This window comes from Aureitalea sp. L0-47, assembly GCF_026126405.1.
Classification (GTDB): domain Bacteria; phylum Bacteroidota; class Bacteroidia; order Flavobacteriales; family Flavobacteriaceae; genus Pukyongia.
This window is the reverse complement of the sequence record NZ_JAFMTQ010000018.1, coordinates 1-52,892: the sequence shown is the minus strand read 5'-3', so window position 1 is coordinate 52,892 and position 52,892 is coordinate 1. Positions and strand designations below refer to the sequence as shown.

General features: G+C 42.8%; 46 protein-coding genes and 1 pseudogene. 34 read left to right on the top strand and 13 right to left on the bottom strand.

All coding sequences use genetic code 11. The features are described from left to right. Positions 1–2,192, bottom strand: a pseudogene (locus tag J1N09_RS14135) (hypothetical protein); the annotation flags it as partial. A 136-nt stretch (positions 2,193–2,328) separates the two neighbouring features. Between J1N09_RS14135 and folE the strand changes: the two are divergent. The 5 genes from folE to J1N09_RS14110 are packed head-to-tail and all read left to right on the top strand — an operon-like array spanning position 2,329 to position 6,304. After that, complete coding sequence (gene folE / locus J1N09_RS14130; protein WP_265200896.1) at positions 2,329–3,006, top strand: GTP cyclohydrolase I FolE; 678 nt, start codon at positions 2,329–2,331, stop codon at positions 3,004–3,006. 46 nt (positions 3,007–3,052) lie between these two features. After that, positions 3,053–4,537 carry a cysteine--tRNA ligase gene (gene cysS / locus J1N09_RS14125; RefSeq protein ID WP_265200895.1) on the top strand — a complete coding sequence of 495 codons (1,485 nt, stop codon included), beginning with the start codon at positions 3,053–3,055 and terminating at the stop codon, positions 4,535–4,537. A 49-nt stretch (positions 4,538–4,586) separates the two neighbouring features. Next, the gene (gene yidD / locus J1N09_RS14120; RefSeq protein WP_265200893.1) at positions 4,587–4,832 is read left to right on the top strand and encodes a membrane protein insertion efficiency factor YidD; all 246 of its coding nucleotides are present in this window, start codon (positions 4,587–4,589) and stop codon (positions 4,830–4,832) included. Between the two features lie 54 nt (positions 4,833–4,886). Further along, positions 4,887–5,819: a prolipoprotein diacylglyceryl transferase gene (lgt, locus tag J1N09_RS14115; protein ID WP_265200892.1), complete on the top strand. Its 933-nt coding sequence runs from the start codon at positions 4,887–4,889 to the stop codon at positions 5,817–5,819. Next, positions 5,816–6,304 carry a DUF192 domain-containing protein gene (locus tag J1N09_RS14110; protein WP_265200891.1) on the top strand — a complete coding sequence of 163 codons (489 nt, stop codon included), beginning with the start codon at positions 5,816–5,818 and terminating at the stop codon, positions 6,302–6,304. The genes lgt and J1N09_RS14110 overlap by 4 nt, the downstream gene beginning before the upstream one ends. 150 nt (positions 6,305–6,454) lie before the next feature. On the opposite strand, the gene secDF is transcribed toward J1N09_RS14110, so the two are convergent. The 3 genes from secDF to gyrB all read right to left on the bottom strand — a co-directional run bounded on the left by secDF (position 6,455) and on the right by gyrB (position 12,616). Further along, positions 6,455–9,466, bottom strand: a complete 3,012-nt coding sequence (gene secDF / locus J1N09_RS14105; RefSeq protein ID WP_265200890.1) for a protein translocase subunit SecDF — start codon at positions 9,464–9,466, stop codon at positions 6,455–6,457. A gap of 136 nt (positions 9,467–9,602) precedes the next feature. Then, complete coding sequence (mdh, locus tag J1N09_RS14100) at positions 9,603–10,529, bottom strand: malate dehydrogenase (RefSeq protein WP_265200889.1); 927 nt, start codon at positions 10,527–10,529, stop codon at positions 9,603–9,605. 134 nt (positions 10,530–10,663) lie between these two features. Beyond that, entirely contained in the window at positions 10,664–12,616 is a 1,953-nt protein-coding gene (gene gyrB, locus J1N09_RS14095) for a DNA topoisomerase (ATP-hydrolyzing) subunit B (protein WP_265200888.1), read from the bottom strand. Positions 12,617–12,894: 278 nt separating this feature from the next. Here gyrB and J1N09_RS14090 point away from each other — a divergent pair, with 278 nt between their 5' ends. Beyond that, entirely contained in the window at positions 12,895–13,437 is a 543-nt protein-coding gene (locus J1N09_RS14090; RefSeq protein ID WP_265200887.1) for a DUF2911 domain-containing protein, read from the top strand. Between the two features lie 96 nt (positions 13,438–13,533). Here J1N09_RS14090 and J1N09_RS14085 read toward each other — a convergent pair whose 3' ends face one another. Then, on the bottom strand, positions 13,534–14,007 hold the full coding sequence (locus J1N09_RS14085; protein ID WP_265200886.1) for a RidA family protein: 474 nt from the start codon (positions 14,005–14,007) through the stop codon (positions 13,534–13,536). Between the two features lie 80 nt (positions 14,008–14,087). Here J1N09_RS14085 and J1N09_RS14080 point away from each other — a divergent pair, with 80 nt between their 5' ends. The 5 genes from J1N09_RS14080 (at position 14,088) to J1N09_RS14060 (ending at position 19,373) form a co-directional block, all read left to right on the top strand. Next, positions 14,088–15,620, top strand: a complete 1,533-nt coding sequence (locus tag J1N09_RS14080) for a DUF853 domain-containing protein (RefSeq protein WP_265200885.1) — start codon at positions 14,088–14,090, stop codon at positions 15,618–15,620. A gap of 36 nt (positions 15,621–15,656) precedes the next feature. Then, entirely contained in the window at positions 15,657–16,238 is a 582-nt protein-coding gene (locus J1N09_RS14075) for a hypothetical protein (RefSeq protein WP_265200884.1), read from the top strand. An 87-nt stretch (positions 16,239–16,325) separates the two neighbouring features. After that, a complete protein-coding gene (locus tag J1N09_RS14070; RefSeq protein ID WP_265200883.1) occupies positions 16,326–17,267 on the top strand; it encodes a YybH family protein in 942 nt (313 codons plus the stop codon). 59 nt (positions 17,268–17,326) lie between these two features. Next, positions 17,327–18,946: a class I SAM-dependent methyltransferase gene (locus tag J1N09_RS14065; RefSeq protein ID WP_265200882.1), complete on the top strand. Its 1,620-nt coding sequence runs from the start codon at positions 17,327–17,329 to the stop codon at positions 18,944–18,946. Position 18,947: 1 nt separating this feature from the next. Beyond that, the gene (locus J1N09_RS14060; protein ID WP_265200881.1) at positions 18,948–19,373 is read left to right on the top strand and encodes a VOC family protein; all 426 of its coding nucleotides are present in this window, start codon (positions 18,948–18,950) and stop codon (positions 19,371–19,373) included. 10 nt (positions 19,374–19,383) lie between these two features. Here J1N09_RS14060 and J1N09_RS14055 read toward each other — a convergent pair whose 3' ends face one another. Continuing rightward, complete coding sequence (locus J1N09_RS14055) at positions 19,384–19,653, bottom strand: hypothetical protein (protein WP_265200880.1); 270 nt, start codon at positions 19,651–19,653, stop codon at positions 19,384–19,386. Positions 19,654–19,803: 150 nt separating this feature from the next. Between J1N09_RS14055 and J1N09_RS14050 the strand changes: the two genes are divergently transcribed. Beyond that, a complete protein-coding gene (locus J1N09_RS14050; RefSeq protein WP_265200879.1) occupies positions 19,804–20,880 on the top strand; it encodes an AI-2E family transporter in 1,077 nt (358 codons plus the stop codon). Here J1N09_RS14050 and J1N09_RS14045 read toward each other — a convergent pair. Beyond that, complete coding sequence (locus J1N09_RS14045; protein ID WP_265200878.1) at positions 20,877–21,755, bottom strand: bifunctional 5,10-methylenetetrahydrofolate dehydrogenase/5,10-methenyltetrahydrofolate cyclohydrolase; 879 nt, start codon at positions 21,753–21,755, stop codon at positions 20,877–20,879. The genes J1N09_RS14050 and J1N09_RS14045 overlap by 4 nt on opposite strands. Before the next feature lie 17 nt (positions 21,756–21,772). Then, a complete protein-coding gene (gene ffh, locus J1N09_RS14040) occupies positions 21,773–23,101 on the bottom strand; it encodes a signal recognition particle protein (protein ID WP_265200877.1) in 1,329 nt (442 codons plus the stop codon). Between the two features lie 282 nt (positions 23,102–23,383). On the opposite strand from ffh, the gene J1N09_RS14035 reads away from it, so the two are divergent. The 3 genes from J1N09_RS14035 to J1N09_RS14025 all read left to right on the top strand — a co-directional run bounded on the left by J1N09_RS14035 (position 23,384) and on the right by J1N09_RS14025 (position 25,454). Next, positions 23,384–24,148, top strand: coding sequence for a hypothetical protein (locus tag J1N09_RS14035; RefSeq protein WP_265200876.1), 765 nt, complete (start codon positions 23,384–23,386; stop codon positions 24,146–24,148). Positions 24,149–24,173: 25 nt separating this feature from the next. After that, positions 24,174–24,722, top strand: a complete 549-nt coding sequence (locus tag J1N09_RS14030; protein WP_265200875.1) for a nuclear transport factor 2 family protein — start codon at positions 24,174–24,176, stop codon at positions 24,720–24,722. Positions 24,723–24,833: 111 nt separating this feature from the next. Next, positions 24,834–25,454: a tetratricopeptide repeat protein gene (locus J1N09_RS14025; protein ID WP_265200874.1), complete on the top strand. Its 621-nt coding sequence runs from the start codon at positions 24,834–24,836 to the stop codon at positions 25,452–25,454. A 17-nt stretch (positions 25,455–25,471) separates the two neighbouring features. On the opposite strand, the gene J1N09_RS14020 is transcribed toward J1N09_RS14025, so the two are convergent. Then, positions 25,472–26,347, bottom strand: a complete 876-nt coding sequence (locus J1N09_RS14020; RefSeq protein ID WP_265200873.1) for a DUF4349 domain-containing protein — start codon at positions 26,345–26,347, stop codon at positions 25,472–25,474. Between the two features lie 130 nt (positions 26,348–26,477). Here J1N09_RS14020 and J1N09_RS14015 point away from each other — a divergent pair, with 130 nt between their 5' ends. Together J1N09_RS14015 and J1N09_RS14010 are read left to right on the top strand one after the other, a co-directional pair. Beyond that, positions 26,478–27,371 (top strand): hypothetical protein, encoded by an 894-nt coding sequence (locus J1N09_RS14015; RefSeq protein WP_265200872.1) that lies wholly within the window; start codon positions 26,478–26,480, stop codon positions 27,369–27,371. Then, positions 27,368–27,892: a hypothetical protein gene (locus J1N09_RS14010; protein WP_265200871.1), complete on the top strand. Its 525-nt coding sequence runs from the start codon at positions 27,368–27,370 to the stop codon at positions 27,890–27,892. Before J1N09_RS14015 ends, J1N09_RS14010 begins: the two co-directional genes overlap by 4 nt. A 92-nt stretch (positions 27,893–27,984) precedes the next feature. On the opposite strand, the gene J1N09_RS14005 is transcribed toward J1N09_RS14010, so the two are convergent. Then, positions 27,985–29,826, bottom strand: a complete 1,842-nt coding sequence (locus J1N09_RS14005) for a fasciclin domain-containing protein (RefSeq protein ID WP_265200870.1) — start codon at positions 29,824–29,826, stop codon at positions 27,985–27,987. Between the two features lie 175 nt (positions 29,827–30,001). Beyond that, a complete protein-coding gene (locus J1N09_RS14000) occupies positions 30,002–30,652 on the bottom strand; it encodes a hypothetical protein (protein WP_265200869.1) in 651 nt (216 codons plus the stop codon). A gap of 82 nt (positions 30,653–30,734) precedes the next feature. Between J1N09_RS14000 and J1N09_RS13995 the strand changes: the two genes are divergently transcribed. The 5 genes from J1N09_RS13995 (at position 30,735) to J1N09_RS13975 (ending at position 36,640) form a co-directional block, all read left to right on the top strand. Then, positions 30,735–31,250: an RNA polymerase sigma factor gene (locus J1N09_RS13995; RefSeq protein WP_265200868.1), complete on the top strand. Its 516-nt coding sequence runs from the start codon at positions 30,735–30,737 to the stop codon at positions 31,248–31,250. Between the two features lie 56 nt (positions 31,251–31,306). Next, entirely contained in the window at positions 31,307–32,200 is an 894-nt protein-coding gene (locus J1N09_RS13990; RefSeq protein WP_265200867.1) for a FecR family protein, read from the top strand. A gap of 51 nt (positions 32,201–32,251) precedes the next feature. Continuing rightward, positions 32,252–34,714: a TonB-dependent receptor plug domain-containing protein gene (locus J1N09_RS13985; protein WP_265200866.1), complete on the top strand. Its 2,463-nt coding sequence runs from the start codon at positions 32,252–32,254 to the stop codon at positions 34,712–34,714. A 46-nt stretch (positions 34,715–34,760) separates the two neighbouring features. After that, positions 34,761–36,239, top strand: a complete 1,479-nt coding sequence (locus J1N09_RS13980; protein WP_265200865.1) for a M28 family peptidase — start codon at positions 34,761–34,763, stop codon at positions 36,237–36,239. Between the two features lie 71 nt (positions 36,240–36,310). After that, complete coding sequence (locus J1N09_RS13975; RefSeq protein WP_265200864.1) at positions 36,311–36,640, top strand: hypothetical protein; 330 nt, start codon at positions 36,311–36,313, stop codon at positions 36,638–36,640. 235 nt (positions 36,641–36,875) lie between these two features. Here J1N09_RS13975 and J1N09_RS13970 read toward each other — a convergent pair whose 3' ends face one another. After that, positions 36,876–37,355 (bottom strand): hypothetical protein, encoded by a 480-nt coding sequence (locus tag J1N09_RS13970; protein ID WP_265200863.1) that lies wholly within the window; start codon positions 37,353–37,355, stop codon positions 36,876–36,878. A 28-nt stretch (positions 37,356–37,383) separates the two neighbouring features. Beyond that, positions 37,384–39,168 (bottom strand): hypothetical protein, encoded by a 1,785-nt coding sequence (locus tag J1N09_RS13965; RefSeq protein ID WP_265200862.1) that lies wholly within the window; start codon positions 39,166–39,168, stop codon positions 37,384–37,386. Positions 39,169–39,281: 113 nt separating this feature from the next. Between J1N09_RS13965 and J1N09_RS13960 the strand changes: the two genes are divergently transcribed. The 12 genes from J1N09_RS13960 to J1N09_RS13905 all read left to right on the top strand — a co-directional run bounded on the left by J1N09_RS13960 (position 39,282) and on the right by J1N09_RS13905 (position 52,725). Continuing rightward, a complete protein-coding gene (locus J1N09_RS13960; RefSeq protein ID WP_321160817.1) occupies positions 39,282–39,788 on the top strand; it encodes an RNA polymerase sigma factor in 507 nt (168 codons plus the stop codon). Positions 39,789–39,837: 49 nt separating this feature from the next. Beyond that, positions 39,838–40,737, top strand: a complete 900-nt coding sequence (locus J1N09_RS13955; protein WP_265200861.1) for a FecR family protein — start codon at positions 39,838–39,840, stop codon at positions 40,735–40,737. After that, positions 40,727–43,282: a carboxypeptidase-like regulatory domain-containing protein gene (locus J1N09_RS13950; RefSeq protein WP_265200860.1), complete on the top strand. Its 2,556-nt coding sequence runs from the start codon at positions 40,727–40,729 to the stop codon at positions 43,280–43,282. The genes J1N09_RS13955 and J1N09_RS13950 overlap by 11 nt, the downstream gene beginning before the upstream one ends. A 130-nt stretch (positions 43,283–43,412) precedes the next feature. Further along, the gene (locus tag J1N09_RS13945; protein ID WP_265200859.1) at positions 43,413–43,814 is read left to right on the top strand and encodes a hypothetical protein; all 402 of its coding nucleotides are present in this window, start codon (positions 43,413–43,415) and stop codon (positions 43,812–43,814) included. Positions 43,815–43,856: 42 nt separating this feature from the next. Next, a complete protein-coding gene (locus J1N09_RS13940) occupies positions 43,857–44,561 on the top strand; it encodes a hypothetical protein (RefSeq protein WP_265200858.1) in 705 nt (234 codons plus the stop codon). Between the two features lie 208 nt (positions 44,562–44,769). Beyond that, on the top strand, positions 44,770–45,321 hold the full coding sequence (locus J1N09_RS13935) for a hypothetical protein (RefSeq protein WP_265200857.1): 552 nt from the start codon (positions 44,770–44,772) through the stop codon (positions 45,319–45,321). Between the two features lie 173 nt (positions 45,322–45,494). Then, on the top strand, positions 45,495–46,979 hold the full coding sequence (locus J1N09_RS13930) for a hypothetical protein (protein WP_265200855.1): 1,485 nt from the start codon (positions 45,495–45,497) through the stop codon (positions 46,977–46,979). Between the two features lie 11 nt (positions 46,980–46,990). Then, positions 46,991–47,530 (top strand): hypothetical protein, encoded by a 540-nt coding sequence (locus J1N09_RS13925; protein ID WP_265200854.1) that lies wholly within the window; start codon positions 46,991–46,993, stop codon positions 47,528–47,530. 28 nt (positions 47,531–47,558) lie between these two features. Continuing rightward, positions 47,559–49,523, top strand: a complete 1,965-nt coding sequence (locus J1N09_RS13920; protein ID WP_265200852.1) for a sensor histidine kinase — start codon at positions 47,559–47,561, stop codon at positions 49,521–49,523. A 39-nt stretch (positions 49,524–49,562) separates the two neighbouring features. Beyond that, positions 49,563–51,389: a histidine kinase gene (locus tag J1N09_RS13915; RefSeq protein WP_265200851.1), complete on the top strand. Its 1,827-nt coding sequence runs from the start codon at positions 49,563–49,565 to the stop codon at positions 51,387–51,389. Continuing rightward, on the top strand, positions 51,386–52,027 hold the full coding sequence (locus J1N09_RS13910; RefSeq protein WP_265200850.1) for a response regulator transcription factor: 642 nt from the start codon (positions 51,386–51,388) through the stop codon (positions 52,025–52,027). The genes J1N09_RS13915 and J1N09_RS13910 overlap by 4 nt, the downstream gene beginning before the upstream one ends. Before the next feature lie 14 nt (positions 52,028–52,041). After that, positions 52,042–52,725 carry a hypothetical protein gene (locus tag J1N09_RS13905; protein ID WP_265200848.1) on the top strand — a complete coding sequence of 228 codons (684 nt, stop codon included), beginning with the start codon at positions 52,042–52,044 and terminating at the stop codon, positions 52,723–52,725. The last annotated feature ends 167 nt before the right edge of the window (positions 52,726–52,892 follow it).

Below are 52,892 nucleotides of genomic sequence, written 5' to 3'. Positions count from 1 at the left end.
GTCGTTAGATCAAATACCTCAATACCATCCTGGTCATTGTCGCAAAGGAAATAATCCGAAATAGGATCCGTGATGGCAGGAGAATCGTTCACCTGTAGATCCAAGGGAACAATGTCGAAGCAATCGGGATTATTTATGTTTTCAACACGTGCAAATACCGTCTGGAAACCCGCTGTTGCATTCGTATACGGGCTAGCAAGGGGGAAAGTTGCCGCCTGAGCACTCATAAAACTTAAATGGTAGGTTACCGAAGCATTCGGATTACCTCCTGTTATCTCGGCATCTTTAGAGGTAAGATCAAATTCAGCAAAACCATCATTCGGTATTTCATCACACACTTCCAAAGGAGTAGGAATAATTACCGGAGGAACTTCGAAAATATCCACTACAAAACTATCGGTTGCATAACAAGCCGGAGTTGCATTATTTTCTACGCGAACGTAGATTGTTTCAGAAGGTGCCGTAGCATCGTATGGATTAGGATGCGCATTCGTATTTGCATCGGCATCTCCCTGGGTGGGGTGATATGAAACCGAAAATAACGACGGACTCTGTGCTCCTAAAGCTTCAGGATTTTTCAGTAATACTAAATCTAAAGTAACTATTCCATTAGCGTCATCATCACACACCACGATATCGGTCATGGGTCCCGCCATCGCCGATTGAAACTGGATAAGGAACTCTTCCACTTCAAAACAAGTGCCTGTTAAATCTTCAATTCGCACCCAAACTGTTTCTATAGGAGGCGTCACGATCATATAGGCAGTTGGTGTGGCTATAGGATTGGCACCAGTATTCGCCTCCAACAAGGAATTGTGGTATGTTATATTAAAAAGTGCAGGGTTTTGACCGCCAATCACAACGGCGTCATTGACTGTGAGATCGAAAATACCCATATTCACACCGTCATCGCATTGGAACAAATCGTCCGGCGGAAATGCTGCAGGCTGTACCAGGAAATCAATTTGTACGGAGTCTCCGGTTATGCAAGTAGGGTCAGCAGGATCGAAAACCTCAACAGACACTGTGGCGGAATTTGGAGCTGTTACAGTGAACGTATTATCGTTAATAGTGGAAGGTCCCTGAGACACACCATTTATGAACCATTCGTATGAAAGCCCTGGAATACCTGGGTCTGCATCCAGTGTAATATCACTTTGATTGCAAGTAGCTACATCCGGCCCAAGATCGATGGTGAAAGGTGCGTTTGAAGTAACATCTACAAAATCCGACAAGGTTACCACTTCACCATTACAGGTATTTGTCCATGTAACACGCGCTTCGAAGGTCTCTGTCCCTGAGACACAAACATTTATGGTCGGGCTGTTGGAAATAAAAGTACCCATACTATCATACCATCCGAAAACGTAAGTAGGTGGGCCATCCGGAGAGAAGCTCCATGCTTCATTCGTAGCCGTCCAGGGTGAATCCGAAGTATTCCTTCCGGGAGGAACATAGGCGGTATCGCCGGCATCATTCTGAATTCCTAAAGCGGCGTTTCCACTATTCCAGGACGGACAGGAAGGTTTATCCTGCATATATATTTCAATAACATTGCTGAATTCATAGAACACCGCCATATGTGTTGCCAGCAAACTGTTACATGTTCCGGAGTACATCGGAACTTCGAAATACGAAACCACCAGAACCCTATTTGGAAAGGTGCCTAATACCTCATAAGCAATTTCCTCCGTTGTGGATACACTTGGATCGATATCATGTCCGGGGGTGAATACATTGGCTTCGCCCAATGTTGGATTGGTATTGTTAGGCAGGTTTTCCGTAAAAGACCAGCCGTTGGAAGTGTCTCCGGGATCTACATCGAATCGAATCACCCCATTAGAACCCACCTGGAACTGGGTCTCCAGGTTTCCGAAGAAACAAAAATCAAATGGTAAAGTATCCACACCAGACCATGCGTCGTCGATATTCGGATTCAGGGAGTTGGCCAGTCCGTTGAATGGGAATGGTGGGTTGTAGGGAATAGAATTAACGGTATAGGTTAATCCTGAAGTATCGAATGTTTCCAGAAAGGTTGCCGTAATATCGGCACATCCTCCGTTGGCACAGTCGGCAAGTACATCCGGACCTGCATCAACGAACAGGGAACCGGGCCCTTGGGCAGTAGCGTTTAACGAGAGAAATAGTATCGCGAGAAGCGTAAGCAGTTTTGTGGGGTAAGACTTCTTCATAGGATTAGGGGTATGTGGGCGAAAATTAAGAAAAATTTAGGAAATTGTTATTTTAATCGACTGAAAATAGCTGAACTGGCTTTTTCATAGCAATCGACGAATATGTATCTTTGCACTTCGTTTAAATTTAAACCGAATGGATTTGGAGAAACAACTCAAAGAAACTGAAGCAATGGGCAATGATCATGTGGGCAGCTCGACGGATACTCCCATGCGAGATGATGCCTTTGAGTTAAGCGATATCGAAAAGATCGCCAGGATCAAAGAAGATATCAAAAATATCATGCAAACTCTGGGGCTGGACCTTACTGATGACAGCTTGAAAGGAACGCCTACCAGAGTAGCAAAGATGTTCGTTCAGGAATTGTTTGCAGGATTACATCCAGAACGCAAGCCGAAAGCTTCCACCTTCGAGAATAAATACAAATATGGTGAAATGCTGGTTGAGAAGAACATCACCCTCTACTCTACCTGCGAACACCATTTACTTCCTATCGTTGGAAAAGCCCATATTGCATATATATCTAACGGAACTGTCGTTGGCCTTTCCAAAATGAACCGTATCGTGGATTATTTCGCGAAACGACCTCAGGTACAGGAAAGATTGACGATGCAGGTGGTTAAGGAACTTCAGAAGATACTAAAAACCGAAGATGTAGCCTGTGTGATCGACGCCAAGCATTTATGCGTGAATTCAAGGGGAATTCGCGATATTGATAGCAGTACTGTAACCAGTGAATTTGGCGGGAAATTTAAAGATCCTGAAGTACGAAGGGATTTCCTGGATTATATTAAATTAGAGACTGAATTCTAAGGGTAAGATTCCACAACTATTTTCACCTAAAGTGAAACCATCTGAAATGAAATTATACGAACAACAGGAATTGTTCATCTACAATTCTCTTTCAAAAAAGAAAGAAAAATTCACTCCTATTCACGACGGTGCCGTTGGTATGTATGTCTGTGGACCTACCGTATACAGTAATGTTCACATGGGTAATTGCAGGACCTTTCTTTCGTTCGATTTGGTTTACAGATACCTGAAACACCTTGGGTTCAAGGTTCGCTATGTGCGGAATATCACCGATGCCGGGCACCTCGAAAACGATGGTGAGAGTGGCGAGGATCCGATTCTTAGAAAAGCACGAATCGAGCAGCTTGAGCCTATGGAAGTTGTTCAAAAGTATTCGGTGGACTTTCACAACGTTATGTCGCGTTTCAACGCATTCCCTCCAAGCATCGAACCCACTGCTACCGGTCATATTATCGAACAGATCCGAATTGTAGAGAAAATCATTGAAGAAGGATATGGTTACGAAAAAAACGGTTCTGTGTACTTTGATGTGCTGAAATTCAATGAAGACAATGAATACGGTAAACTGAGCGGGCGTCAGCTGGAAGAAATGATCACAAATACCCGTGAACTAGCTGCTCAGAGCGAGAAGAAGAATCCCCAGGACTTTGCACTATGGAAGAAGGCGGAACCACAGCATATTATGCGCTGGCCATCACCCTGGAGCGACGGATTTCCGGGCTGGCACCTCGAGTGTACAGCCATGAGCACCAAATACCTTGGGAACAAATTCGATATCCACGGAGGTGGAATGGACCTGAAATTCCCTCACCACGAGTGTGAGATCGCCCAGGCAGAGGCCTGCAATCACGAGAGTCCGGTAAACTATTGGATGCATGCCAACATGCTTACTTTGAACGGTAAGAAAATGGCAAAGTCTACGGGAAACAACATCCTGCCTAATGAATTGTTTTCGGGAGAAAACGACGTTTTAAGCAAGGCCTTTTCCCCTATCGTAGCCAAATTTTTCATGTACCAGGCGCACTACCGAAGTATTCTCGATTTCTCTAACGATGCACTGGAGGCTTCAGAAAAAGGATATAACAGGTTGATGGATGCATACCGAAACCTTAGAAACCTGCCTACTGCTTCAGAAAGTACTTTCGACGTAGCCGCATGGAGGAAGTCCTGCTACGATGCAATGAACGACGATTTTAACAGTCCGATCCTCATTGCCCAACTATTTGAAGCGGCCAAGCATGTAAACGCAGTGAAGGAAGGAAAAGCAACTATTTCCGAAGCAGACCTTGAATTGCTCAAGGCTACTATGCACGGATTCATCTTCGATGTGCTCGGACTATTGGATATCTCTTCAGAAGGAAACAATGACTCCGGGAAGCTCTCCGGCGCTATCGAACTATTGATAGATCTAAGGAACAAAGCCAGGGCGAACAAAGACTTTGAGACCAGCGACAAGATACGCGATGAGCTGAAAGAAGTTGGTATCCAGCTTAAGGATGGGAAAGAAGGAACGACTTATTCTTTGAGTTGAAAGTCGGAAGTCCGAAATCATAAAATCTTTAAACTCGAAACTTTTGTCATTGAAAAAAATCCTGATATACCCGTTCGTACTCCTGATTCGTGGCTATCAGCGATATATTTCGCCTTTATTTCCTTCTACTTGCCGGTATACTCCTACCTGTTCGCACTACACTATTGAGGCGTTACAGCTGCACGGATTGTTCAAAGGTGGCTGGTTGGCGACCAAGAGAATTCTAAGTTGTAATCCGTGGGGAGGTAGTGGTTACGACCCTGTTCCCGGTTCAGAAAAGAAAAGAAATATTTAACATTCGTTCAGTCATGCTTTTCTATCTTTACGCAACCTTTTCTAATTTCTGAATATGCAATTCCTGACTTTCACCTGGAATCCTATCGAAGGAATCGACCTTGGGTTTTTCATGATTCGTTTTTACAGTCTTTCTTACGTGATCGCCTTTGTTATTGGGTGGTTCATCATGAAACGATTCTTCAAGAACGAGAAGATCCCAATGGAAAAACTGGACAGTCTCTTCATTTTTATGGTGGTTGCCATCCTCTTGGGGGCACGTCTTGGACATGTGATTTTCTATGAAGCTGAATTGTTCCTGGAAGATCCGATCTCGGTGTTCTTGCCAATAAGGACGGTCCCCGAATTTGAATTTACCGGCTTCAGGGGATTGGCGAGTCATGGAGCGGCCATCGGAATAATCATAGCACTAATCTATTTTAACCGAAAGAAACTTCAATACCCTGTATTGTGGATCTTCGACAGGGTAGTTATCACTGTAGCAATAGGTGGTGCCTTCGTGCGTTTGGGTAATTTTATGAATTCCGAGATCGTTGGAAGACCATCGGGTGATTTCCCGTTGGGAGTCCGTCTCGTTCGGAATGCAGACGACATGCATCCGGAGACAGCAATGCGCTTAACTGGTTTAAAGAACCCGAACGAAGCCTATAATGCGATTGCAGGCGATCCTCAGTTCGCTGAAATACTGGCATCCATTCCATTCCGACATCCTGCTCAGCTCTATGAAGCTTTCGGATATGTTATCACATTCCTTGTGCTTTGGTACATTTATTGGAAGACAAATAAAAAACAGCATCCCGGATTTATTTTCGGCTGGTTCCTCATCCTCTTATTTTCCACCCGTCTGATCGTGGAATTCTTCAAGGAAGTACAGGTGCCGGGCAGAGAAGAATGGATTCTCAATACGGGTCAGTTATTAAGCATACCGTTTATCATTGCCGGGATCTATATTTTAATGAAATCGAAAAATAAGACGTTTACCCCATGAAAAGAATCTTGATAAGCGCCCTGGCTCTGGGCCTCTTATTTACTACTGAAAGCTGTAACGAGAACAAGAAGGTAGAGTCAATTACCAAGGAAGTGACCTTCAAGAAAGAAGGAGAGTTGAAGTTGATGAAAGCCGAATCCGACTCGCTGATCGCTACCATCGACATAGAGATCGCAGAAGGTGAATACGAAACACAAACGGGACTCATGTACCGTAAAAGCATGCAAGACAACCGAGGAATGCTGTTCATTTTTGAAAATGAGACGCCCAGGTCATTCTACATGAAGAACACGGAATTTTCAATTGACATCATCTTCATCAATGCCGATAACGAAGTGGTAAGCATACAGAAGAATGCTAAACCACTCGATCAAACTTCGCTCCCTTCAGAAGCGCCTGCCAAATATGTACTGGAAGTGAATGCCGGACTCAGCGACAAATGGACGCTAGCGGCTGGAGATAGAGTGGACTGGAGCAAGCAGTGATTTAGTTGATAAAAACCCATTTGTAAGTGCAATCTTGTCAATCTGAACTCGCTTCAGATTCTGAATTAAATTCAGAATGACAAAGTCTTAATTCTAAAAAATAAAAAACCCACGAGATTCGTGGGTTTTTTATTTAATATCTTCTGAAGACTATTTCTTCTCTTCTTCCTCTTCTTCGTCTTTCTTATCGCTAAGATCAATACCTCGTTTCTTCACTGTATCGAAGAATACCGGAGTCGCGATGAAAAGCGATGAGTAAGTACCTACAAGCACACCGATGATCAGGGCGAAGATCAATCCACGAATGGATTCTGCTCCCAGGATAAAGATCGTAAGAAGTACGATAAGTGTGGTCATCGAGGTGTTCAATGTTCTACTCAAGGTACTATTCAATGCACTGTTAATGATACGATTCATCTTCCAACTTGAATGCTCGTTAAAGAACTCACGGATACGGTCGAATACAACCACTGTATCGTTCAGCGAGTAACCAATCACCGTTAAGATCGCCGCGATGAACGACTGGTCGATCTCCATGTTGAACGGCATGATCTTGTATGTAAGTGAGAAGATTCCCAATACGATCAAGACATCGTGGAATACTGCGGCAACGGCTCCCAAACTGAATTGCCATCTACGGAAACGCAACAGGATGTAGAGGAATACTACTGCCAGAGATCCAAGTACCGCCCAGAAGGAAGCTTTCTTGATATCATCCGCAATTGTCGGACTTACCTTGTAATATTGCATACGCCCTACTTCCTTGCCTTCATCATCACTAATAAAATCCTGGTATGTGATTCCGGCAGGCAGGTTTTTCTGCAATCCCTCGAAAAGCATTTGCTCGATCTCGGCATCCACTTCTTCACCAGTATCGTCAACCTTGTATTTAGTTGTAATTTTAAGCTGGTTGTCACCACCGTATGTCTTTGCCTCGGCACTTCCGAAAACAGCGATCATGTCATTCTGGATATCGGTCGCATTCACGTCTTTATCAAAACGTACCGTATACGTTCTACCACCAACGAAATCAACACCCTGGTTAAGACCAACTGTAAATAACGAACCTAAACTGGCGATGATCAACAATCCTGAGATCACATAAGCCACTTTTCTCTTTCCTAGGAAATTGATATTTACGTTTTTAAACAGATTCTTGGTAAATGAAGTAGAACAAGGAAGCGGTTTACCATTCTTAGTGTATCGGTCGATGAACAATCTCGTGATAAAGATCGCCGTGAACAAGGACGTAAGGATACCTATAAGTAGCGTGGTCGCGAAACCTTGAATCGGCCCTGTTCCGAATACAAGAAGTATCAGACCTGTAAGACCTGTTGTGATGTTCGCATCGAGAATGGATGACAAGGCGTTGTTGAAACCATCCTTGATCGCATCCTTCTGCGCTTTCCCTTTGGCCAGCTCTTCCCTGATCCTTTCGAAGATCAGTACGTTTGCATCAACCGAGATACCAATCGTAAGTACAATACCGGCAATACCAGGTAAGGTCAATACTGCACCTAGTCCGGCTAGTACACCAAAAATGAATAGAATGTTCACTACAAGGGCAACGTCGGCAAAAAGACCGGCTCTACCGTAATAAAACACCATCCATACCAGTACAAATCCTAAGGCGATAAGGAACGAGAGTACACCACTATCGATTGCCTCCTGACCGAGGGTTGGCCCTACGATCTCAGCTTGAATAATATCTGCAGAAGCGGGTAATTTACCTGCTCTTAATACGTTTGCTAAATCCTGTCCTTCGTTAATAGTGAAATCACCGGTAATGGAACTACGTCCACCCGCAATAGCTCCGGTTGTTACACCTGGTGCCGAATATACTATGTCATCAAGAACGATGGCAATCTGACTACCATTGGTGTAAGCAGCGCCTGTCATGTCTTCCCATACTTTAGCTCCTTTACCGTTCATCTGCATATCTACAGACACGCGGCCGGAAGGATCATAGGATTGTGCTGCATCCACTACAACACCTCCACTCAATGGAGGCACCATGTCGCGGTTTCCTTTAATACCATAAAGATCCTGAAGCGATACTGTTTCACCTTCGGTGGTTTCTACTTCTCTCTCAACGCCCCAAGCGAATTTAATATAGCGTAGATCATTCGGTAGCTGCGCTCTTACCTGAGGAGTTTCCAGGTATTGTAAGACGATATCAGTATCTGAAGCCAATGCTGTCGCGATCACCGGACCATCTGGTCTTCCGAAGTCGACTAATTTAGACATCAAAGGGTTTTCCTTGGCAGGATCTGCTTCTTCATCTACTTCTTCACCTCCGAGAATATCTTCAATCACTTCGTTCTCCGTATCGGTAGAATCGGCTACTTCCTCATCCGTTTCCGGAGAAAGGATTCCCTTCAAGGTTGCATCTGCGGTTAAGAGGAAAGATTGCACCTCCTGTGCTTTATACACATCCCAGAATTCAAGCTGAGCGGTTTGTGTAATAAGGTCTTTAGTTCTTTCTATATCTTTTGCCCCGGGAAGTTCTACAAGTATCCTTCCTGAATTACCTAAACGTTGCAGGTTTGGTTGAGTAACACCGAATTTATCGATACGCTTACGAAGTACTTCAAAGGCAGAAACCATGGCTTCGTCAACTTTACGTCTAAGCACCTGCTGTACATCCCCGTTGGTATCATCACGGCTTATATCGTCTTCCAGGTTCTTATTGAAGAAAATACTGGTTGACGCCAGTTTGTTATCCCCGGGAATTGCCTCGAAGGCAGTAAAGAAGTCTTCCAGGTAGGGTTCCTGACTGTTCTTCTGAAGTTCTTCAGCATTGTTCAATGCCTGGTTGAATGCAGGATCTTTAGAGTTATTGGCAAGGCCTTCAAGGATGTCACGTACAGACACCTGAAGAATCACGTTGATTCCTCCTTTAAGGTCAAGTCCCTTATTTAGTTCTTTCTCCTTGGAATCGCTGTAGGTGATTCCGGCGAAAACCGGGGTGTTAGCCACTGAGTCCAGGTACTTCGCTTCAGCTTCAATACGCTCGTCCGGTTGAGAGGCATCGTATAATCCTTTCGCATAAGCCTCAGCTTCACCCTCTACCTTATTCGCGACAAAAGTGAAAGAAAGTTGGTACAAACACACCAACCCAAAGATGATCGCAAATACGGTAACTAGTCCTTTATTTTGCATTCTATAGGTATTTAGATGATTTTAAAAACGTGCAAATATAGGTTTTCAAAAAGGAAATGACAATTATTTTCCTTTGAAAATGACCAATAAAAAAAGGCCGTTGCAGCGGCCTTTTTGTTTGATTTAACGACCTGATTTAGACATCTAAAAGCCCATTCGTTTTGCTAACTCCTTCAGCACTTTCGGCCATTTTGGCCATCTCGGCATCTGTGAGTTCGATCTCCACTATCTCTTCAATTCCATTTCTACCTAGAATAACCGGAACGCCAATACAAAGGTCATTCAGACCGTATTGTCCGTCCAGCAAGGCAGAACATGGGAACATTTTCTTAAGATCCATTGCTATAGCTTGCACTAGTCCGGATACTGCCGCTCCCGGTGCATACCAGGCTGAAGTCCCTAGCAACTTGGTAAGTGTCGCCCCTCCTACCTTGGTATCCTCCATAACTTGTTGTAATCTCTCTTCGGAAATAAACTTAGAAACTGCTACACTATTACGCGTTGCGAGACGCGTTAATGGCAGCATTCCTTTGTCGCTGTGTCCACCAATCACCATTCCATCAACATCGCTGATAGGCGCTCCTAAGGCCTCTGCAAGGCGATATTTAAAGCGTGCACTATCTAATGCTCCACCCATACCAATGATTCGGTTTTTGGGAAGGTCTGTAGTTTTATGAACCAGGTAAGTCATAGTATCCATAGGGTTACTCACCACGATCATGATCGTATTTGGAGAATGTTCAATAAGGCTGGAAGAAACAGATTTCACAATACCTGCGTTGATCCCAATTAGCTCTTCTCGAGTCATTCCGGGCTTGCGTGGGATTCCACTTGTGATCACACAAATGTCACTGTTTGCAGTTTTGGAATAGTCGTTTGTAGTACCGGTTATCTTAGTATCGAAACCATTGAGTGATGCCGTTTGCATCAGGTCCATAGCTTTCCCTTCGGCATAACCTTCTTTGATATCCAACAATACTACTTCACTCGCGAAGTCTTTAATGGCGATATATTCGGCACAACTTGCACCTACTGCTCCCGCTCCAACTACAGTTACTTTCATGAAATTAAATTTTAAATTTGATGATTGAATTTCGAGCTGCAAAAATACAATTATCTATTTGATTTTCAATTCTGAATATCCTAAAATATAAAGCCCCGCACTATGGCGGGGCTACGTTTTATTCCGAAGAAATCTTAGGCATCAATATTTGCGTAGACCGCATTCTTCTCAATAAACTCACGCCTTGGCGGAACTTCATCACCCATTAGCATTGAGAATACACGATCAGCCTCGGTTCCATTATCAATGGTTACCTGACGAAGCGTGCGGTTTTCAGGCTTCATCGTGGTAACCCATAACTGCTCGGCATTCATCTCTCCAAGACCTTTATACCGCTGAATGGTAGCGCTACCTCCATAGGATTCGTTCAACTCATCGCGTTCCTTATCATTCCAGGCGTATGCCTTTTTATTGCCCTTCTTGACAAGATACAATGGCGGAGTGGCAATATAAACGTGGCCGGCTTCTATAAGGTCTTTCATATAACGGAAGAAGAAGGTGAGGATCAAAGTTGCGATATGGCTACCATCCACATCCGCATCACACATGATCACGATTTTGTGGTATCGTAATTTTTCAAGGTTTAACGCTTTACTGTCTTCCTCGGTGCCTATAGTGACCCCTAAAGCTGTGAAGATATTCCGAATCTCTTCGTTCTCAAACACCTTGTGTTGCATAGCTTTTTCCACATTCAGTATCTTACCACGTAGGGGTAAAATGGCCTGGAATTTTCTGTCACGACCTTGTTTGGCAGTTCCTCCTGCCGAGTCTCCCTCCACGAGGAATACTTCGCATTTTTCCGGATCTTGTTCGGAGCAATCCGACAATTTCCCGGGTAGTCCTCCTCCACTCATCACGGTCTTGCGCTGTACCATCTCACGGGCTTTGCGCGCCGCATGACGTGCCTGAGCTGCAAGAATAACCTTCTGAACGATGATTTTAGCATCACTGGGGTGTTCCTCCAGGTAGTTCTCAAGCATTTCTGAAACGGCCTGGCTCACTGCTGAACTCACCTCGCGATTTCCGAGTTTTGTCTTGGTCTGACCCTCGAACTGGGGTTCAGCAACCTTTACCGAAACAATCGCGGTTAGCCCTTCGCGGAAGTCATCTCCGGAAATGTCGAACTTCAACTTGTCCAGCATCCCGGAATTATCGGCATAGCGCTTCAACATAGTGGTTAGACCTCTTCTGAAACCGGAAAGGTGGGTTCCCCCCTCGTGGGTGTTGATATTATTCACATAGGAATGTAAATTCTCGTTGAACGAAGTGTTGTAGACCATAGCTACTTCCACAGGAATATCGTTCTTCTCACCTTCCATGGAGATCACTTCACTTATCAGTGGCTCACGATTACCATCCAGGTAACGGATGAATTCCTTTAATCCTTCTTCAGAATGGAAAGTCTCATGCACAAACTCCCCTTTCTCGTCTTTATTCCGCTTGTCGGTAATTGATATTGTAAGTCCCTTGTTCAGGAAAGAAAGTTCCCGAAGTCGGTTTGCCAGGGTTTCGTAATTATATACCTGACTTTCTTTAAATATTTCGTGATCCGGCTTAAAGGTCACGACAGTACCACGATAATCTGTCTCACCAACCGATTTAACCGGATAAAGTGTCTTTCCACGTTCATACTCCTGTTCCCACATTTTTCCATCGCGGTGAACCGTAGCCTTTAGACTACCCGACAACGCGTTTACTACGGAAACCCCCACTCCGTGAAGTCCTCCCGAAACTTTATAGGAATCTTTGTCGAACTTTCCCCCGGCACCGATCTTCGTCATTACTACCTCCAGGGCGGAAACTCCTTCCTTCTTGTGCATATCTACCGGAATACCCCTACCGTTATCCTTTACGGTTACGGAATTGTCCTCGTTGATCCATACGTCGATAGTATCGCAATACCCCGCCATTGCCTCATCGATGGAGTTATCTACAACTTCATAAACAAGGTGGTGCAAACCGCGTACACCTACATCCCCGATATACATGGATGGACGCATGCGTACATGCTCCATTCCTTCCAGTGCCTGAATACTATCCGCACCGTAAACTTTTATCTCTTTTTCGTCCTTCTTTTCGTCACTCATAAAATAGGTAGATTTTACAAAATTTCACTAACAAACAAATATAACAAAACCCCTCATAAAATCTAGGGTTTCGGCATATTTGAGCTATTAAGTTATTAACAAATTTTTGTGAAAAAAATTGTCCCAAAATTAAGGAATTTTCTGATTAATTTTTTCCGGTAAGCTTTCTTATCAATTCGCGACAAAATACGTATTCAACTCCTTCAAAATTTTCACAAAACTTTATGGATAGTCGATTCTTAAAAAACGTAACTTTCCATTTCTTAAAAAACAGATTTATGAAACAAAAATTCTTACTTTTTTTAGCACTTGCACTAAGCGTTGCAATTTCAGATTCGTTATACGCCCAAAAATTCTCAGATCTTGATAAAAGTCCGATGGACGTAGCATCCTTTCCGTCAAGTTACCGGGTTTCAGAAAAGGCGATAAAAATAGCTTACAGCCGACCCCAATTAAAGGGTCGTACGGTAGAATCCCTAGCGCAACCGGACAAGGTATGGCGAACCGGTGCCAACGAGGCGGCCGAGCTTACTTTGTACACCGACATGAAACTAGGCAACACGACGGTGAAGGCCGGTACGTATTCTTTCTTTACCATTCCGGGTGAAACCGAATGGACAGCTATCATCAACAGCGATGTGAATGTTTGGGGATCCTATTCCTACAATGAGGCGAATGATGTCGCCAGGATTACAGTACCCACAGGAACGGCTAAAGAAAGCCTTGAGGCATTTTCTATCGCTTTTGACGAAAGTGATAATGGTGTAGATATGCACCTTGGATGGGGTAATACTCGTGTAAAAGTTCCGTTTACTAAGTAATAACAGAACACAAATTTAAATTTAAAGCATCCTCCTCACTCTGGTTGGGAGGATGTTTTCTTTTGTTTTGAAATCATCAACGTCCAAAGTTATTAGCTAATCAGGTCTAAAAGCAACTACTTCAATCTCAATTTTAGCATTTCTGGCAATGGATTCCGCTGCAAAGGTGGTTCTGGCTGGTTTGTTGGGAAAATAGTGTATATAGATGGAATTAAAAGCTGAGAAATCACCAATACTATCAAGGATCACTGTAGCCTTCACAACATCGTTCATCTCCATATTGTGATATGCCAGTACATCCTTGATATTCTCGAGGGTTTGCCGGGTTTCTGCTTCGATTCCGCCCTCAACCAATTTTCCTGTTGAATGATCGAGCCCTATCTGGCCTGTGAGGTAAAATGTACTACCTGCCTGAACCGCATCACTGAATGGCTTGTCGGCTCTCGAAGGCTCGTGCGAAGGGTGAAATACAAGATCGTTACTTATCAAGTGTTCCTCTGAAGAAGAATTGCAAGCAAACAGAAGCATAACAGATAGAAGAAACAAGATTTGACGAGTATATAGTATCATAAATACGTTATTTTCAATTTAAAATACGTAATATTTCACAAGCTTCTTCACAATTCCTATTTTTATCGAAAATTAGAAATATGGCAGATACGCAGGTATTCTTCGATCATATCAATGAAGGCTATAAAACCAAGGGTGACTTCATAACACTTGGAGCAGCCATGCTGGATGGCGAAGCTGTTACAAACGCGCTGGTTAAGATTCCTCTCAAGACTATGAACCGTCATGGGCTTATCGCTGGTGCCACCGGTACCGGTAAGACGAAAACTCTACAGATCCTAGCGGAAAACCTTTCCGAGAAAGGTGTGCCTGTGCTACTTATGGATATGAAAGGTGACCTGAGTGGAATAGCGCAACCCAGTCCGGGACATCCAAAGATCGACGAACGTCACGAAAAGATCGGAATTCCTTTCGAACCAAAGAAATTTCCCGTTGAGATCCTATCATTGTCCGAACAGGACGGCGTTAGACTAAGAGCAACTGTAAGTGAATTCGGACCGGTATTGATCTCGAGGATACTAGGGGTTTCTGAAACCCAGGCGGGAATCATTTCCATACTTTTCAAATATTGCGACGACAATAAACTTCCGTTGCTCGATCTTAAGGATTTCAAGAAGATCCTTCAGTATTCAACCGAAGAGGGAAAAGCGGAGATAGCGAAAGAATACGGACGGATTTCACCTGCTTCCTCCGGAGCTATCCTTCGGAAGATCGTTGAATTGGAGCAGCAGGGCGGAGACCTTTTCTTTGGAGAAAAGTCCTTTGACACTGACGACCTGTTACGGGTAGACGAGAACGGTATGGGATATATCAACATTGTTCGGCTTACCGATATACAGGACCGGCCAAAGTTGTTCTCAACCTTTATGCTTTGTTTGCTTGCTGAAGTCTACAGTACCTTTCCGGAACAAGGAGATAGTGGCCGACCTGAACTAGTGATCTTTATAGACGAAGCTCACCTTATATTCAAAGAGGCAAGCGACGCATTACTGGACCAAATAGAAAGTATCGTAAAACTGATTCGCTCAAAAGGTGTAGGTCTTTACTTTGTAACTCAAAATCCAACCGATGTACCGGATGCGGTTTTGAGTCAGTTAGGATTGAAAGTCCAGCACGCGCTTCGTGCCTTCACAGCCAAGGATCGGAAGGCAATAAAACTCACTGCTGAGAATTACCCCATTTCAGAATATTACAAGACAGACGAAGTACTTACCTCTTTGGGTATTGGCGAAGCGTTGGTTTCGGCACTGAATGAAAAAGGTATACCTACCCCACTTGCCGCTACCTTGCTACGTGCACCAATGAGCCGAATGGATGTGTTGGAAGACGACGAACTAACAGACCTTTTGGGTGAGTCTAAACTTATTTCTAAGTACAATAAAGAACTCGACAGGGAAAGTGCCTATGAGTTGCTGAATGAAAAGATTGAAACAGCCAACCAGGAAGAAGCCAAGGAAAAGGCCAGAAAGGAAAAGGAAGCGGCCAGCAGATCTTCTTCGGGGCGCAGCCGAAGTAGACGAAGACGCACCTCCAGAAGTCCGCTGGAAAAGGTGCTTACCAGTCCAACTGTTATACGAAGCGTACTCGGAATCCTCACAAAAATTTTAAAATAAGACAATACCACAACCTAAATTCAAGTTTATAAATAGATGAAAAAATTACTATTACTATCCACGATTTGCCTATTGCTACTTACCCAATGCGGTAAAGACAGCGATCCCTTCCTGATTTCAAAGGACAGTATTGGCCCGATAAATAAAACAACCCAGATGCGTCAACTGGATTCTATTTTCGCAAATGATTCTATCGTCTCTCTTACCGAGCTTGAGGAAGCCCCTGAAACGAGAGGAGAAGTAGAGATCTACGAAAAAGGCGGAAAGAAGCTAATGTTGCTCTCTCCGGAAAACGAAGATGATCCCAATTCCCGTATCACCAATATCCAAATCTTTGACGAGCGTTACATAACCGACAAAGGCCTTGGACTTGGAAGTACTTTTGCGGACGTAAAACTCAATTACGAAATTGTCGCCATAGAGAATGCGATCAACTCTATTGTTGTATTTCTGAAAGACAGTGATGTCTTTATCACTATAGACAAAAAACAACTTCCTGAGAACCTTCGTTACAATTTCTCAGCCAAAGTAGAAGCTACACAAATCCCTGAAACAGCTACCTTCAAATACTTTATGGTAGGTTGGGACGGTGAAGTGGAAGAAACTTTAGAAGAATAAGTAGCTTACAAATTTATCTTAAGCCTCTGTTAAGAGGCTTTTTTTATGGGTTGTTTCTAAGTACATTTCAAAATAAAACAATCAACCATGAAAAATTTAATCCTCATTTTACTGGTTCCCCTGACTTGTTTTTCTCAGGTACCGGATTCATACGAAGTATCTGTTAATTACCCTTACGGAAGGCTTAATCCCGAGGCACCACAGGAAGTGGCTGATTTCGCACCTCTAATTGGCACATGTGACTGCGTCTCCACCAGCAGGAATCCGGATGGGAGCTGGGCAGAATCACAGCATTTAACCTGGAAATGGAAATACATAATGAATGGTACTGCCGTTCAGGACGAGACCTGGCTGGAAGACGGAACCCAGGCGGGCAGCATACGGCAGTTTATCGCCGATAGCAGCAAATGGTACGTGCATTATTATTCCAATAGGGGCCCTACCACAGTTTTACCAGCCTGGGAAGGTGGAAAAAGAGGGGACAGTATTGTTCTGTATAAAGAACAGCAAGCACCAAATGGTATGGATGGGTTCTATAGGATCACATTCAGTAATATGACGGAAACAGGTTTCAAATGGCTGGGAGAATGGGTGGACACTGCTGAAAATATTCAATATCCAACATGGACTATTGATTGTAAAAAACGACTTGCATTTTCAGAAGAAGATAGGATAAGGGAAAACATCAAGGCATTCTCCGCAGCCTATATGAATGGCGATGCGGCACAAATTGCGAGTTTTTACACCTCCGATGGGAAACTATTTCCTGGTGGCAGGGATATCGTTGAAGGTAGCGACGGTATACTGAGTTACTGGAACTTTCCGGAAGGCTCAAAGAACATGTATCACAAGATAACACCACTGGAAATTCGAATATTCAGGAACTACGCCTATGACTACGGTTATTACGAAGGAAGCATTACAAATAAAAAGGGTAAGAAAACCGATTTCGAAGGGAAATATCTTATTGTCTGGCGAAAGGAAAACGGAGCCTGGAAAATTCTTCTCGATATTTGGAACCGAAACTAATACGGTAAAATCAAAACGGTTAAAAAGGGCTATATTTACGTAGAACACAACCGTAAACCATGCTGTCTTCCAAGGAAAAATCTGCGTATCGTGCCGAACTATTTCGACATCTGGACGGTATCGCCATCGCACCCGTTATTTATGCTCTGAAAAAACAGGGAGTTCTTGACTTCCTTATGAAAAAGAATCAGGTCACTCTATCTGAACTAAATGAATCCTTCGATGGCAATGAGGGTTATCTCAATATCGGTTTGAGAATGATCGCATCCCAGGGCTGGTTGGAGTATGAAGTAGATGCAAAAAGTAATAGTGTTGATCTAAGTACTAACAAACGAAGTCCGATTGCTTTCCAAAGAGCCAAACAATACAGGGAGGTGGTGGATTTTATGAAGATCTCCACGGAATTTCATCCTCGCCATTTTGAACGAGAACAATTTACAGCACTCAATCGAATTCTGAACAAATACAAATCCGGCGAATACGATCCTACTTCCGAAGAAACCGCAGCACGGGAAGTGGAATATCAAATTCAAAAACACATTGAAGGGGTATTGGTAGGGCCTATTACCGTGATGCTGGGAATGGACGGGATGTTTCACAAATATTTCATGGAAGCTTCGTTCAGCGCAGATGAATTTCATGAGGATCCGGTTAGTTTCAGTAAAATTCTGGACTTCTTTACTCACCTCGAATGGTTTTCAAAAAACAATGAGCATTACCGATTTACCAACAAAGGATTATTCTTCGCCCGGAGGTCCACTGCCTATGGTGTTACAGTCTCATACATCCCAACCTTCCGGCGAGTAGATGAGCTTATGTTCGGAAATGCATTGATCTTTAAAAGTTCTTCTTCCAGTGTGAGTGAAATACATGTAGACCGGGAAATGAATGTCTGGGGAAGTGGTGGTGCACATTCTGCCTATTTTAAAAAGATCGATGATATAATCATTTCACTTTTTAACAAACCCATAGAAGAACAGCCGAAAGGCATACTGGACATGGGATGTGGTAATGGCGCCTTCTTGATTCACCTCTTTGAGGTCATCGAACAACGAACCCACCGCGGAACGTTGCTTGAAGAATATCCATTATTTTTGGTAGGTGTGGATTACAACAGGGCGGCATTAAAAGTGACCCGAGCCAACCTGGTAAAAGCCGATATCTGGGCCAAGGTGATCTGGGGAGATATAGGTAACCCCGAACAACTGGAAAAGGACATTCAGGAGAGTTACGATATTGAATTGAACGACCTGCTGAATGTTCGTACGTTCCTGGACCACAATCGGCCGTGGAGTGACCCGGAAAATACAGAAGCAAAAGCAATTAGCACCTCGACAGGGGCTTTCTCAGATTCGGGTAAGCGGCTTCACAATGCTGCGGTTGAGCAAAATCTTCGGGAGCATTTTGAGAACTGGAAACGTTTTATTGGTAAGTTCGGTTTGTTGCTGATCGAACTGCATACGATAGATTCGAGTATTGCTGCTCAGAATATTGGAAAGACAGCGGCCACTGCATACGATGCAACACATGGATTCAGCGATCAGTATATTTTGGAATTGGACGTTTTTAGCCGGATATTAGCGGATGTTGGATTGCGTTCGGATCCGGCACATTTTTCAAAATTCCCGAACAATGAATTGGCAACAGTAAGCATACATTATTTAACCGTGAACAACTGAAATGAAAAATAATATTCGACCTTTTCACCTTGCAATTCCTGTTAATGAGATACCCAAGAACCGCGCTTTTTACAGGGACATTTTGGGATGTAGCGAAGGTAGAAGCAGTGACCATTGGGTGGATTTCGATTTCTTCGGACATCAACTGGTGATCCACCTTAAGGAACAAGAGAAAGAAGACGCACATACCAATCCCGTGGATGGAAAAGATGTACCCGTTCCACATTTTGGTGTGGTGCTAACAATGGAAGATTTTAAGCAGCTATCGGAATCACTTAGAGAGCAGAATATTAAATTCATTATCGACCCATACATTCGCTTTGAAGGCGAAGTTGGAGAACAGGCCACCATGTTCTTTAAAGATCCCAGCGGGAATGCCCTGGAATTTAAAGCCTTTAAGAATTTAGATCACTTATTCGCGAAGTAAGCGATTATCGCTAATTACATTCCGGATCGTTAGGAAATAATGCGCAATAGCACTCCGGATCGGTCTCCAATGTACATTGAGTATCACAGGCTCCTTCACTATCTCCATGTGCAAGGTGTGCCGGCAAAGCATTAATACTAATAGTGATAGAATGAGCGTTGTCCGGATTCCCTGGTGGGATATGGCATATAGTTACCTTAGGCCCCTCATCTTTGTTGAATGCGGCTAGTGAAACAAGTCCAATCGCCAATACTGCGATAATTAAAACTACTCTTTTCATAATATCGATCATTTAATTTGGTCGTGTTAATGTAGCAATTTCTAATCCATTTCAGTAATAAAATAGATAAACAGTCCGGAAACTCGATAAACATGATTTTCGAGGATTAATAGCTTAAAAATGTATCTTTACGCTTAATTATATTTTCATATGCACAAGCCTATTCCGCAGCATATCATACAGCAGATCTTCGTACTGCTTCTGATCATACTCATAGGGGGACTGATCTTCAGGGAACTCATGCCCTATTTCTCGGGAGTTCTTGGAGCCATCACAATTTATGTTCTGATGCGTGGCTGGATGCTTCGTTTGGTGCGTAAGGGATGGAATTCAAACCTGGCTGCAAGCTTGCTCATTTTCGCTTCCATTGTTGGTATCGTATTACCCGTGTCCGGAGTTATCGTGATGCTAGGTAACAAGATCGGGAATGCCGTACAGAATTCAGAAAAAGTAATAACAGCTTTAAAGGGTGAGCTGGTTGATTTAGAGACAAAATACAATTTCAACCTCGCCTCAGAGATTGACGTAGGTGCGATTTCGAACTGGCTTTCCAGCAATTTACAGAGTGTGGCGGGAAGTACTTTTGATATAGTGATCGCACTCGGACTAATGTACTTTATATTGTTCTATATGTTCACGAACCGTAGACTGGTACATAATTCTGTAGGCGACTATCTCCCCATCAGCAAATCCAATTTAAAGGTGATTGGCAGAGAGATCCAGGCAATGGTTCGTTCTAACGCCCTGGGAATTCCTCTGGTGGCCCTGGCCCAGGGAATCATTGCGCTCATCGGTTTCTTTATCTTCGGAATTCAGGATCCTTTCTTCTGGTTTGTGATAGTTACCATCGGTTCCATGATCCCTTTCGTGGGGACCCTCATCGGGATATTACCTGTGTTCATTTTAGAACTATCCACCGGAAATAACTTTGCGGCCTGGGGAATATTACTCTACGGCCTTATCGTGGTTGGTTCTACCGATAATATCATTCGGTTGTATGTTCTGAAGCGATTGGATAACGTACATCCACTCATCACTTTGATCGGTGTGATCGTGGGAGTGCCGCTCTTCGGATTCATTGGGCTGATCTTCGGACCGCTACTGATTAGTCTATTTCTCGTGATCGTGAATATTTACCGAAAGGAATATCTTTCGAACAATAACAATTCCGAAGAGATTTCAGAAGCAATAGCAACTACAAAAGAAGACGAAAAAAAGGAGTCCTAAGCTCTTCTATTCTCTCTGGCCAGTAAAGTATTCTTGAGTAGCATGGCAATAGTCATCGGCCCTACTCCACCCGGAACCGGGGTGATAAAAGAAGCTTTTTTACTTACACTTTCAAAGTCGACATCCCCGGTAATGGCATAGCCTCTTGGTTTACTTTCGTCCGGAACTCTTGTGATCCCCACATCGATAATTACCACACCATCCTTCACCATATCGGCTTTCAGAAAGTTTGGTACACCTAAGGCAGAGATAATGATATCAGCATCTTTGGTGAATTTCTCAATATCCTTTGTGCGGCTATGGGTAAGGGTAACTGTGCAGTTTCCGCGTTTCGCTTTCTGGCTCATAAGGATACTCATTGGTCGGCCTACAATATGACTCCTGCCTATTACCACCGCATGTTTTCCGCTGGTTTCAACATCGAAGCGCTCCAGCAATTCCATGATACCGAAAGGGGTTGCCGGGATAAAAGTGGGCATATCCAGTGCCATATTCCCGAAATTCGTTGGGTGGAATCCATCCACATCTTTCTTTGGGTCAACGGCCAGAAGTACTTTTTGAGAATCGATTTGCTTCGGCAGAGGTAACTGCACGATATATCCATCGATATCGTCGTTGTTATTGAGTTCGTGTACTTTGTCCAGTAATTCCTCTTCGGTGGTACTATCGGGAAGATGTACCAGCGTAGATTCGAAGCCAATGCGTTCGCAAGCACGTACCTTACTGCCAACATAGGTTAAACTTGCACCATCATCCCCAACAAGGACAGCCGCCAGGTGTGGCACCTTTTCTCCATTGGCTTTCATTTGATCAACGGTTTCCTTGATCTCGTCCTTAATGTCGTTGCTTATTTTTCTTCCGTCGAGGATGGTCATGGTTGCTTGTTTTTGGGTTATCGCATTTTATTCATCATCTGCATCATCTTGCGGCCTCCGCCACCTTGCATCATCTTCATCATCTTGGCCATTTGGTTGAATTGTTTCAGCAGTTGGTTAACTTCCTGGACCGAAGTACCGCTTCCTTTGGCGATACGCTTTTTGCGGCTTCCATTTATCAGTGCAGGAGTCGATCGTTCATCCGGGGTCATAGAGTTGATGATCGCCTCAATTCCCTTAAAGGCATCATCGTCTATATCAACATCTTTCAGTGCTTTTCCCGCTCCGGGTATCATTCCTACCAGGTCTTTCATGCTACCCATCTTCTTCACCTGCTGGATCTGCTTCATGAAGTCGTCGAAACCAAACTGGTTTTTAGCGATCTTCTTCTGAAGTTTCCTGGCCTCTTCCTCGTCGTATTGCTCCTGGGCGCGTTCCACAAGGGAAACCACATCTCCCATTCCCAGGATTCGGTCGGCCATACGGGCAGGGTGAAACACATCGATGGCATCCATCTTTTCACCGGTACCGATGAATTTAATAGGTTTATCTACAACGCTCTTGATCGAGATCGCCGCACCACCCCGGGTATCACCATCTAATTTAGTAAGGACAACACCTTCAAAATTCAGTCTGTCGTTAAATGCTTTTGCGGTATTTACCGCATCCTGACCTGTCATCGAATCCACCACGAACAGTGTCTCGTTCGGTTTGATAGCAGCGTGAATATTGGCGATCTCCGTCATCATTTCCTCGTCCACCGCTAATCGACCCGCGGTATCGACAATAACCACGTTAAACCCGTTCTGTTTTGCATGAGCGATAGCGCTGGTTGCAATTGCCACAGGGTCCATATTTCCTTCTTCGGAATAGACCTCAACACCAACCTGATCTCCAACTACATGTAGCTGGTTGATCGCGGCAGGACGGTATACATCACAAGCCACCAAAAGTGGTTTGCGAGTTTTTTTTGTTTTAAGGAAGTTGGCCAGTTTACCGGAGAAGGTAGTTTTACCACTACCCTGAAGTCCGGACATAAGGATCACGCTAGGCGAACCGCTTAGGTCTAGCCCGGCGGTATCACCTCCCATTAACTCGGTGAGTTCGTCTTTTACGATCTTCACCATGAGCTGACCCGGCTGAAGGGTGGTCAGTACATTCTGACCCAGGGCCTTTTCCTTCACCCTATTGGTAAACTCTTTGGCCGTTTTAAAGTTAACATCTGCATCCAGTAATGCTCTGCGCACCTCTTTCAGGGTTTCGGCCACGTTAACTTCGGTAATACTACCGTGTCCTTTCAGAACGTGTAAGGCTTTATCGAGTTTGTCGGTTAAATTATCGAACATGGAATTCCTTCAGTTTTAAGAGAGGCAAAGATACAAATTGAAGTGCTTGTGGCAAAGTGGCCCGGCCGATAAAACCTTTCTGAAAACGCAGATCAACATATAAATTTTATTCTGCAAGAAAATTCATTCAACTTTTCCAAATATAATTGTTGTAACTTTAACTAATTGTTTATCAATTATTTATTTCTCCTCTCCCCTTTGTCTACACTTATTGCTTGCTGGTAATTGACTTGGGTTCATTTTGAAACCAAACAGATTTGTTATTAACCAAACCAATATAAAATGAAAACTAGGAACATTTTCAACATTTCAATCGCCCTTATCTTATTACTGTCTGTGACGGGATTCGCGCAAGACAAGAATTATCAATCATTTGCTATTCATGAAGATTATGTAAAACCTTCCATGATAGGTGAATATGAAGCCATCTGCAAAGAAATGGTAGGCCACAGTAAAAAGCACGGTGTGACAAAGACCTCATGGATGACTCTGTCCACTTCGGAATTTGTTTATACGTATATAACTCCATTAAATAAAATGGCAGACCTTGATGACAATATATTCTCGGAACTGGCAGAAGGAATGGGTGAAGAAGCATTTGGTGACATGTTCAATAGGATGGACAAGTATTACACCGACCACAGGGATTATATAATTACCATGGACAAGGAACTATCTTATCAACCTACAGGTATTAACCAGATGCCTCAAGGAAAAATGTACAGAAACAATGTGAAGTACTATGTTTCTCCTGAAAATTACGCTAAGGCCAACGAGATAGCCAAGAAATACAAGAAGCTATTTGCCCAGAAAGGATCAAAAATGCATTACAGGGTATACCGCAGTGGATTTGGAGCAGACGGTACTTTCTTCCTTGTAGCTGTTGCTGCCGAAAATCCTGCGGCGTTTGAGCAATTGCAATCTGAAAACGATCAATTATTGGGCGAAGAAGGAGCTGCATTGCAGAAGGAACTTCTATCCATAATTGATAAAATGGAAACAATGCAGGGGTGGATGCGTCCGGACCTAAGCTATTCAGCTAACTAAAAAATTATAACCAAATAATCTCAAAATGAAAAAACTAGCATTAATAATTGTCCTGGCATGTACTTTTATTGCCTGCGAAGAATGTCCTGAGCGCTATACTCAAAGTTCCGCTGAAATTGACACTTTCAAAGAAGTGATCGCGGCTTATGAAGCGGCCGACTGGGAAAATTACACGGCAAAATTTGCAGATACCGCCAAGGTATATCACAACACAGATGATAAATCGATGACCCCGGCAGAAACGGTTGAAGCACATAAAACGACCACGTCCGGATTATCCTCCTATGGATTCGTATCTGATAAAGGGGATGTGGAGATGGTAACTACAGACAAAGGTGAGACCTGGGTGAATTACTGGGGGCTTTGGAAAGGGACAATCGCTTCCACGGGCACAGAAATGATGATTCCTGTGCATGTTACCGCGCAGTTTGTGGATGGTAAAGTTGTTGAGGAATACGGCTATTGGGATACGGCTGCTTTGGTAGCGGCACTGACTGCGGCTGCGTCTGAGGACGCTTCTGAAGAAGGCATGGAACAAGCAGCCGAAGAAGGCGCGGAAGAATCTGAACAGTAAGATTCCTCTAAATTATGTTGAAGCCACGGTTCTCCCGTGGCTTTTTTTATTTCTGAAATTTGAACTCGGTAACTTTTTGGGCAATTTTTCAACATATATTAAATCCTTCTTATGTCCGTCACAGGTTCTTTTCCCGGTATGATGTCGGTTATTCGCAATAACGCCAGGTTGTTGCGCAAGAAGAAACTGTTCAAAAAATCCCGGTCTATGTTTGACAACAAACCCCTTGATTTTGGAGGAAAAGGAGCTATTCCGAATGAAGGAGTCGATCCAATAGTGCTCCGCAGGATACGCGAAAGGACCATACGCGAAAGAGGTCGAAGGCGTTTAAAATTTGCCGCCTTTCTAATAGTTGCATTACCAGTGATCTTTTATTTGGGGTACAAGACGTTCCATAATTTTAGTTTCGGACTTCCGGCACTAACTGTAAAAGAGAATTCCGCTCGGGATCTTAGTAAAGAATTTATTTTTTATATCAATGATGGTGATGCCTGGTTGAAGAAATGGCATTACCACAATGCGCTATTTCAGTATAACAAAGCGCTTGAATTGTATCCAGGGGATTACGATGCCAGGTATCGCATTGCCATTGCTTACAGCTATCAATGCCAATATGAGTTCACGGGCTGCGAGAAAGGTAAAACCTTAGTGGAAGAGTTGAAAAGGGAATTCCCCAACCGATCGGAACTTCTCGAAGTTGAAAAAGTCTTCACGCATTGGGGAACCCCGTAACCAACCCAGTTTCGGTTCTATTTCTTAAGCCAACGTCTTATGAGGAATGCCAGGATCAATCCGAAGAGAATCAAGGGCCAGATGTGGATAAAGAATAATACTATCGCTTCAATCATATTCCATCCAAATGACAATCCTTCCTTGGTCTTATCACCAAAGGTTTTCTTATAACTTGTAGGCTCTTCAGTATACTCAACTGTCTCGTAAAGATCGATCTGGATCGTGCTGTAGGCAACCCTGTTTGTTAGGTATTTCAACCTACCTTGTGCCGATTCGATCTCCTCCTGGAGTACGCGTAACTTCTCCTCGGTGTCGAGAATATCCTTAACGGTCTTCGCATTTTTTCTAAGGATCTCCTCATAACGTTTCTTTACCTCCAGTTTTGTAGCCAGGCGGCCTTGCAGGTCGACATATTCTTCGGTAACATCCTTGGTAGTGATATTTTCATATTCCACGAATTCAACCACTTTTCCTATTGAATCCATCATCATATCAAAATGCTGCTGGGGTACTTTGATGGTTAATCGATTCTCTTTCTGATAGAGGTTATTCTCGTACCGCAGGTCGCTGATATAAGCATCGTATTTCAAGCTAATGGCCCTGATTTGTCCGGTAGCCACCTTTACATCCTTTACCTTATACCTGGCCGATGCTGTTTTAATGATCTTAAGATTGGTGGGCGTTTTAGTAAGAGTTGCATCAGGTTTGAAACTCATTATAGGGGTTTCCTCTGCACCCATAGTTTCTACCGCTTCGAAGCTTTCGTCAACGTCTACTTCAGACATTTTGAGCTCTTCGCTATAGTTGGCACCTTCATGACAGGAAAATAAAAGGGTAAACACAAGGAGTAACCAACTTGCTTTCGATATGATCTTTGAATTAATTGTTCTCATAATTTTATACTTTTAGGTTTTACAGCAACAAACCTAGGCCCGCTTTAACCGAAACGGTTGCAAATGACTTGTAAACCCCTTGTAAATTGTTTTACAATTTTTAACTATTTGATTTTCAATTACTAAAAGCTTGGATTCAGCACAAAAAAAACTTTTCGAATTACTCAGGGAGGCTGTTTCCAGGACCTATTTGGAGACGCATAGTGCCCCTGAGGATATTGGAAATTGGAAAGGAGAGGAGATAACCGGGTTCCAGGAAGACCTTTTTGAAAAGACAAAGGGTCGTGTTAGTGAAAAATGGTTCTACACCTATTTTAAGAACGATGCAGATAAGCTACCGCGAATCGATATGCTTAACTTGCTGAGCGGATATGCCGGGTATAAAAACTGGAATGATTTTAAGCAAGCGAATAGCGAGGTTAAGTCGGGAACGAATCGAACAGGGTTAAAACTTTGGTACTCTCTTGCCATTATCCCCTTAGCATTTATCGTCTATAGCCTCATCGATTTCGATCACACCTACGAGTTCTGTATGGTAGACGAGGATTACGGGGAGCCTATTTCAGAAATAGCCCTTAGCATTAAGGTCCTGGTGGAGGGTGAGTCGCCAATTTATATGAAAACCGACAGTACTGGGTGTTTTCAGTATACAACTTCTGAAAAGACGATTCGATTCGTAATACAGTCTCCTTATCACAAAACAGACACCATCGTTCGGCATATTGAATCGAACAAGAATGCAATAGTACCTGTGGCAACCGATGATTACGCTGTTATCCTGAAGTATTATAGTTCTGGGAATACCAATGAACTTCAGAAAAGGAGAAAACAACTGGCAAATCTTATATCCGATGAGGCCCAGATATTCCAGGTCTATCCAAACTCTTCGGGCATTGAGATGTATTCCAAAGAAGAATTCATCAACAAGCTAACCATTCCCACAAGTAGTTTGAAAAATATTAGGATTCTGGACAAACGCTATGCCGATGGAAAGATCGTGAAACTCAAATTCAGTACACAATGAGAAAGGAATTGATAATCATACTGAGTTTATTTTGGTTAATGGCCTGCAACAGCGGGATGGAGACGGATGCCATGAAATCTACCGAAGCCATGGAGGCCGAAGAAACTGTGTCTGCCGCAGAGATGGATATCGATGAAGCAATGCCAGTAGTTTCTGAACTTAATTATCAGGGTATTGTTTCTGAAAAATTACAGGAATACGCAGAGCTTCAGGAATTGATCAATACACATCCGGAATTCGAAACAGATCTTCGCGAGCAGCTTCTTTCATTGTCTCAGGAGAGTATACTGGATATTGGCAATTCCGAGATAGTGCAGATTTCAGAGATACAGGTATTGGAGTCTACAGAAGGTATCTCAGATTCCCTGGAATCCAGGATAAAATTCAGTTTTAAGTTAACTACTGATACGCAAACCCGAAGCGACAGCCTCCTGGCAAAGATTCAGAAAAAAACTGTGGTGATCGACGGGGAAACCCTCGTTTCTACCAAGGTGACTTTCGAAAGTTTACAGGACTACTAGCAGTGTTATCTATAAAGCAGAAACCGTCCCTGCGTGAGCATACAGAGACGGTTTCCTGATTAACAACTAACTAAATTCAAACAAACTTTGCTCTATTGAGGCAATAGTACTGTGTCTATAGCGTGAACTACACCGTTGGCTGCCTGAACATTCACAACGATTATAGTACTTACGCGTCCATTTTGGTCGGTAATGGTGCCGTTTGTAGCGTCGATAGTGATATCGTCACCAAGAGTTGAAACCGGTCCATCAACTAGATCTTCAGCTCTAACATTAGCTTCCGGAATTACGTGCGTATTCAGGGTAGCTGTTAGCGTAGCTGTATCGATATCGTCAAGACTTCCAATTCCTAATTCGACTAGTAAGTCTCCGAAGGCAGCATTTGTTGGAGCAAATACTGTGAACGGAGCTGGACTTGTTCCGTTAGCAGTGCTAAGAACAGAGACGAAGTCTGGTTGGTCCGGACGTGTTAGGGCCGCAACAAGTGTTTCGAATGTTGGATCGGCTACTGCGAAAGTCACAACTGTTGGCAATCCGATCACAGCGTCAACGATATGCACTACACCATTGGCAGCTGTAACGTCTGGGGTTACTACGTTAGAAACTCCGTTAAGCGTTACTCCACTATCTGTATTGATGTAGATACTTAGGTTATCATCGGATGTACCGAAAGTAGCCAGTGTATTATCATATGAAGTTGACAGGCTGGTAGATAAATTTGTTCCCGTTAGGGCGTGGTTTAGAATAACTTGTGTTAATACATCTACTGGCACCTCACCTAAATTCGCAAATCCATTGTCTGAAAGGAAGGCATCGAATGCAGCATTTCCTGGTGCAAATACAGTAAACTCAGCAGATCTGTCGTTTAAAGCAGCGTCTAATCCAGTAATTTGAAGCGCTTCGGCCAGCGTAGATAGGTCTGCAGTCATCATTGCAAGTCCGGCAATCGTAGGATCGATGATGTCAATTACTGCCTGTGGAAGGATCACTTTATCAATAGCGTGAACTACTCCGTTACCCGTTTGAACATCGGTAACAATGATGTTAGATGGCATACCGGTAGCGTCGATTATTTGAGGTCCGTTTGCAAGGGAAATAGTAATATCTTCACCCTGGAACGTTGTAGCTGTAAGGCCTTCTGAAAGATCTCCGGCGCGTACGTTTGCTCCAGCAATTACGTGATAGTTTAGCACCAATTGAAGTACATTCTGTGGAATGTCATCCAAAGAAGCTACTCCTAAAGTCGCCAATAGGTTAGCAAATGCGTCGTTGGTTGGCGCAAATACTGTGAATGGAGAAGAAGTAGATCCGGATAATAGAGCTACGTAGTCGGTGTTAGCGTCAGTAGCAGCGATTAATGCTTCTACCAGAATAGAGAAATCTGGGTTTGCAGTTGCCTGAGTCACGATAGTCGGAATACCAATAACTGTATCTACAGCATGGATTACACCATTGCTTACCGCTACGTCCGGTGTAGTCACTGAAGCTACGTTATTTACTCGTACTCCTGAGCTAGTATCGACGAACAAGCTAAGGTTAAAATCAGTCGTTCCGAAAGTTGCCAGAGAGTTAATGTACCCTGTTGAGAGATCTCCGGAATTATTTGTTCCGTTAACTACGTGGTTTAATAATACATTAGTAAGAAGGTCAACCGGCACATCGTCCAGGCTGGCGAACCCGTTGTCGTTCAAGAAAGCAGCAAATGCATCATTGTTCGGAGCGAATACCGTGTACTCGGTTGAACCGTTTAATGTTTCTACAAGACCAGCTCTTTCAAGAGCGGCAAGAAGTGAAGAATAATCAGGGTTGTTCTGAACAAAAACAGCAATGGTATCTTCCGTTACCGGTGTTGTATCCCCGTTATCATCGTCACTACAAGCGGTCGCGAAAATCATCAGGAACGCTAGAAGTGATATTTTAAATAGATTTTTCATAACAATAGTTTAGATTAATGATTTGTGGATGAAACAACCCATTCATAGAAACTACTACCGGAAAATCCGATTTTAATATTTGTTTAACTATTTAAGTTAATGTTTAAACAAAAAACAGAAATAAAATAACCCTCCAGGGTGGAGGGTCAAATTAACATAACTAAACATAAGCGGGTTACTCACAAATAGGTATCATGCTTAAAATTTCCGATTTAAGCACATCATTCGATTCAATTGTGAGAACAACGTTATTAGGTAAGAGTATCTCTATTGGATACTGAATATTGGCAATAAGGCTTTCGTCCATCTCCTCTATCGTTTGAAAGGTCTGCTTGTCGTGTAAGAAGGAAATGGTTTCGAAATTAGATGTTATTGTATTGTATATAGAGATATTCACAGGGTAGCTAATATCTACACAAGTTATACTATCGTTGAATAAAGTCCCGTTCGCACAGGCATTTTGAAGGTCTCGATAGACTTCGATATTCGGTACTTCTGCGCTTATGTAATCTGCAAGGGTAACGGTTACAGGAAATTTGGGCATCAAATTGGCGCCTTCTCCAAATACAGAGAGGGCCTCAATAGAGTTCACCGGGTATTCTCTCCCTCTGTAGATACATATATAGGGGAAATTAATACTGAAACAGGAAGAATCGTCTACAATATCATCATACGATCCGTCGTGAGAAACGACAGACATGATCAACTTTTTAAGCTGACCATCTTGTATGAACGATTCATCATCGGGAGCCTGAACTACGGTAAGTTCTTCTTCCTGGCAACTTACAAAGGCTAACGCCAACATTACGTACAAAAAGTACTTCATCTTCATTTTTTGATAATATAACAACTCTGAAACGAAAATTCCTACCCGTTTTAATATTTTTATATTTGTCGAAATTCGCAGCATGTCAACCCCTCTTTTTAAAAATGTGTGTGACGAACAGTATTTCTCGAAACTCTATGAGGAGCATTCGAAAGATCTGCACGACTTCATATATTACAAATACGGCGAACATGTTAATCCAGAGGATAAGGTACAAGAAGCGTTTATAAAATTATGGCGCAATTGCAAAACAGTTGCGCCCGAGAAAGCTAGAAGTTTTCTGTTCACCGTTATCAATAATATCACTCTTAACGATTTAAAGCATAAAAAGGTTGTTCTAAAATACCAGCAATCCAAACCGAAGCAACACACCAATGAATCCCCTGAGTTCATCATGGAGGAGGCCGAATACCTCGCCAAATACCAGGCGGCACTTGCTAAACTCACGGAAGGACAACGCGTTGCCTTCCTACTGAATAGGGTTGAAGGCAAGCGTCATAAAGAAATTGCCGAAATGCTGAACATATCCAGAAAGGCGGTAGAGAAGCGTATTTATTCGGCTTTAGAAAAACTTCGGAAAGAGATCGACGGGATTTAATTGCCTGCATGGTAGGAATTTTCAGATCACGATTGTTATATACATAGAAATTGATTATGAAAAAGAAGGATTTAATTTCTAAATGGTTAAACTTTAACCTCAGTGATACGGAAAAGGAAACATTCGAGAACTTGGATGTTTCCGCTTCCTATCACCGTATTGACAGGGCTGCAAAGTACTTCAAAGCTCCTGAATTCAATACTGAATCCAGTTATCAGGATCTCAAAAATAAACTCGGAAATCGAAAGAAGTCGATTCGACCTCTGTACGGTTATATTTCAGGAATTGCTGCCACCCTTGTGGTCGCGTTCGGATTATTTGCCTTGTTGAATTCTCCTCAATCTACAGAATACGTTGCAGAGAATTCTGCCAGGACGGAGTTTGTTTTACCAGATACTTCCGAAGTGATACTCAATGCAGGGTCTTCCATCTCTTTTAAAGAAGAGAATTGGGACGATAGCAGAGAAGTTAATTTGGAGGGTGAGGCATATTTTAAAGTCGCAAAAGGGAAGAAATTCAGTGTTCATAGTTCTCAAGGCGTTGTTACTGTCCTTGGAACACAATTTAAAGTAAAAGATCGCTCCACTTATTTTGAAGTGAGTTGCTATGAAGGTTTGGTTCGTGTGGAATTCGAAGGTAAAACCTATGAATTGGCCGCCGGTGATGCCGTTAAAGCATACGGAGATATGGTGGTTAGTGAAAAAACAGCTCTTGGTAAACCGAGCTGGCTGGAAAATAAATCTGTCTTTAAAAGCGTGCCCATACGTGAAGTGATTCAGGAACTTGAGCGCCAATTTGATGTGCAAGTGTCCGGCGAAGCCATAACCAGTAACACTTTATTCTCAGGAAGCTTTTCCAATCAAAATTTAGACACAGCCTTGCAGGCTATTACAATTCCCCTTAACTTGTCTTACTCTATTAATGGTAAAAGCGTGGTTCTAAAAAAATAACCAAGAGTGACCCAGGGAAGGAAGTTAGCATTACTTTTCACATTTTTCAGTTTGAGTTTTTTATGGGGGCAATCTTCGGAACAGCCGAAGTCGCTGCGTGATGTATTCCGCTCCCTGGAGACCACCTATCAATGTACTTTCTCCTACAAGGACCTGGATCTCCAATATCACTATTCAGAAATACCCAAAGCAAATAATCTCACCGAATTAGTCCAGCAACTTTCGGCTACCACCTTATTCAATTACACCCTACTGGAAGACAATACCATTGCGGTAGGCAAGAAAGAAAATCTACCCTCTCGTTGCCTTACTATCACTACGGAATTCGATCAGCCCTTTGAAAATGTATCAGTTGTTACTCCATATCAGCAACTTTCAAGTGGTGCGAACGGAGTGGTTTCGGTTGAATATCTTAACAACCAGGATCCTATTGTGGTCTCGTACACCGGATATGAACGGATTACACTCCTCCCCGAAAACTTAATAGAGGTCGATTGTAATACGGTACCCCTTCAGAGGAAAGTAGAATTTCTAAACACGGTTACACTGGTAAATTACCTGGCCCGGGGTATCACCAAAAATGTGGATGGTTCGCTAAATGTTAATTACAAAGAATTCGACATCCTCCCCGGTCTCATTGAACCGGACGTACTGCAAACCATCCAGGCCTTACCTGGAATTCAAAGCGTTAATGAAACGGTTTCATTTATCAACATACGAGGGGGAACCAACGACCAGAACCTGATTCTATGGGATGGGATCAAGATGTACCAGAGTGGGCATTTCTTCGGACAGATATCCGCCTTTAATCCATTCCTTACAAGCGAGGTAAAAGTAATTAAGAACGGTAGCAGTTCCCAATACGGAGACGGGGTTTCAGGTATTATCAGTATGATGGGTGACGACACTATTGCCACTGAATTCAATGGTGGCTGGGGTATCAATGCCATTAGTACGGATGCCCATGTTGATATTCCCTTGGGTTCCAAAGCTTCTGTCCAAATAGCCGGTCGGAAATCGTTCAACAACCTCTTCGAGACCATCACCTATTCCCAATACTTCGACAAGGCTTTTCAGAATACCGAAGTAGTATCCAACTCCGCTGCTCAATCGGCCTCAAATGACGACTTTACCTTCTACGACACACATTTCAGACTCGTATATCAACCTACTTCCAAGGATTACTTCAGGGCCAACTTTCTCTTGCTCGGAAATCAGTTGGGTTTTCAGGAGAATGCTTTGATCGATGGTGACCGGCAGTCCAGGCAGAGTGAACTTTCACAGGAAAATTATTCAGGGGGACTCTATTATCGAAGAAACTGGAACGAATCCTTTGTTTCCGACATACAGTTCTACGGATCATCTTACTCATTGCAGGCCACAAACTTTGACCTTCTGAATAATCAGCGTTTACTTCAGAACAATGATGTACTGGAAAATGGGTTCAAAACGAGAATGTTTTACAATCCCTCTTCCACAACATCTTTAATGGCCGGATACCAGTTTAACGAAACCGGCATCACCAATTTCGAACAGATCAACAATCCATTCTTTGAAAGAACAGACAAGCAAGTGATCCGCACCAACAGCGGTTTTGTTCAGGCCAGCTTGCAACCTAAGAATTCGAATACCACTATCACAGGTGGAGTTAGGGTTAATCACGTGAGTAAATTCAACGAATTCCTGTTTGAGCCGAGATTGAGCTTTAATTATCGCTTCCTGAAGTACTTTTCCATAGACATCGCAGGAGAGTTAAAGAGTCAGACCACTTCTCAGATAATAGATCTTCAAAATGATTTCCTGGGTGTGGAAAATCGCCGATGGGTGCTAGCCCGGGAAGGTGAAATACCTATTTTGAAGAGCGAACAACTTTCAGTTGGGATCGATTATAGCAGGAACGGTTGGTTGATCAACGTAGAACCTTATATAAAAGAAATAGACGGGATCACTACTCAAAGCCAGGGTTTTCAGAATCAATTTGAAACAGCAAGAACCCATGGCAGCTATACAGTTAAAGGAGTTGATGTTTTGGTTAATAAACGTTTCAAGAAAGTGAATACCTGGTTGAGCTATTCCTACGCTGAGAACGATTATACCTTTGACAACCTTTCACCCTCTTCCTTTCCGAACAATCTGGACATTCGCCATACGTTTACCTACGGAATCAATTACAGTTTAAACGAATTCAACATTTCCGGAGGATTTAACTGGCACAGTGGTAAACCGATCACCTTGCTGGTTCCGGGCAACGAAATTGTAGACGGACAATTGAATTTCGACGCCCCTAATGCTGCCAATATCGACGATTACATCCGTGTTGATATTTCGGGTACTTACAAGTTTCCCTTCGGAAAAAACATGGACGCCTTCGCCGGTATTTCATTCTGGAATTTACTCGATACCCGGAATGAGCTGAATAGCTTCTACAGGCTCAATAATGACGGGGATCCGGAAAAGGTAAGGGAGAATTCGCTTGCGTTTACTCCAAATGCCACCTTCAGAATTAATTTCTGAGACAAATCCCTATCTTTAACCAAATCAAAAAACGTAAAACAATCATATGAAAAAAGTATTTCTTTCTTTCCTGGGACTGCTATTGGTCTCCGGAGCTTTCGCTCAATCGGAAATCGAAAAAGTTGAGACAACGGTGAACAAGGGTGACATTGAGGGCCACATCTATTTCCTTGCAGATGATCTTCTAAAAGGGCGCAAAACCGGAACCCCGGAGAATAAAATCGCGGCGGCCTATCTTGCAAATTCTCTTAGGAGTTATGGTGTAGAGCCTAACCCCAAAACAGGTGATTATTACCAAAAAGTTCCTCTAAAAAAGACAGAGGCCGCAGCGCCCATGTTCCTTTCTTTCGACGGGAAAGAATACAAGTACAAACTTGTGGTGAATCCTGCCCAGTTGAAAGTCACAACTCAGGCAGTTTACCTCGGCCACGGGATGGAGTCCGATTATAAAGGAAAGGATGTACGGAAGAAGTTCGTTGTAGTAAAAGCGGGTAGCGAAAAGTCCCCAGGGATTCGCTCGGCTTTTGGATTAAGAGGACAAAAAGAAGCCCTGGCAAAGGCCAATGGTGCTTTGGGGGTGTTAGAATTAATGGATGTGGACCAGGGAATGTGGAACCGCGTGGAACATTGGATGAGTGGCCCGCGATTGGAATTGGTTGGTGAAGAATCTAAAAAAGACGATCCCTCATTTGGATACGTTTGGTTGAGGGACGAAGGTGGAAAAATGACCTCCCAATTCGAAGAATCTCCTACCTCAACAGTTAAAGTGGAAATGCTACCAAGTAAAAGCGAGATAATCTCATCTCAGAACGTGATTGGTGTTGTTGAAGGAACCGATCCGGTGTTAAAGAACGAATATATCATCTATTCCGCGCATTATGACCATGTGGGTATTGGAAGTCCCGATGCAAGTGGAGACAAAATCTATAACGGCGCAAGGGACAATGCCGTTGGGACGACAACCGTGCTTAGCATGGCGGAAAACCTGGCAAAGTATCCAACCAAGAGATCTGCCTTGTTCATTATGTTTACTGCTGAGGAAGAAGGATTACTGGGAAGCAAATATTACGTAGAAAACCCGGTTTTACCGCTCGAACAGATGGTGTATTGCTTCAACAGCGACAATGGTGGCTATAATGACACCTCTCTCACGACCATTGTCGGACTTACAAGAACTACAGCCGAGAAGAATATCATTGATGCTTCTGCTGCCTTCGGACTTAAGGCCATAGAAGATCCGGCCCCGGAACAGGGTTTGTTCGATCGGAGTGATAATGTTCACTTCGCGGCTAAAGGGATCCCCGCTCCTACTTTTTCCATGGGATTCTCTTCCTTCGATGGTGAAGTGACGAAATACTACCACCAGCCGGGCGACCATGCAGATTCAATGGATTACGATTACTTAGTTAAGTTTTTCAGCGCCTATGTTTTGGCAGGTAGGAATATTGCTAACGACAGCACCAGTCCCTTCTGGGTTAGCGGAGATAAATACGAGGAAGCAGGTAAAGCATTATACGATAAATAATGAAACGGACCATTCAAGTTGTAGCGGTATTAGGCGTTTTCTTTTTTCTGAATTGTACAAGCAGTAACCCTATGAAATTAGTTTATTCGGACCAGAACAATAATGTCTATGTAGTATCCTCCGATGCTCTTTCCTATGATCCCATAACCGAAAGAGAGAGCTCTTCCGGGGTATATTCCGGAGGAGAAGCTTTCAGGGTTTCCCTGGAACCTTCAGAATACGAGGAAATAATGAACCTTGCTCAAAAGATCGCCAATGATCCCGAAGGAAAATCGAATAAACGGGAAATGCTAACTTCGGTATTGACATTGGTAGATGACAGAAAGGAAAGCGCTTTTATTCTTAAGCGTTCCGAAATGAGAACTGAGTTAGAATCCCTACTTCAGAAACACAAAGAATAAAGGACATACAAATACAATAAAAAGCCATCCAGTTTAATTTGGATGGCTTTTTAGTGGGGCAAAAAGGAGGAGCTAATTCCTGGTTAAGGAAGGAGAGGCCGCCTGGTCAGATCTCGTCCGGAAACGGAAGTCACCTGGACTTTTCTTTTTCATGGCTATTTCATTACGATAAATCGTTTGCCTAAATTTTCCGAATCCCTGATCGGGAGACCTCTCCGTCAACTAACCAAACTCATTAGATCTTTACAAATGTCAGGAAGTCCGTATCCCCGTTTCCTCCACTAACATCCGTGAGTTCGATCATAGTATTTGTAACGGAAACGATATCCCAGTCGTCATTCAGATCTTCAAAATCGCTACTCTGAGGCACATTGAAGAAGATATTGAAGTCAACATCGTTACTGCTCGATGAGCTACTGCTACTACTGTCAGTTACAGACCATGTTCCATTCACCGTGTCATTGTTTCGCGTAGCTACCAGAGTACCATCACTATTGAAATTGAATACATATCCTGTGAAATTTGAGGTTTCATCCTTGTTTGAATCCCAGAAGTAAGAGATTCTCCAACTTCCGCTTTGGGCTACCTGATTCGCCTCGGCAACCAGATTTGAGTTGTTGTTGGTATTAGTATCGTTCGAATCATCATCGGAACATCCAACCAGCATTAAGGAAACAAATAGGGCTAAAACTGTCTTTAAGATTTGCGTTTTCATCATTTACTATTTTCTGTAAGGGTTATTTTTAAAGTTTTTGAAGTGTTAGGTTATCGGTTCCACCACCGCCACCACTAACATCTTCCAGTTCTACAAGGGTAGTGGTAAAATTCAGCACATCCCAGTCGTCATTGAACTCATCGAAGGGTATTTGTGTTCCGAAGTCTAGCATCAGATCAAGATCACCTCCGGTGTCGATCACAGACCAGGTTCCGTTGAAGTTATTGCCGCCATTGGAAGCAGTTACCGATCCTCCGGCACTGAAATCCAATTGATATCCGTTGTATATTCCGGTTTCATCGAATCCGTCGTCCAGGTATTCGGCTACGAACCAAAGTCCGTCGAGCAAGGCATCATTTAGAGCCTGGGCAGATCCACCGCCACCTCCACCACATCCTGTGGCTGGCATTCTTCCGAACTCGAGAACATCTGTTCCGCCATTTCCACCACTTACATCTAAGAGGCTTATCAGTTCTGAACTAAAGGAGGTAACATCCCAGTCGTCGTTGATGTCTTCAAAATTAGGGTCGGCTGTAATGTCAAAATTCAGTACAAGATCGAGCATTCCATCATCTAGTTGAACGCTCCAGAAACCATTAACCGTGGTTGTGGCACTTACGGCTGTTGCGGTACCATTCAGGTTGTAAGTGAATACATACTCTACGTAGTCACAGGTTTCGATCTCACCATCGTCATCCAGTAAGTTTACATACCAAACTCCATCGGTTAACTCATTGATCAGGTCGTTAGTTCCTGTTCCTCCTCCACCTGTGGCTGGCGTGCGTTCAAATGTGAGATAGTCTATACTTCCATCGCCGCTTACGTCACGCAGACGAATGATCTCATTAGTTGCTTCGATTATATCCCAGTCGTCATCCAATTCGTCGAAGGGGTCGTTCGTTCCGAAGAACAACGTAAGGTCCGGTGTATTTCCACCCTCGAACATCCATGTTCCCGGAACAGTATTGGTTCCATTAGTAGCCTGGGCAGTATTATCAGTTTCGAAAGTAAATTCGTAACTGTTGTAGTTTGATGTTTCGTCGAAATCGTCAAAGAAATAAGTGATATACCATACACCCGTGGTAAGGTTTTGTTCAAATACTGCAGGATCGATGGGGTTTCCTCCACCACTGCTGTTTTCACACGCTTCGATCTGCGCTTCGAGTTCCGAATTAGAATTGACCTGCACTACAGTACCGTCCTGTAGGATCACATTGATAGGATAATCGATGCTGAAGAAATCATCATCGCCAATATTACTCAGGAACTGATATAGTTCCATATCGTTATTCACGGTCACGGTACCCGTTTGTTGCTGGTTGTTATCGAATGTGAAGAATGTGATCGGGTATTCGAAATCCAGACAACTAATAGAGTCGGGGAATCCATCATTCTCACAGGCTGCAATAAGAGCATCAAGTTCGTCCTGGCTATTCAAGACCAGTTCGGTATAATCATCTAAGATCACCGTAATGGGGAATACGATCTCCAGAGTATCAATGTCGTTAGGAAATTGATCGAAAATAGCTTCGATTATATCCAGATCATCCTCATCGAGTAAGGTAACTTGCTGACCGTTCGCAATCACGGTAATAGGAAATTTAACCGAGAAACAACTGCTCCCGTCAATAATGTCGTCCAGATCACCGGCGTTTTGCGAGGTGCGTAACAGAAGGTTGGCCAGCACAGAATTGGCAGTTATCGTTTCTTCGTTGGTTTCATCAATAAACATTTCCTCTTCCTTCTGGCAAGAAGTAGCCAGGAAGGTTAGGGCAAGAATAAGGAGTAATGGTAATCGTGCAAATTTTTTCATGTCTTTCTATTTAGGTTCTTTGGATGTTAAACAGGCTTCGATCAAAATACCCTACCCTACTTTATGGATTTTTTTTTGATATATTTGATTGAACCACTTTATAAAACAAAATATTGGATCAAAAATCAGTTTGCAATGAAATGGTATTCAGCAGCATCTACAATGATATTAGTCAGTCTGTCTGGAGATTCGTATATTTTAAATGCGGAGATGAAGCACAGGCGGATGATCTGGTGCAGGAGGCTTTTATAAAATTATGGAACAATTGTGCAAAGGTAACCAAGGATAAAGCCAAGTCATTTTTATTTACAGTAGCCAATAATGCTTTTCTAAACGAAGTAGCTCATAAAAAAGTAGTCCTGAAACACGCACAGCTAAGTCCGAGTAAGGTGGATAACCAATCTCCCGAATTCGTGCTGGAGGAGAAACAATATCATAAGAAATTACAGGATGCCATAGCTAATTTGAGTGAAGCACAACGTACGGCATTTCTTTTGAATAGAATTGAAGGTATGAAATATACTGAGATAGCAGAACATTTAAATATTAGTGTAAAAGCGGTTGAAAAGCGGATGAGCCAGGCCCTGAAAGCGCTGCGAACTGAATTTAAAAATATTTAAGGTAGGGTAAAATCCCAGATGACTGTTATACCTATGAATTATCAGAATTATGGAAAAAGATTACCTACTACACAAATATCTTAACGGCGATGCTTCTGCGGAGGATATTGTGGTCCTTCGTTCTGATCCTGAATATGCCGAATATACCCGGATAGCAGAAAGCACTTCAGAATTTGAACCACCGGAATTCAAGGCAGAATCAAACTTTGAAGCCATTCAGAAGGAAAAACTGAAAAGAATCGGTACTTCGAATAGATCCAGCTATAAGAGGATACTTCAAATAGCTGCAATGGTCGTGTTAGTTGTGGTAAGTTATGTGTTCATAAACTCCGTAGATACTAGTGTGCGAACAGGCGTCGCACAAAAAGAAAGTTTCACTTTACCAGACAATTCCGAAGTACAACTAAATGCTTCCTCCGAGATTCGATATAAGAAAAGAAGTTGGGACAAAAATCGATCCCTCGCTTTAGATGGAGAAGCCTACTTTAAAGTAACCAAGGGAAATACCTTCAGCGTAGAAACAAGCCAGGGAACTGTAAAGGTTTTAGGAACTCAATTCAACGTATTCTCAAGGGAGAGCAATTTCAGCATAAACTGCTACGAAGGCTTAGTTAGTGTTGCGTTCAATGATACACTTATTAAACTCCCCGCCGGAAATAAATTGCAAGTCCAGAATAATAAAATAGTTGTTCATACTGCCATCAGTAATAGCGCGCCCAGTTGGATAGCCAATGAGAGCAGTTTTGAGAACGCTACTCTTTCCGAAGTAATAAATGAATTAGAACAGCAATATCCAATAAATATAACCTCACCTGAAAATATAGCCAACAAACGTTTTACTGGTAGCTTTACGCATGACAACCTGGAGTTAGCACTCCGTTCTATTTGCGATCCGCTCCGACTTGGTTATACCGTTGGAGGGGATGAAGTGACCCTCTATGTTAAGTAAACGGAATTGGCGCAACCAACTGCTGTGGTTATTCTTGTGGGTTTGTTCCATTCAGATAGGAACGGGCCAGGACCTTCAGAACGAGGATCTGATCGCGGTTCTACAACAATTAGAGGACACCTTCAACATACGTTTTTCCTATGCTGCAGATGAACTGGAGAACCTGGCTATAGCATTCGAGGATGTCGAAACTCTTGATGAGGCGCTCGACCAATTGATTCAAAAACTACCTGTTCAATTCAATAAGCTCGATGAACGCTATATATCTATTGTTCGGAATGTTTCAGAATATGTGTGCGGTAAATTGATCGCCGCCGATACGGGCCAACCGCTTGCTGGTGCCAGTATAGTTTCCACACTTAGCGCATATGGTACGATTGCCAGCTCAGATGGTACTTTCTATATTCCGAAGTATATAGGCCAGGAAGGCTTAGTGATAAGGTATATAGGTTATCAACCCTGGGAAATTTCAGTTTCATCATTATCCGAAGACTGTGAAAATTTTTTAATTCCTACGGAAGTATCTACTCTGGAAACTGTGTTTGTCACAAATTATCTTGTACAGGGTATCGAAAAGACCCTGAATGGATCGATCCACTTGAATACTTCCGAATTCGGATTGCTGCCGGGGCAGGTTGAAAATGACATTCTCTTCGTCACTCAGGCATTACCGGGAATTCAAAGTGTAAATGAAACCGTTTCCAATATAAATGTGCGGGGGGGCACTCACGATGAAAACCTCATCCTTTGGAACGATATAAAAACATATCAAAGCGGGCACTTTTTTGGTCTCATCTCGGCTTTTAATCCTGATATTACTGCAGACGTAGATATCTACAAGAACGGAACACCGGCCAGGTACGGTGATGGAGTATCAGGTGTGATTTCCATGAATTCCCGAGACGAAATCGACACTCAATTCAAAGGCGGGGCAGCGATCAACCTGATCAATGGAAGTGCCTTTGGGATGGTACCCGTTTCGGAGAATGCGAGTATGCAATTTTCGGGGCGTATCTCACTGAATAGCTTGTGGGAATCCCCTGTATATCGAACGTACTCGGAAAAGGTTTTTCAAGACACCGAGATCACCAACACAAACGCTGCTGAAGCCGGCCTTGACATTGCAGCCGAGGAGGACTTTTCATTCTACGATTTCAGCACTAGGGTATTGTGGGATCTGAATGAGCGAGATAAGTTCCGACTCAATTTCCTCGCCATGAACAATACCCTGGAGTTCACAGAAACCATCCCATCACTGAGGAATTCCAAGACAAGTGAGTTAAATTTACGCAGTCTTCTTGGAGGAGTGAGCTGGGAACGCCAGTGGAACGATACCTTCCGTACCAAAGTACTGGGATATGTCACTACCTACTATCTCCGTGCATTGAATCTCGATCTTCTTACAACCCAGGAGGTTTTCCAGGAGAACGATGTGCTAGAGACCGGTATTAAAGCAGATGGTCATTTACTGTTGTCCAATAATGTTTCGCTAACCGGGGGGTATCAATTTGTGGAAACTGGCATTACCAATGAACAGGAAGTTAATTTACCACGATTCCTCGATTTAGATAAGGACGTTCTCAGAACGCATTCGGTTTTTATGGGTCTAACGTATAAGTCGGACAATGAAAAAACAAACATTTCTACAGGAGTTCGGGCTAACTATTTCGACAAGTTTGAAAAGATTGTGGTGGAACCGAGAATATCGGTTCATCAGAACTTAGGAAATGGCTTCTCGGTCGAAGCACTTGGAGAAATTAAGAGCCAGGCTACCACTCAGCGAATCGATTTCGATAGTGATTTTTTGGGTGTTGAAAAAAGGCGATGGATCCTGGCCGATGAAGAAAATATTCCTGTAATTAACAGCAAGCAGGGTTCTGTAGGTCTTGTGTTCGACCGAAAGGGATGGTTTGTGAATGCAGAAGGTTTCTACAAAATGGTTGAGGGTATAACCTCCAGGAATCAGGGGTTTCAAAATCAGTTTCAGTTCTCGAATGCGATTGGAAACTATACGGCTACCGGGGGTGAATTGATCATCAACCGCAGGGAAAAAACATATAGTATTTGGGTGAGTTATTCATACCTGAACAATGAATACGATTTCGGGACATTTGATCCATCGATCTTTCCGCACAACCTGGATGTCACACATACTGCTACGGTTGCCGGCTCTTATTCACCTATGGAAAGATTAAAGATCGCGGTTGGACTTAACTATCATACAGGAAAGCCCTTCACTATTCCGATGGAGGAAGAGGAAACAACATTCGACGGCCTCTCACAAATCATCCTATACGATGATCCAAATGAAGAGCGATTACCGGACTACTATCGCCTTGACGCTTCCGCAGAATATTTATGGCAGCTTTCTGATAAGATTGAAGCCAAGATCAACCTTGCGGTGCTAAATGTTTTGGATACGCGAAATACTCTTAATATTAGATACTCGCTTGTCGACGATGGTTCCGGAAATACCTCGGTAAGCCAGGTGAGGACCTCATCTATCGGTATTACACCTAACTTCTCCTTTCAACTTCTCTTCTGAATTTGGGCATAGAAATTCACCCTACCTGAATTCATACATTTTCAATTCCTAGCTGATTTCTTTGATAATGAGCGCGTTAGCTCTGTGTAGTTTAGCGGTATCAATGAATCATTCACTTAATAACATCAACATGAAATCAGTAAAAATCATCCTAATCCTCGCAGCCGTAATGGTAATGGGAACGACTCATGCACAGAAAGAGCGAAAAGAAGGCTCGCCCTGGATCATTATCGAATCGATCAAAAAAGAGGCCAGTTGGAACTCCGCTTTTAAACAAAAAGCAATCGCCTTGGCAAAATTAGGCGAGCATCTTCCCCCTAAAGGCCTTCTGCAATTCGAGATCCAGATGGCCAAAAAGACCATAATGGAGTATGAAAAGGCGGTTTTAAACGGTGCCGGAAAGAATTTAATCCTTCCTAAATCTGTTAAAAATGCCCGTAAAACGCATCCCGGCACGGAAAAACCAGCATTGAGTTCAAGACTAAGAATGCATCTCATGCAGATGGAGCGGGTCTTCGAAGACGATGAATAAAATAAAATTATCTAATAATCAATAACCTAAATAATTTCAATTATGAAAAAAGTAAGTATCCTTATCGCGCTAATAGCCTTTTGTGCTATTCCATTTACGACATCGGCACAGACCTGTTCAACGGTGTTAAAATCGAAAAACGGAACTGTGTATTCAGCAAATCCGGCAACAATCATCACTACAGCTACCTCGAACCAGGCGGTAGTGAAGATAAGTAAGACCGGTGGACGCGCTGAAACTCAGGTAAACATCTACGTTAATAATGTAATGCAGCCAAACCCAATTGAATTTGATAACGGCAATTATACACGTACGAAGACCAGGACATTGAACAATGTAAGCGGAAAGCAGATCAAAGTTCAGATAGTTAATCAGTCCGTTGCCAATACTTTCAAGTACAGTGCTAAGATCGAAGGAAAGAGCAGCAACATTACCACTTCCGGAGACAAGTCGACGGGTAGGCTAATGGGACAGACCAACAAGACCATTTACACAAAAGCATCCTGCACCGGTAAAGCGAGAATTATCGTAAGAAGAACCAATGGGAAAGCCAGGGGTAATATCCGCGTATGGCAAAAGAACGGTAGCTCATGGTCGTTGATGAACAACCACACCTACACTTTCGAAAAGAACCAGGACAAAAAGATCTTCGTTGTGAACTCAAACAAAAAACTGAAGGTAGAACTTCGTAATGTATCTGTGGGAAACACCCTTAGCTATGTTATGAACGCACTTGCTGCTAACTAATATGGCACTTCAATAGGTAATTATCGGTCTCCTGATTTCCGGGGACCGATTTCGGTTGAGAATCGACCTCTATGAATTCATAGATTTTTAAATGCTACGGGAATTCTTTTAGCTCTTCTAAACTGAATAACAATACCTTAGAAATGATTAAAAATAGTGAAAAGAACTACTATCAAATTCAACAACTAACAATACAATTCAACGAAACATGAAAAAACTCATTACCATTATCGTAATAGCCTTGTTTGCTTTCAGCTACCAGGCAGAAGCACAGAACTGTAACCAGGGAGCCAAACTGGCTCAGAAAACCTGGGAGAAATGGGGGCCATGGAAACCAAATATCCAGTTGATCCCTTTCAAAAACGAAGTCAATAAAATAAAAAATGTTTGGAACTGGATCGCCTCGAACGGTGGAGCGAACATAGGCCCACGTTTTCTTGAATTAGATGGAGGAAACGAACAAGGAAGCATCGCCGGTCAAACCAAGCGTACGTTTGTAACACCTCCTTCCTTTTACGAAAAGGTTGAGATCACCATCAACAAATACGATGGAAAGGCGAAAACAGGGGTTGTGATTTGTGTTCAGGGTAGAAATGGAGTTACACAGCAGCGTGCTACCTATGAATTCCCCAACGGCAAGAACGGAAAAGTGAAAAAATTCACTTTGAATAATGTGAAAGGTAAGATTATCATCGTAGCAATGAGGAATAAGTCGGTGGGTAATAAATTCAAATACCGAATTAACGCCAAGAAGAAATAATTATCAGGCAATAGCTGCTCGATTAAAACTTCATATCGAAACTGTAGTGAAATTAATTGAGCAGCTTTCAAACGCGAGAGATACTTTATTGGTATCAAAACCATTTACCGAAGCAACGCGAACACAATAAAAAATTACAATACAGTCCCCGGCACAATCAATAAACAACCATCATGAAAAAATACATCCTAATCTTACTCCTTATAGGGTCTACATGGACCGGATGGTCTCAGTATAAAGCTGAGATCTCGGCATTTGATGTTCCCAGTAAAATGAATCCATCGAACACGTACCAGTTGGATCTCACCATGAAAAATACAGGAGATGCCGTACTAAACAGAAGCAACTGCAAGCTGCAGATGAGCTATGTGAGCGGACCTGATGCTGAAGCTGGTGAAGCTTTTGAAGTGACTAGAGACTTAATAACCAACATCGATCCCGGCAAAGAGTTTTCGTTCAAATGGAGTATGGAATCCCCCATAGTTCCCGGAACCTACAAAGTAAAACTAGCACTTATGAATGGAAGCAATTCGCTGGCTAGCAAGGATCTTTCGGTGACCATAGATGAAGACTTTACGGCAGACGTATCCGTAAATCTTCCCATTAGCCTGGAACCCGAAAAGAAATACCCTCCAATGAGTGCGACCGTGAAAAATAGCGGTAAGACGCAGTGGCCGGAAGGTGAATATGAACTCAAGGGAGAAGTAACAGGGGCACCATCCGAAGCAGAAGACGAAGATGAAGAAGCATTCGAGTTCGAAGAAAAAATGGATCTATCTAACCTGGCTCCCGGAGGTTCTGTAAGCATTGGATTCGCTGAAAAACTGGAGACACCCTCCACCGGTGGAGCATACAGTATTGAAGTAAGCATCTACAAGGACGGAAAGAAATTCGATGCAAAGAACGGAACGATCAGAAAGGACACCTATGTGAAGATCGAAGAACCGGAGGCCGATATTTCCAGGAAGGTAACTACGAAGTTATATCCTGAAAAGACATATTCGGTTTCTTTTACTATCAAAAATTCCGGCAATGTACAATGGGAAGAAGGGAGCTATAGCCTGAAATCGACCGTGGTAAGAAAGCCATCAAACGACCTTGACGATGATATTTTCGAGCAAGATGTAAAATTTGATGGTGATGAAATGGAGATAGGTGATAGCGATGATGTAAGCTTTGACGACATCACTGTTCCCTCAATTCCCGGACGAGTTGAAGTGAAATACGAGATCATGAAGGATGGTAAATCGGCCGATATGGAAGGTGGTGAAGAGACAGTGAGCTATGAGATCGTTGAACTACTGCCCGAACTTAACATTGGAAGGGTAACACTGGAAGATGATATGGTTACCGGCAAGACCTATAAATTGCGCATAGACATGAAGAACTATGGAGAGGTAATGGCTAACGGTGACGATTGGGTAATTAAATGCAAGACCCGTTCACTGAAGCCTTCCAACTACCGTCCCCCCAGGGGTGTATTCGACATTGAGCTTGATGGCATTGACATGAAATCAGGAGAATCCAAGTACGTAAGTGGGAGCATAAAAGCCCCAAAGGTTTCCGATGAAACATCCATAAGGCTGCAATTCAATGTATACTACAAGGGTGACCAAATGGGAAGCACAAAGACATTCGACATAAAAATTAAATCCTAATACTTCAAAAAATGAAAATTCTATTAACATTTATCGCATTGATACCATCAATAATCATGGCACAAGAACCACCAACCGTATTTCAAATTGAACCTGTATCCAACCAGGAGGTTCGATACGAAGGAAACCTCAACCAGGGACAAAAGATCGAAGATCTGTCATGGGCATGGCAAAGTAACAACGCCTGTTTCCCAGCCACTCAATATCACAAGTTCACAGGTAATCACGTATTCTTTACAGGTATTTTACCTGCTTACAGTGAATCGACAGTCACCGTAATTCCAAAGGATCCGGAGGCAAACTTCAGTCTTTACGCCTATGAAGTAGGTGTGAACAACGATGCCCTTCCTCCTAACCTGGCTTCCTGTATCAGGTGTGAAGCTGACCATAAATGGGACAGAAGTTATGCCGGAAAAACTCAGGACCACACCCGAAACGTAAAATATATGGTTGCTATTACACGGCCTTACCGCATCGTTATTGGTGTTGTTGGAGCCGAGGAATTGGACGAGGGTGATTTCACACTGGTTATAAATACCAAAGGCAGATAAGGATAAAAAATATTTATATCTTTTATGTATGCTATCCACTAATCAACTGTTTGTTTTTTTTATCGCATTTGCGGCTTTGCTAACAAAGCCGCAATATGCGTTTTCACAGGAAAACGAAAAACAGCGTATCGATAGCATTATATCATCACTGAAAGGAAAGGATTCCGAAGCTCGGGAATCATCTTATTTCGCCATCAATAAGTTAATAATGAAAAGTGGCGGGGAAAATTCCGAATCACTTTTCAGATATGCGCTTTCTAAAGACAGTTCAGACCAGGCAAAGATGGTCTTTTATGAATCCATGTCGATTGTTTTCTCCCGCAGGGGGAATACCAACGAGGCACTCAAAATTAAAAAGCGGGGGCTTGAATTAGCGGAGAAATTGAATGAAGAGCATTTTATACTTGTTTACAATAACGATATCGGCAATCTGTATATCTATCAAAATCTTCCGGACAAGGCGTTATTTCACATAAACAAAGCACAAGTTTTGGCCGAAAAGGAAGAATTCGAACACTATAATGCAGGCATATACTACAACCGGGGTTTATTAGAAAATTTGTTGGAAAATGTTGAAGGTCAGCATTACAATTACCTAAAAATGTGGCAGTATGCCAGCGAATTTAAAAATAATCCCACCAAACGTTTTTATCTCTATGTTTTAGTAGATTTTTTAAGTCAGACAGATTATCCTGAAGAGCTTGCCAAATATACCGAGGAGCTTTCGGCTTTGTACGAAGAGGCAAATCCAAATACACCTGAAGGTCATATGCCGATAAAGGCGATCTTCGAGAAGCGTTCGGATCCATCAAATATTCCATCATTGATAAAATCCATCCGGATTAGTGACAGTTTGAATAGTGTAAACTCACTTACGTTTTCCTCAATCGCCCTGGCAAAGACCTACGAAAAAATGGGGAGGCCTTTCGAGGGAATTTCAGTTCTTAAGAAGGCCATTCAGAAGATCGAATCCACCGATAAACCTCAACTAAAACTGGATCTTTATTCTGAAGTTAGTAGAATAAGTGCCCAGGCGTCGGAGTACCAGGAAGCGTTCAACTTTTTGCGTAAGGAAACCGCAATGCGTGATAGTATAAAATCGGAACGCATGCAGCACAACATTGCTGAACTGGAAGTAAAATTCGATACTGAACAAAAGGAAAGAAAAATCGCCCAGCAGAATCTCGTGATCGAAAAAGAAGAGCGACAGAAGAACCAGGTCCTCATCGGGTTAGCAGCGCTAGGAATTCTGCTTATCATCACTTCTATTTTCTTCAGAAATCGATTGAAGTATCAGCGGACTATCGCGAAACAGAAGGAAGCTATACAGCAACAGCAGATCGTGGAATTACAACAGCAGAACAAGTTATTGGCGTTGAATAGTATGATAGAAGGACAGGAAGCCGAGCGATTGCGCATCGCGAAAGACCTGCACGACAGTCTTGGAGGCCTACTAAGCACAGTTAAAGCACATTTTAGTGCAATTCAGAAAGAAATAGAACAGCTCGAAAAGCTAAATATCACGGAAAAGACCAATTCCCTGATCGACGAAGCATGTATTGAAGTAAGACGGATCTCACATAATATGATGCCTCATGCTCTGAGTATTTCGGGTTTAGGAGGAGCGGTGGAAGATCTTAGCACGAATTTGAGAGAGGAAGGCTATGAGGTAACACTCGAGCTTAAGGATCTTCCCAAAATGGAAAATACGCGTGAAGTTGTGGTCTACCGATTACTTCAGGAGATCATATCGAATATTCGAAAGCACGCGGAGGCTAATACTATTCTTATCCAGCTGCTTCCCATTGAAAACGGTCTAAATATTCTTATCGAGGATAATGGGAAAGGATTTGACTACGAGCAGGCTTTATCGAAAGGTGGACTGGGCTTGAAAAGTATAAACAGCAGGGTTCAGTTTCTAGACGGACAGATCGATTGGGATTCGGAACTTGGAAGAGGAACGTCTATAACTATCGAAATACCCAACCAGTAAATGCAGACCATTTGTAACATACAACTACGCAAAAGCATCTTGCTCACAATAATATTGATCTGCACTTTTATCGCACAGTCATTGGGGCAAAGCAACCAGCTTGAGGACAGTTTAAAGGTGGTGCTTTCGCAAACTACGAATGATTCCATTCGAATGACTCTTTATAACGAATTGCGCAAGGCCACTTATTATAATGAACCGGAAGTGTCCAAAAATTATACCCAGGAGTATCTCAAAGTAGCAGAACGAAATAGAGATTCGTTCCATATCGCCTTGTGTAGTTATTACCTGGGAAATGCCGATCTCACACTGGGGAATTATCAGGAGGCCCTCCCAAATTATTTGAAAGCCGCCAATTATTTTGAAAATTCCGATGATCCCGGAAGGTTGAGTTCGGTGTATAACGGAATTGCTGCGGCATATGAAAAACATGGAATCGACTCACTTTCCTTAATGTATTTTACCAAATCCTATGAGATTAGCGAGGAGCAAGAGGACGGAAAACGAATGGGAATTGCGCTCAACAATATTAGTAACATTTATAGAAATCGCGGCGATCTCGTCACAGCCATCGAATATCTTGAACGTTCGCGGGAAATACTTTCGGAGCCGGCTTTTGCCAAATATTACATCCCTATAAGTATTAACCTGGCCAATGGTTATTCCGATTATGAACGCCCTCAGAAGGCCAAGGAAATTTTCCTGAACACCCTACCGAGGATAGATACGACAGCCGATATCTTTCATTACGCCACTTTATTGCGCGGACTTGGTGGTGTGTATACCCAGGAAGGAGATAAGCGCAGAGGATTACGCTACTATGAACGTGCCTATGATGCTTTTAGGGCACATGGGTTTGCGGATGAGAAACTGGAAACTATGCCCTTTCTTATCGATGCTTATTACGAGAATGATCAGACCCGAAAAGGCATGAACCTTTTTTACGAGTATTCTGAGGCTAAGGACTCCATATTTAATTCGGAAAAAGAAAAAAGCTTAACGGAAGCCCTTCAGAAATACGAAGCGGAGAAGAAAGACAAAGCATTGCTGGAGCAGGCCTTAACGATTGAAAAGAATGCACGACAGAAAAACCGTATCCTGTTCGGTTTGATCTCGGCGATAATGTTCGCAATCATATTGTATTTCTTCTTTCGAAAGCGACTTCAATACCAAAAAACTATCGCAGAACAGAACGCTTCTTTGCAACTTCAAAAGATAACCGAACTTCAGCAAAAGAACAAGCTTCTTGCATTGAGCAGTATGATTGAAGGCCAGGAAGCAGAGCGGCTACGAATTGCAAAGGATCTTCACGACAGCCTGGGAGGACTGCTTAGTAGTGTAAAAGCACATTTCGTATCCATTCAAAAGGAAATTCAGCAACTTGCCAAACTAAACCTTACAGAACGCACCAACGAACTTATCGATGAGGCCTGCATAGAAGTAAGACGAATCTCTCACAACATGATGCCTCATGCCTTAAGTATTTCCGGACTTAAGGGCGCTGTTGAAGACATGGCTGAGAACCTTAGGGAAGAAGGATACAAAGTTACCCTTGAAATGAGTGATCTCCCCGAAATCGAGAATACGAAAAAGGTAATGATCTATCGCTTAATGCAGGAGGTCATCTCCAACATACGAAAGCATGCGAATGCAAAGACCATATTGCTTCAATTGCTTCCATACGACAATAAACTAAACTTGATTATCGAGGACAATGGAGATGGATTTGATTACGTAAAGGCCCTTGAGAAAGACGGTCTGGGAATCAAGAGCATCAACAGCCGAGCAGAATTCCTGGATGGTAACATTGAATGGGACAGTAAGCCGGGAGATGGAACCTCGATAAGTATAAATATTCCATTATGATACAGGTATATATAGTAGACGACCATAAAATGGTCATTGAAGGATTGCAATTATTACTTCAGAATGAGGACGACATTCAGGTCTTGGGTTCGGCTTTGAGTGGCCAGGAAGCATTGGATCGAATTCCGCAGGAACAACCGGATGTGGTCCTGCTGGATATCAATATGCCAGACATGAATGGCATTGACACATGCAAGAAACTCTTGGAGATCAATCCCGACCTTAAAGTAGTTGCCATCTCCATGCACAAGGAAAGCAGCCTTATCAAACTAATGCTTTCAAGCGGAGCAAAGGGCTATGTACTTAAAAATGCAGGTCAGGATGAAGTTATCGAAGCCATTAAAAAGGTACACTCAGGTAAAATGTACCTGGATGAAACAGTAAACGAGATCGTGGTAAATAGTGTGGCCTCGGGACAGGACAAAAAATCGAGCAGCCCCTTCCCTACCTTATCGCGACGTGAAAAAGAAATACTTCAGTTAATTCTGAAAGAACATACTACCCATGAGATCGCAGAAAAACTTTTTATCAGTTTCGGAACGGTTGAAACACACCGAAGAAATATGCTAATCAAAACGGGTGCACGAAATACGGCCGGACTCGTACGAATTGCTCTTGAATATGAACTTCACAATTAACTAATACAAACATCATGAAAAAACTACTACTAATTATTGCAACGATCGGACTGGTGAGTTGTGCTTCGGAATCGGAGCAAAAAAGCCTGGACCGAATTGCCGAGATCTACGATGCGAAGACCTCCTACTCTAAAGGATTTAGCAGTGCAGCAGGTAAGGAGACAATCCGAAATTTCACCGCAAAGGTTTCCGAAAGTAACCTTATAGACAGTCTTAATCCAAATGTCACATCTTCCAATATCGCACTGCTGGTATACCAGGGATTTGAGGAAGACGAGAAGGACAAGTACAACAATATTTTTGTCCAGATGGTGAATAAAGAAGGAGATACTGCAGATTATACGTATCCAGTGCCTGCAATTGCGAAAGTTGCAGCTAAATCGCCTGTCTTTGAAGCGTTCTCTGAAAGTGTTATGAATGGAGATGGAGGAAAAATAGACGAGATCCGTGATACGGAAAGCATACCGGAACCTATTGGGGAACGACTTATGATCACCATTACCAAGTACAAGGATAAATATGGTAGCATTATTGGCTACGAGCCGTTTGGCATAGCCGAATTAAGCGATGCGAAAGGAACCGCGTATCAGTTTCAGTCTTACATGGTTTTCAGTAGTGGAAAGAAAATACCATATATAGTAAACCTTGACACTTCTCCAGAGATAGAGAAGGTATATGGATTTAGATTCTTCGAATAAAAAAAGCCCCTGGAAAGGGGCTTTTCTCTTCAAATAAATAAAATTGTTTAGTCAATAAATCCGCCAGGGTTATTATCCCAGAATACCTGGTCGGTTAGCTGACGCTGTTGGATGTTCGGGTTGTTTTCTACTTCGTCTACAGGATATCTGAATCCTCTTGGGAATGC

Excerpts from the sequence above, each read along its gene's own strand:
- folE (WP_265200896.1), top strand. The coding sequence starts at position 2,329 with ATGGATTTGGAGAAACAACTCAAAGAAACTGAAGCAATGGGCAATGAT.
- cysS (WP_265200895.1), top strand. The coding sequence starts at position 3,053 with ATGAAATTATACGAACAACAGGAATTGTTCATCTACAATTCTCTTTCA.
- lgt (WP_265200892.1), top strand. The coding sequence starts at position 4,887 with ATGCAATTCCTGACTTTCACCTGGAATCCTATCGAAGGAATCGACCTT.
- J1N09_RS14110 (WP_265200891.1), top strand. The coding sequence starts at position 5,816 with ATGAAAAGAATCTTGATAAGCGCCCTGGCTCTGGGCCTCTTATTTACT.
- secDF (WP_265200890.1), bottom strand. The coding sequence starts at position 9,466 with ATGCAAAATAAAGGACTAGTTACCGTATTTGCGATCATCTTTGGGTTG.
- mdh (WP_265200889.1), bottom strand. The coding sequence starts at position 10,529 with ATGAAAGTAACTGTAGTTGGAGCGGGAGCAGTAGGTGCAAGTTGTGCC.
- gyrB (WP_265200888.1), bottom strand. The coding sequence starts at position 12,616 with ATGAGTGACGAAAAGAAGGACGAAAAAGAGATAAAAGTTTACGGTGCG.
- J1N09_RS14090 (WP_265200887.1), top strand. The coding sequence starts at position 12,895 with ATGAAACAAAAATTCTTACTTTTTTTAGCACTTGCACTAAGCGTTGCA.
- J1N09_RS14085 (WP_265200886.1), bottom strand. The coding sequence starts at position 14,007 with ATGATACTATATACTCGTCAAATCTTGTTTCTTCTATCTGTTATGCTT.
- J1N09_RS14080 (WP_265200885.1), top strand. The coding sequence starts at position 14,088 with ATGGCAGATACGCAGGTATTCTTCGATCATATCAATGAAGGCTATAAA.
- J1N09_RS14075 (WP_265200884.1), top strand. The coding sequence starts at position 15,657 with ATGAAAAAATTACTATTACTATCCACGATTTGCCTATTGCTACTTACC.
- J1N09_RS14070 (WP_265200883.1), top strand. The coding sequence starts at position 16,326 with ATGAAAAATTTAATCCTCATTTTACTGGTTCCCCTGACTTGTTTTTCT.
- J1N09_RS14065 (WP_265200882.1), top strand. The coding sequence starts at position 17,327 with ATGCTGTCTTCCAAGGAAAAATCTGCGTATCGTGCCGAACTATTTCGA.
- J1N09_RS14060 (WP_265200881.1), top strand. The coding sequence starts at position 18,948 with ATGAAAAATAATATTCGACCTTTTCACCTTGCAATTCCTGTTAATGAG.
- J1N09_RS14055 (WP_265200880.1), bottom strand. The coding sequence starts at position 19,653 with ATGAAAAGAGTAGTTTTAATTATCGCAGTATTGGCGATTGGACTTGTT.
- J1N09_RS14050 (WP_265200879.1), top strand. The coding sequence starts at position 19,804 with ATGCACAAGCCTATTCCGCAGCATATCATACAGCAGATCTTCGTACTG.
- J1N09_RS14045 (WP_265200878.1), bottom strand. The coding sequence starts at position 21,755 with ATGACCATCCTCGACGGAAGAAAAATAAGCAACGACATTAAGGACGAG.
- ffh (WP_265200877.1), bottom strand. The coding sequence starts at position 23,101 with ATGTTCGATAATTTAACCGACAAACTCGATAAAGCCTTACACGTTCTG.
- J1N09_RS14035 (WP_265200876.1), top strand. The coding sequence starts at position 23,384 with ATGAAAACTAGGAACATTTTCAACATTTCAATCGCCCTTATCTTATTA.
- J1N09_RS14030 (WP_265200875.1), top strand. The coding sequence starts at position 24,174 with ATGAAAAAACTAGCATTAATAATTGTCCTGGCATGTACTTTTATTGCC.
- J1N09_RS14025 (WP_265200874.1), top strand. The coding sequence starts at position 24,834 with ATGTCCGTCACAGGTTCTTTTCCCGGTATGATGTCGGTTATTCGCAAT.
- J1N09_RS14020 (WP_265200873.1), bottom strand. The coding sequence starts at position 26,347 with ATGAGAACAATTAATTCAAAGATCATATCGAAAGCAAGTTGGTTACTC.
- J1N09_RS14010 (WP_265200871.1), top strand. The coding sequence starts at position 27,368 with ATGAGAAAGGAATTGATAATCATACTGAGTTTATTTTGGTTAATGGCC.
- J1N09_RS14005 (WP_265200870.1), bottom strand. The coding sequence starts at position 29,826 with ATGAAAAATCTATTTAAAATATCACTTCTAGCGTTCCTGATGATTTTC.
- J1N09_RS14000 (WP_265200869.1), bottom strand. The coding sequence starts at position 30,652 with ATGAAGTACTTTTTGTACGTAATGTTGGCGTTAGCCTTTGTAAGTTGC.
- J1N09_RS13995 (WP_265200868.1), top strand. The coding sequence starts at position 30,735 with ATGTCAACCCCTCTTTTTAAAAATGTGTGTGACGAACAGTATTTCTCG.
- J1N09_RS13990 (WP_265200867.1), top strand. The coding sequence starts at position 31,307 with ATGAAAAAGAAGGATTTAATTTCTAAATGGTTAAACTTTAACCTCAGT.
- J1N09_RS13980 (WP_265200865.1), top strand. The coding sequence starts at position 34,761 with ATGAAAAAAGTATTTCTTTCTTTCCTGGGACTGCTATTGGTCTCCGGA.
- J1N09_RS13975 (WP_265200864.1), top strand. The coding sequence starts at position 36,311 with ATGAAATTAGTTTATTCGGACCAGAACAATAATGTCTATGTAGTATCC.
- J1N09_RS13970 (WP_265200863.1), bottom strand. The coding sequence starts at position 37,355 with ATGAAAACGCAAATCTTAAAGACAGTTTTAGCCCTATTTGTTTCCTTA.
- J1N09_RS13965 (WP_265200862.1), bottom strand. The coding sequence starts at position 39,168 with ATGAAAAAATTTGCACGATTACCATTACTCCTTATTCTTGCCCTAACC.
- J1N09_RS13955 (WP_265200861.1), top strand. The coding sequence starts at position 39,838 with ATGGAAAAAGATTACCTACTACACAAATATCTTAACGGCGATGCTTCT.
- J1N09_RS13950 (WP_265200860.1), top strand. The coding sequence starts at position 40,727 with ATGTTAAGTAAACGGAATTGGCGCAACCAACTGCTGTGGTTATTCTTG.
- J1N09_RS13945 (WP_265200859.1), top strand. The coding sequence starts at position 43,413 with ATGAAATCAGTAAAAATCATCCTAATCCTCGCAGCCGTAATGGTAATG.
- J1N09_RS13940 (WP_265200858.1), top strand. The coding sequence starts at position 43,857 with ATGAAAAAAGTAAGTATCCTTATCGCGCTAATAGCCTTTTGTGCTATT.
- J1N09_RS13935 (WP_265200857.1), top strand. The coding sequence starts at position 44,770 with ATGAAAAAACTCATTACCATTATCGTAATAGCCTTGTTTGCTTTCAGC.
- J1N09_RS13930 (WP_265200855.1), top strand. The coding sequence starts at position 45,495 with ATGAAAAAATACATCCTAATCTTACTCCTTATAGGGTCTACATGGACC.
- J1N09_RS13925 (WP_265200854.1), top strand. The coding sequence starts at position 46,991 with ATGAAAATTCTATTAACATTTATCGCATTGATACCATCAATAATCATG.
- J1N09_RS13920 (WP_265200852.1), top strand. The coding sequence starts at position 47,559 with ATGCTATCCACTAATCAACTGTTTGTTTTTTTTATCGCATTTGCGGCT.
- J1N09_RS13910 (WP_265200850.1), top strand. The coding sequence starts at position 51,386 with ATGATACAGGTATATATAGTAGACGACCATAAAATGGTCATTGAAGGA.
- J1N09_RS13905 (WP_265200848.1), top strand. The coding sequence starts at position 52,042 with ATGAAAAAACTACTACTAATTATTGCAACGATCGGACTGGTGAGTTGT.